The organism is Methylobacterium oryzisoli (assembly GCF_046557895.1).
Taxonomy (GTDB): Bacteria; Pseudomonadota; Alphaproteobacteria; order Rhizobiales; family Beijerinckiaceae; genus Methylobacterium; species Methylobacterium oryzisoli.
The window spans coordinates 1-55,444 of sequence record NZ_JBKIBX010000033.1 but is presented as its reverse complement, the minus strand read 5'-3'; the positions used below and the strand labels follow the sequence as shown (position 1 = coordinate 55,444).

Here is a 55,444-nt window from a genome sequence, read left to right as displayed (position 1 = left end):
CGACGGCACCGGCATCTCGCCCGTGCGCGGGCATTCGAACGTGCAGGGCCAGCGCACGGTCGGCATCGCCGAGAAACCCGAACTCGTGCCCCTGGACCGCTTGGCGGCGCAGTTCGCCTTCGACCCGCCGCGTGACAAGGGGCTCAACACGGTCGAGACCTGCGAGGGTGTTTTGGCCGGCCGCGTGAAGGCCTTCATCGGGCTCGGCGGCAACTTCCTGCGGGCCATCCCCGAGACCGAGCGCATGGAGGCGGCCTGGACGCGGCTGCGCCTCACGGTTCAGGTGGCCACCAAGCTCAACCGCAGCCAACTCGTGACCGGCGAGAGCGCCTACCTGCTCCCCTGCCTGGGCCGCACGGAGGAGGACCGGCAGGCGAGCGGGCCGCAGGCGGTGACCATCGAGGACACGTTCAGCTGCATCCAGGGCTCGCTCGCCCGCCGCACGCCCGCGAGCGAGCATCTCCGCTCCGAGATCGCCATCGTGGCGGGCCTCGCCCGGGCGACGCTCGCGCCCAACCCGAAGGTGACCTGGGACGCCTGGGTCGGCGACTACGCCCGCATCCGCGACCAGATCGCCGAGACCTACCCGGAGGAATTCCACGACTTCAACGCGCGGATGTGGACGCCGGGCGGTTTTTACCGGGGCAATTCGGCCCGCGAGCGCATCTGGAAGACGAAGAGCGGCAAAGCCGCGTTCACCACCACCGCGCGCCTGTCCTCCACCGGCTTCCCGGACGCGCCCGGCCGCTACCGCCTCATCACGCTGCGCTCCAACGACCAGTTCAACACCACGATCTACGGCTACAGCGACCGCTTGCGCGGGATCGAGGGCACCCGAACCGTCCTGCTGATCAATCCCGACGAGATGCGGCGGGCGAAGCTGCGCGAGGGGCAGGTGGTGTCCCTGGTCGGCGACGCGGAGGACGGCGTGGAGCGCATTGTGTCCGGCCTCACGGTCACGCCCTTCTCGCTCCCCGACGGCTGCCTCGGCGCCTATTATCCCGAGATGAACCCCCTGATCCCGCTCTCGCACCACGACGAGCAGTCGAAGACGCCGGCGGCGAAGTCGGTGCCGGTGCGGATCAGGGTCTAGCGGTCCGGGTCTGCGGCGGGGGATCCGCGAGTGGGGCCGCTTGCGGCCCCAGTCGGATTGTCACCACGTCCGCGCGACGGCACTCCACGATGCCGGTTCTGAATGGACGGTTCGGTCCGGACGGCCCTCATCGGGATCCGGACCATCGCGGATGCGGCTCTCCCCGCTTCCGGCCTCGCTTCGCGCCTTGCGGCAAAGTCGATACTGCCAAAACCGAAGTTCTCCTGAGTGTTGTGCTGCTGCAACCCCAGGAGAACGATCGTAGGATGGGACAAATCCCCTTCCTCAGGCGGCCCGGACGGTGTCGAGGAAGCGGCTCACCTCGGCGGTCAGCTGCTCCGACTGGCGCGCCAGCTCGGAGCTCGACGCGAGCACCTGGGCCGCGGCGGATCCGGTATCCTCGGCGGCACGAGCCACCCCGACGATGTTGGCGGTCACCTCGCCCGTCCCCGACGAAGCTTGCGCCACGTTGCGGACGATCTCCTGGGTGGCCGCCCCCTGCTGGTCCACCGCCGCCGTGATCGCCGCGGTCACCGTGTTGATCTCGCGGATCTGGCTCGTGATGCCGCCGATCGCCGCGACCGCGTCGTTCGTCGCCGTCTGCACCTTGCTGATCTGATCGGCGATCTCGCCCGTGGCCCGCGCGGTCTGCCCGGCCAGCTCCTTGACCTCGGCCGCCACGACGGCGAAGCCGCGGCCCGCCTCGCCCGCGCGGGCCGCCTCGATCGTCGCGTTGAGCGCCAGCAGGTTCGTCTGGCTGGCAATGTTCGAGATCAGCCCGACGACGTCGCCGATGCGGGCGACCGCGCCGTTGAGTGCCTGGACGAGGTGCGCCGTCTGGTCCGCTTCGCCCATCGCGCGCTGGGCCAAAGCGGCCGAGCCCTGCACCTGGCGACCGATCTCCTGCACGGAGCTGCCGAGTTCCTCGGCCGCGCTCGCCACCGTTCCGACGTTCGAGGCCGCCTCCTCGGCCGCCGCCGCCACCGTGGTGGACTGGGCCGCGGTCTCGTTCGCCGTCGCGGTCAGCTGCTGGGCGGTGGCCTGCAACTCGGTGGCGGACGACGAAACCTGGCCGACGATACCGCCCACCGCGGCCTCGAAGGCATCGGCCATCTGCCGCATGCCCGCCTTGCGCTGCTCCTCCGCCGAGGCACGGGCCAGCACCGTCTCCTGTTCCAGCTGGCGCGTCCGGATCAGGTTGTCCTTGAACACCTGCACCGCCGCCGCCATCGTGCCCAGCTCGTCGCTGCGCTTGGTCGCCGGCACCTCGGCGGTTGCGTCGCCGGCCGCGAGCGCGCTCACACAGGTGGCGAGTTGCCGGACCGGCCTGCCGATCGCGAGCGCCGAGAACACCGCCGAGCCGATCAGCACGAGGATGACGGCACCACCGACGGTGCGACCGATCACGGCCGCGGATGCGATCGTTGCGACCATGTTTTCCCGGGCCGCGTCGGTGAAGCGCTGGGCGTTCTTGACCGAGGCCGCGGCCGCCTCCTCGAACTGCTTGGTCATCCGCTGCTGCTCGCCCGCAACGTGAGACAGAATGGTCCTGTCGATGGAGCGCGTCCCGCCTTCGAAGTGCGTCGCCCCGGCCAGCGCCGTCGCCAAGTCCGCATAGGCCGCAAGGCCGTTCTGAAGATCGCGGAGGACATCCGGGATCATGGCGATGCGGATCGGCTCGACGAGCCCCGAAACACCTGCTGCCTTGGCTGCGCGGACGCGATCGGCGGTGCGGGTGACCTGTTCGGCAGTTTCCGCGGCGAGGATGTTGCCGACCGCCGTTTGAATCTGGGCTTGCGAGAGACGCGCTTGCTGAATGCCGTCGAGGATGATCTGCTCGCGACTGGCTGCAGCGTTGGCTTCAGCGATTTGGCTGCCACTGATCCACTGGTTCACGACAAGGCCCGCAACGAGCAAAACTCCCAGGGCTGCAGCCGTGGCGAGTTTCTTACCGATAGTCCAACGCATGATCGTCTCCATTTCACTTCGGTGGGAGTTCGAAAACTAACGGGCCGGGTCGAATTTAAGACGGATAGCCTATATGACCCAGTACGATCATTGAACCAGATCGTGAAACCGATTGTGACGCGCTCCGGTCGCGAGCGCGTGGGATCGCCTCACGCCGCCCGGATGGTGTCGAGGAAGCGGCTCACCTCGGCGGTGAGGCGCTCCGACGGGCGCGCCAGCTCGGAGCTCGACGCGAGCACCTGCGCTGCGGCGGATCCGGTATCCTCGGAGGCACGAGCCACCCCGACGATGTTGGCGGTCACCTCGCCCATCCCCGACGAGGCTTGCGCCACGTTGCGGACGATCTCCTGGGTGGCCGCCCCCTGCTGGTCCACCGCCGCCGTGATCGCCGCGGTCACCGTGTTGATCTCGCGGATCTGGCCGGTGGTGCCGCCGATCGCCGCGACCGCGTCGTTCGTCGCCGTCGGGACCTTGTTGATCTGATCCGCGTTGTCGCCCGTGGCTCGCGCGGTCTGCCCAGCCAGCTCCTTGACCTCGGCCGCCACGACGGCGAAGCCGCGGCCCGCCTCGCCGGCCCGGGCCGCCGCCTCCTTGTCGACAAGCTTGGAATAGTCGGAATCGATCGACGACATGCGCGACTGAACGAAGAAAATGCACCCGCCGACCACCACGACGATGATGCCGACGACCGCCAATAGCTTGTGCAGAATTGTCAGCCGAGACAGCACCGGCATCCCCCTCTTCCGATCGGCGATTTGGTTCGTAGCCAGACTTCGTTAAAATTCAGCTACTTCGAGATCCGGAACCTAGAGGAAATAAAATCTATCTGAGCTAAAATTAGGAAATTATGCAACATCAGATATGTATTGGCATCTATAAATCTACGTAACGTGGCGAAACATGCTTCGAGATCCACATGTCTCGTCTAGCAGTTGTATTGCGAGATGAACATGTTCATTATCAGCTCAGATTTGGCTTAAGCGCGAAGGCTCGCCCGGCGCCGCGAATAGCCACCCGAATCAAGAGGCTGCTTGATTATAGTCATCCGGATCGGCACCTCTCTCCGAGGTTGTGATCGAGACATGAGACCGGTCCGCGCGATGACATTCTCACTTGGACCGCGTCGCCGGCCGCGAGCCGGCGAGGAATTGCACTCGGATGTGCTGTCGTCGCCGTCGGTGTTTACCTAACGAAATCGGGGAGAGCGCCGCTCCGTCGGGAGTGCACGCAGAACGAACCGAGCGATCCCCGCTTCGAAGTTCGGCCTTGGCGTGCTGACCCGTATCTCACCCGCGGTGGTCCTCGCGAGCGGACCCCGCCGGTCCGACTCCACCACGGCTGGAAGCAGGTTTATTTGCCGCCGCGCCACCGACCCGTTCGGCGCGTGCGCTTCAGCGCAGGAACCCGGCCGCGCGCAGGTCCTGCTCGACCGCCTCGCAGAGCGGCCGGTGCGGGTCGTCGTTCTGGGCGGGGGGCGGCTGCAGGGGCCGCATCGGCGGGAAGCGCAGGGCCTCGTCCAGCACTGCCGCATCATCGAAGGTCTCGTCGGCGTCCGGGCGCTCCTTCCGGCGCAGAGCGGACGAGATGAGCTTGCCGATCATGATCAGGTCCCGCGAGTTCACAGGTGACGAACGCGAACAAACCCTCATCGTTCGCAGGCAGAGGCAGAGAAATGGCTGATTCGCACCGATAAGGCACCTCGGGCGACGGATCGGTGCATCGCGTCGCCCGTCCGGATGCTGGACCGGCCCGCGGCGTGACGGTCGATCCCGACGCTCCGGCCCCGGGCTCGACGGGGCCTGTGGGGATCGCCGGCCACGGCCAGGAACCGGCTATCCTACGCCGAGTTGCCCCGTTCCCCGCCGCGGACGAACACTGCGGCGGGCGTGGCAGGCCGGACCGGGCCGGTGCGGCGCCCCATGGGCCGGCTGTCGGCCGCAGCAGCAGGAGTCGCACCCGCGTGAACATCGCCATCCGTCGCGTCCGGCGCAGTACCCTTCCGGTGACGCCATGACGCTCGACCAGATCCTCGCGGTCTCGGTGATCGGCGGCATGATGGTGCTCTTCGTCTGGGGACGGTTGCGCTACGACGTCGTGGCCGGCGGTGCGCTCCTCGTCGCGGTGGCCATGGGGCTCGTGCCGGTGAAGCAGGCGTTCAGCGGCTTCTCCGACGACATCGTGATCATCGTGGCGAGCGCGCTCGTGGTCAGCGCCGCGGTGGCCCGGTCGGGCGCGATCGAGGCCGTGCTGCGGCACGTCTCGCCGCATCTGCGCTCCACGCGCGCGCAGCTCGTCGGCCTCGTCGTCGCCGTCACGGTGCTGTCGGCCTTCATCAAGAACATCGGCGCGCTCGCCATGATGCTGCCGATCGCCTTCCAGATGGCCCGGCGCGGCAACGTCTCGCCCTCGCTCTTCCTGATGCCGATGGCCTTCGGCGCGCTGCTGGGGGGCATCGTCACGCAGGTGGGCACCTCGCCCAACATCATCGTGGCCCGGCTGCGCGGCGAGATCACCGGCACCCCGTTCACGATGTTCGACTTCACGCCCGTGGGCGTCGGGCTGGCGCTCCTGGGCGTCGCCTTCCTGAGCGTGGGCTACCGGCTGATCCCGCGGGAGCGCCGCGGCACGGTTTCTCTGGACGAGGCGGTGGCGGTGGCGGATTACGCCACGGAGGCGCAGGTGCCGGAAAACTCGCCCCTCGCCGGCGGCACGGTGGCCGACCTCACCGCCCGGGCGGCCGGCGACGTCGCCGTCACGGCGATCGTGCGCGACCGGACGCGCCAGGCCTCGCCCCTGCCCGACGCGGTGCTGCGGGCGCACGACAGCGTGATCCTGCGGGGCGAACCGGCGGCCCTCCAGCGCTTCGTCGGCGAAGCGGGCCTCACGCTCGAAGGCGAGAACCGCCCGACCGCGCGCGAGGACAACCCGGACGGGGCCCACGCGGTGGAGGCGGTGGTCGGGCCGACCTCGCTGCTGATCGGCCGCTCGGCCGGCCAGCTCGTCCTGCACCAGCGCTTCGGGGTCAACCTGCTGGCGGTGAGCCGGGCCGGCAAACGCTTCACGGAGCGGCTGCGCGACATCACCCTGCGGGCGGGCGACGTGGTCGTGCTCCAGGGCGACGCGGCGGCCATGCCCCAGCACCTGCGCGACCTCGGCGCCCTCCCCCTCGCCCAGCGCTCGCTGCCGCTCGGCAGCGCGCGCCGCGGCTGGATCACCCTGACGATCCTCGCGCTGACGGTCGCGGCGGTGGCGTTCGGGACCGTGGAGGTGGCTGTGGCCTTCTTCGCCGCCGCGCTCCTGATGGTGATGACCGGCACGCTGCCGGCGCGCGAGGCCTACGAGGCGGTGGAATGGCCGATCCTCGTCATGCTCGCGGCCCTGATCCCGGTGAGCGACGCGCTGCGCACCACCGGCACGACCGACCTGTTCGCGGGCTGGCTGTCGCAGGTCGGCGCGCTCCTGCCCGCCTGGGGCGCTGTCGGGCTGATCATGCTGGCCGCGATGGCGGTGACGCCCTTCCTCAACAACGCCGCGACGGTGCTGGTGATGGCGCCCATCGCGGCGAGCTTCGCCCGCTCCCTCGGCTACGGGCCCGACGCCTTCCTGATGGCGGTGGCGATCGGGGCGGCCTGCGATTTCCTCACCCCCATCGGCCACCAGTGCAACACCCTGGTGATGGGGCCGGGCGGCTACCGCTTCGGGGATTACGCGCGCCTCGGGGCGCCCCTCTCGCTCCTCGTGCTGGCGGCCGGCGTGCCGCTGATCCTGCTCGTCTGGCCGCTGCGCTGAAGCCGCGTCAGGGCGCGCGGCAGGCCATCAGCTCGGCGGCCTGGGCCACGCTCAGGGCGCGGCGGCGGATCTCAAGGGCGAGGCCGGGCCGCTCCGACACGAACGTGGCCTCTCTTTGCAACGAAAGGTTGCAAGCGCAGGAGCGATGCCCCGCGGCCTCGAAACAGGCATCGTGGCGCTGGCAGGCGGCGTCGAGGGCGTCGGTGGGCGCGAGGCCCTCGCCGCGCTGGCCGGCACCGCAGTAATGGCCGTGAAAGAGGTCCTGACCCGTCAGCACGGCCGCGAGATCGCCCCGGGGCGCGGTCGGTTCCTCCGGCAGGCCGCCGGGATTGAGGTCGTTGGCCGGGCCGCCCGCGCGTGAGCCCGAACTGCGCAGCGCCCGCGGGATGGCGGAACGGGGGCCGGGCTCGTTCAGCGACTCGGCCGACCGGGCATTCGGCTCGGTGAGGTTCGGCAGCGGCGGCGGCGGGCCGGGCTCGGCCTCCTCGGTCTCGGCCGGCGCGGTCGGGACGGGCTGGGCCGGCGCCGCGGTGGTGACGGCCAGCACGGCGGCGAGGACGGCGAGACGGACGAGGTTCTTCACGCAAGGGCTCTCCTGTGGCGGCTCCGGAGAGCCGGGCTCGAAGAACCACGACCTTGGCCAGATCGTTCCGGTGCGTTTCGAGCGGTCGCCGTGCCGACCGATCCGCCTATGTTAATTCCAAGACGTCAATCTTGTGCTTCAAAGCCTGTAACAGGTGAGGCGGTATCATGGCTCGACAGCGCCGGATGATCGTGGGCACTTACAACGTCTTTCGCCATCGGGATAAGCCCGCGCTCTATTGCGCGGTGCGGCAGGACCGGCCGGTGCCGGGCTTCCTCGAGGGTGAGCGGTGGGATTACAGCCACACGCTGCAGGACATGGCGGCCGTGCCGGTCGAGTTCAGGCCGGAGGCGGCGGAGGAAGCGACGCGGCATCTCGGCTTCTACGTCTTCCACGCGTTCAGCCAGCCCGAGGCCCGGCTCAACGCCGCGTGAGCGGCTCCCGCCTCAGCGCGACATGTTGCGGTAGACGCATCGGTCGCCCTGGTCCTCGTATCCGCCCGGGCAGCTGCGCACGCAGGCGCCGGCCACCCATTTGAGACCGGGCGGGCAGGAATCCCGGACCTGGGACCAGGACGGGACGGGTGTGGCGCCGGCGAGCAGGATCGCCGCCGCGAGGGTTCGGTGCAGCCGAGACATGATCGAGGTTCTCCGACCGGCTGCCGCGAGGCGGCCGAGCACGGCCGTATCTGAACCGGTGTGTCGAGAACGCGGACCATGCGGTCCGCGTGCCACGGGCGGCTGCATGCCTGACTTGCGTTCCGGTCGAGGCACAACCCGCACTCGTGCCCATCGAAATCCGGGATGCTGCGCCGCACAGGGGCGTGCGCCCCGGGGCTATCGCATTACAATTATTGGTTGTATTTAGCCCCTTCGAGAGGTCCTCCGGCCCAAGGAACGGCGTTGAAAAATCAGATCAAATCTGGCACCGAGCTTGCCTAGTCCAACATCGACGCCTTCATTTGAAACATTCTTCCAATCCGCGAAGGGTTGCCGAACTAGGAAATCCCGCTACGTTCATGTAAGTGTATCGCTTGTCGCTCCGATGACGCGGCGGGTGGGGGAGCGTCTTACTCAAGGGAATGAGAAGTCTCTGTTGAGAGTTGCTGCCGAATCGAGAAGGGATGCCAGGCATGTCGCACCATCAGAACCGTGATGATATCGTTCGTGCCCTGGCTGGTGCGCTGGATGTTGCAGCGCATCGTCTGACGCAGGGCGGCGCCTCGGACCTCGAAGTCGGACGTGCGATGGTGGCCGCCGGCTTGTCGCGCTGGGCGCGGGCGATCCCGGCCGAACAACTTGTCGACGAACTCGCGACCATCACCGGCGGCATCGCGGTGGCGGCCGGAATCGATGTCCTGCCCGACGCCGTGCAGTGATGAACAATCGACAATACGCTGGCACCGCCGGCGTGCATTGGCGCATGACCCTGGCAGATTGCGCCGGCGCGGCCGTTGAACCGCACCTGGACGGCTGGCCGAAGCGGTTGATCGAAGAACCACAGCTCTGAGAGTCCAGGTGGCCTTGAGGCACCCCGTCGGCGAATTCCCCCTGCCCGGCCCCCTCAGCGTCCGGCCGAGGACGGCCGCTCCCCCGCCACCCGGGCCGTGAGGCTGCGATAGGCGCCGAGCGCCGCCGCGAGATCGGCCCGTAATCGCGCCTCGTCCGCGAGGTCGGCGAGCCCGTAGGTGAGCCCGCGGATATGGGCCGCCTCGTAGCCCCGCGGCAGCCCGCCCTCGCTGCCGAGCGTGATCTCGGTCACCGGCAGGTCCGATCCCGCGACCAGCGCCCGCAGCCGGGCGCCGCCGCTGCGCAAGGCTGCCTCGGCGCGCGGCCCGTGCGCCCGGATGGCCGCGACGGTGCCCTGCGCGAGCGAGAGATGCACCGCCTCCCGGTGCGCGGGAAACAGGTAGACCAGGTAGATGCCGCGCGTGGCGCTGGTGGTGACGGCCGGGTCGAACACCGCGATCCACGGCACTGCCGCCCAGTGCCGCCCCCGACCGGGGCTGCCCTTGACGAGGAAGCCGCGCGCCGCCTCCGGCAGGGCGGCCCGCACCTCGTCGGCCGCGCCGCGCCGGATCACGTCGGCGAGCGGGTGACCGGGCAGCGGGTCGAGGCGCGCGAGCGGATACTCGCGCACGATCCGCCCCAGGGCGTGGCCGAGGCTCATGCGCTCACGGAAGGAACGTCTCGCCCCCGGTGAGCGGCGCGGGCACGCCCGTCGTGCCCGGGAAGGTGATCGGCAGCCCGCGCCGGGCGCGCGCCGCCAGATACGCGAAGGCCTGCGCTTCGAGGTGCGAGGAGGACCAGCCGATCGCGTCCGCGACCGTGATCTCGGCGGACAGGCGCCGGGCGAGCCCGGCCACCATGGCGGCGTTCTTCGCGCCGCCGCCCGCCACGATCCAGCGCCGCGGCGGCTCGGGCGCGAAGGCGAGCGCGCGCGCCACCGCCTCGACCGTGAAGGCCGTGAGGGTCGCCGCCCCGTCCTCGGTGGAGAGGAAGCCCGCCAGCTTGTGCGAGAACCAGTCCCGGTCGAGGGATTTCGGCGGCCGGCGCGCGAAGTACGGGTGGTCGAGGAGCCAGCCCAGGAAGGCCGCGTCCGGCCGCCCCCGGGCCGCGGTGGCGCCGTCCGCGTCGTACTCGGCGCCGGTCCGCTCCTTCATCCAGTCGTTGAGGAGAGCGTTGCCGGGGCCGGTGTCGAAGGCGAGCAGGTCTCCGCCCGCGGAGATCAGGGTCACGTTGGCGACGCCCCCGATGTTGAGGATGCCGAGCCCGTCCGTGAGGCCCGCGGCCGCGGCGAGCGCCCGGTGGAAGACCGGCACCAGCGGCGCCCCCTCTCCGCCCGCCCGCACGTCGGCGAGGCGCAACTGGCCCACCACCGGGATACCGAGGCGGCGCGCCAGCGCCTGCCCGTCGCCGATCTGCAGGGTGAGGCCCTGGCCGGGCTTGTGCACGGCGGTCTGCCCGTGGAAGCCCACCGCGTCGATGTCCGAGGGGGCGAGGCCGTTCGCGGCCAGGAAGGCCTCCACGGCCTCCGCGTGGCGGCGGGTGATCAGGTCCTCGGCCTCGGCGAGGCAGCCCGGCCGGTCGGTGTGGCGGGTGGCCGCCCGGGCATCGGCGAGCGCCCGGCGCAGCAGCGCCCGCTCCTCCTCCGCGTAGGCGCGGTAGCCGGTGGGGCCCAGGGGGGCGAGATGGCCGTTATGGCCGCGCGTCGCCGTCACGGCCTCGCCGTCCGTCTCGATCAGCGCGACGTCGATCCCGTCCAGGGAGGTGCCGCTCATCAGGCCGATCACCCGCCCCATCTGCCTCGCCCCCGTGCGTTCGCGGCCGCGCGCTGCTATGAGCCGGCGCGTATCCCCCGGACCTAGCATGGCAGGACGGCTTCGTCCCGCCGCCTCAGCCCGCCCGCCACGAGACCCGCAACCATGGCCGCGCCCGACAGCTTCGTGCCCCGCTCCGACTTCCTCGCCGTGCTGTTCGAGCGCGGCTACGTCCACCAGTGCTCCGATTTCGCGGGGGTGGACGCGGCGGCCCGCGAGGGCCGGCTCACGGCCTATGTCGGCTACGACTGCACGGCGCCCTCGCTCCATATCGGGCACCTGCTCTCGATCATGATGCTGCACTGGCTGCAGGCGACGGGCGGGCGGCCGGTCGCCCTGATGGGCGGGGGCACCACGCGGGTGGGCGACCCGTCGGGGCGCGACGAGAGCCGCAAGATCCTCACCCTGGAGCAGATCGACGAGAACAAGGCCGAGATCGGCAAGACCTTCGCGCGCTTCCTGCGCTTCGGCGACGCCGCGACCGACGCCCTGATGGCCGACAACGCCGAGTGGCTGACCCGGCTCAACTACATCGAGATGCTGCGCGACATCGGCCGTCATTTTTCGGTCAACCGCATGCTGGCGATGGACAGCGTGCGGCTGCGGCTGGAGCGCGACCAGGAACTCTCCTTTCTCGAATTCAACTACATGATCCTGCAGGCCTACGACTTCGTGGAGCTGAACCGGCGCTACGGGGTGACGCTGCAGATGGGCGGCTCGGACCAGTGGGGCAACATCGTCAACGGCATCGATCTCGGGCGGCGCCTCGGCACCCCGCAGCTCCACGCCCTGACCTGCCCGCTGATGACCACCGCCTCGGGCGCCAAGATGGGCAAGACGGCCTCGGGCGCCGTGTGGCTCAACCCGGACCTGCTGTCGCCCTGGGAGTACTGGCAGTTCTGGCGCAACACCGAGGATGCGGATGTCGGCCGCTTCCTGCGGCTGTTCACCCTCCTGCCGCTGCCCGAGATCGCCCGCCTGGAAGCACTCGGCGGCGCCGAGATCAACGAGGCCAAGAAAGTGCTCGCCACCGAAGCCGCCGCGCTGCTGCACGGCCGCGAGGCCGCTGAGGCCGCCGCCGAGACGGCGCGGCGCACCTTCGAGGAGGGCGCGGCACCCGAGACCCTGCCGACCGTCGAGGTGCCGGCCGCGCTCCTGGCCTCCGGCCTCGGCGTGCTGGCCGCCTTCGGCCCCGAGCACGCCCGGCTCCTGCCCTCGACCAGCGAGGCGCGCCGCCAGGTGCGCAGCGGCGGCCTCAAGGTCAACGACGTCGCCGTGACGGACGAGCGCGCTATGCTCACCCCCGGCGACGTGACGGGCGAGGGCGCGATCAAGCTCTCGTTCGGGCGCAAGAAGCACGTGCTGCTGCGGCCGGTCTGAAGCCCGCCGTGCCGACGTGGGTGCCGGTTCGGGAGGCTCCCTGAAATCTCCGCACCCGCCCTCCCCGCTCTCACGCTGTCGTGGCCCGTGTCGTGCCATGGTCGGATGCAGTCCAGTCCCACCGTGCGGCATTGCGTCAGGTCGGTGGTGGAGCGAAGGGACTGCTTGAGGACTAAGCCGCACGAGCACTTGACCGGCGGCGCGCTCCGGGCGCATCGACACATCCGCGTCGCAAAACCCGCGTATCCGCCCGGCGCCCCACCTCGGTCCGTACGACCCGCCTCTACGGAACGACCGGTGGCTCGACGGCGTCTCTCAGGTCACGCTTCATGGACGTAGCCGACAAGGATCTCAGGCCGCTGTCGATGAGGCCCTGGGTGCAGCTTCTGATCGTCGCCGGCCTCGCGACCGGCGGGGCCGGGGCGTTCTGGTATTTCGGCCGCGCCCCGCAGGCCGCGCCGGCGGCGGCCGTCGGCACGGCCTTCGTCCAGCCGCGGAGCACCGGATTCACCCTCACCGAGGCGCAGCTCGCGACGCTCGGGACGGAGGCGGTCGTCCAGCGCCAGTTCTACGAAGAACTCGCGACCGAGGGTAAGATCAGCGTCGATGAATATCGGGCGACGCCGGTCTTCTCGCCCTATCCGGGCCGGGTCATCCAGATCTTCGCCCGCACCGGCGAGCGCGTCGAACAGGGACAGCGCCTGTTCTCGCTGCAGGCCAACGAGATGGTGCAGGCCCAGAACGACTATCTGGCCGCCATCAACGTCCTCAACAAGAGCCGGGCACAGCTCAACTACGCGACGGCGGCCGAGAAGCGCCAGCGCGACCTGTTCGAGACGCGCGCCACGACGCTGCGTGATCTTCAGACCGCGCAGAACGACCTCTCGAACGCGACGAACGACATGAAGACCGCGGAGGTCGGCGTCGAGGCGGTGCGCAACCGGCTGCGCATCCTGGGCTTGCGGGACACGGACATGAACGCCCTGCTGCAGAAGGGCGTCATCAATCCCGAGACGACCATCAACGCGCCGCTGAGCGGGACGATCATCCAGCGCAAGATCGGACCCGGGCAGTACGTGACCACGGGCGGCTCCGATCCGTCCTACGTCATCGGCGATCTCTCGAAGGTGTGGCTGGTGGCCCAATTGCGCGAGCCGGATGCGGCCAAGGTCGATCTCGGCGAACTCGTGCGCTTCCGGGTGCTCGCCCACCCGGACAGGACCTTCGAGGCGCGGGTGAACTTCATCGGCTCGTCGGTCGATCCGGCGACCCGGCGTATCACCGTGCGGGCGGAGGTCGACAACCCGCAGCGCCTCCTGAAGCCCGAGATGTATGCCAGCGTGCGCATCATCAACGAGCACGAGACCCTGTCGCTCTCGGTGCCCCGCCCGGCGGTCATTTACGAGGGCGACCGGGCGAGCGTGTGGGTCCTGCGCGGCGACAACACGGTCGAGAACCGGTCGATCCGGCCGGGGATCGTGAGCGGCGGGAACGTCGAGGTGCTCGACGGGCTCAGCGAAGGCGAGCGGGTCATCACCAGAGGCTCCCTCTTCGTCGACCGCATCGCCGCACAGGAGTGACGGCGGTGGTGCGGGACGGCGCCCCCGGACCGGCCGTTTCCGGCGCGGCTCCGGATGCCCGCCCGGAGACGAAGAGCAGGACCCCAGCTAGCAGGATCCCATGAGAGGACTCGTCGGTCTCGCCCTGCGCCAGCGCGTGCTCGTCATGCTGGGCTTCGTCGTGCTGATCGTGGCGGGGGCCATCGCCTTCCGCTCGCTCAACATCGAGGCCTATCCCGACCCGACGCCGCCGATGGTCGACGTGATCACCCAGGTGCCCGGCCTCTCGGCGGAGGAGGTGGAGCGCTACATCACCATCCCGATCGAGATCATCACCTCGGGGCTGCCCAACCTCAAGCAGGTGCGCTCCAGCTCGCTCTACGGCCTCTCGGACGTGAAGCTGCAGTTCGGCTTCGAGTTCACCTATCAGGAGGCGGAGCAGCAGGTGCTCAACCGGCTGGCCCAGCTCGACGGCCTGCCCAACAGCGCCAAGCCGACGATCTCCCCGGTGAGCCCGATCGGCGAGATCTTCCGCTATCGGCTCCGGGCGCCGCCCGGCTACAGCGTGCTCGATCTCAAGACGCTGCAGGACTGGGTGCTGCGGCGGCGCTTCCGGGCGGTGCCGGGCGTCATCGACGTGATCGGCTGGGGCGGCAAGACCAAGACCTACGACGTCGCGGTCGATCTCGACCGGCTGAACGCCTCGGGGGTCACCCTGCCGCAGATCGTCCAGACCCTGAACGACAGCAACCTGAACGTCGGCGGCAACCGCATCAGCATCGGCAGCCAATCGGCGGTGGTGCGCGGCGTCGGGCTGATCCGCTCGATGGACGACATCCGCGCCACGGTGATCAGCCAGGTGGGCGGGGCGCCGGTGCTGATCGGGGACGTCGCCACCGTCTCGGTCGGCCACCAGCCGCGGCTCGGCATCGCCGGCATGAACGACGACGACGACATCGTGCAGGGCATCGTGCTGATGCGCCGCGGCGAGAAGAGCACGCCCTCGATCGACGCGGTGAAGGCCGAGGTCGCGCGCATCGAGGCCTCCGGCCTCCTGCCGCCGGGCGTGCGCATCGAGCGCATCTACGACCGCTCGGACCTGATCGAGGTCACGACCCACACCGTGCTGCACAACATGGGGGTCGGCATCATCCTGATCCTGATCGTGCAGTGGCTCTTCCTCGGCAACCTGCGCAGCGCCCTCATCGTCGTGGCGACGATCCCGTTCGCGCTGTTCTTCGCCGTGGTGATCCTCGTCGCGCGCGGGGAATCGGCCAACCTGCTCTCGGTCGGCGCCCTCGATTTCGGGCTGATCGTGGACGGCACGGTCATCATGGTGGAGAGCATCTTCCGCTACCTGTCGGGTCACGGCGCGGTGCCGGGCGGCTCGCCGGCCCGGGCCTCCGCCGCCGAGGCCAAGCTGCGCAAGATCTCGTTCGCCGCCTCCGATGTCGGGCGATCGATCCTGTTCGCCGCCGCGATCATCGTCACGGGCTTCCTGCCGCTCTTCACGCTCACGGGCGTCGAGGCCTACATCTTCGGGCCGATGGCGCAGACCTACGCCTACGCGCTGCTGGGCGGCCTGATCGCCACCTTCACGGTGACGCCGGTGCTCTCGGCGATCCTGCTGCCGAGCCACGTGAAGGAGGTCGAGACCGTTCTGGTGCGGGTGCTCGACCGGCTCTACCGGCCGGCCGTCCGCGCGGCGGTGGGCAACCGCGTCCTGACACTCGCCTGCACGGCCGTGCTGCTCGTCGGCATCGGCCTCACGGTGCGCAGCCTCGGCCTCGAATTCCTGCCCAAGCTCGAAGAAGGCAACCTCTGGATCCGCGGCACGATGCCGGCGACCATCTCGCTCGAAGAGGGCAACGACTACGTCAACCGGATGCGCCGGATCATCGCCGCCGTGCCGGAGGTGGAGCGCGTCGTCTCCCAGCACGGCCGGCCCGACGACGGCACCGACGTGGCCGGTTTCTTCAACGGCGAGTTCTTCGCGCCCCTCAAGCCCACCGACCAATGGCGCAAGGGGGTGACCAAGGAGATGCTGGTCGCCCAGCTCTTCGAAAAACTTCAGGCCGAGTTCCCGGGCGTCGAGTTCAACCTCTCGCAATACCTTCAGGACAACGTCGCGGAGGCTGTGTCGGGAATCAAGGGCGAGAATTCGTTCAAGATCTTCGGCCCCGACCTGCAGACGCTCACCGATCTGGCCGCGAAGGTGAAATCGGTACTCGCCACCGTGCCCGGCGTCACGGACCTCGGAGTGTTCACCTCGCTGGGCCAGCCGACGATCCAGATCGACGTCGACCGCACGCGTGCCGCCCGGTACGGGCTCACCCCCGGCGACATCAACACCACCCTGCGCACCGCGATCGGCGGCGACGCCTCGGGCGACCTCTACGAGCCCAGCAGCGACCGCCACTACCCGATGATCGTGCGCCTCGCCGCCCCGTTCCGGCAGAGCATGGAGGCGATCAGCACCTTGCGCATCGTCGGCCGCAGCGCCGGCGGCTCCTCCGTGCAGCTGCCGCTCCAGGAGGTGGCCAAGGTGCGGCTGATCTCGGGGCCGGCCTACATCTACCGCGAGGCGCAGGAGCGCTACCTGCCGGTGAAGTTCAGCGTGCGGGAGCGCGATCTCGGCAGCACCATCATCGAGGCGCGCGAGCGGGTCGAGCAGGAGGTCAAGCTGCCGCCCGGCTACCGGCTGGAGCTGGTCGGCGAGTTCAACAACCTGCAGAGCGCGCTCGCCCGCCTCTCGGTGACGGTGCCGCTCGCGGTGGCGCTGATCGCGCTGCTCCTCTACGTGAACTTCGCCTCGGTGACGGACACGCTGCTCGCGCTCAGCGTGATCCCGCTCGCGCTGGCCGGCGGCGTCTTCGCGCTGGCCCTCACGGACACGCCCTTCAGCGTCTCGGCGGCGATCGGGTTCATCGCGCTCCTCGGCATCGCGGTGATGGACGGGATCATCGTCATCACGCACTACAACGGCCTCATCGCCGCCGGCTACGAGCGCACCACCGCGATGCTGCGCACCTGCTACACGCAGATGCGCCCCGTGGTGATGACCTGCGTGGTGGCCGGCGTCGGCCTCCTGCCGGCGGCCTTCTCCACCGGGGTCGGCTCGCAGGTGCAGAAGCCCCTCGCCCTCGTGGTAGTGGGCGGGATGGCACTCGCCCCCGTGCTGATCCTCGTGATCCTGCCGGTGCTGATCCTGACCTTCTCGCGCCGCAAGCCGGCACCCGGCACGGTCGCAGAGGCGGAGAGGCCGGTTCCGGCCGCGGTCTGAGCTGTCGGGCGATCGAACCGATCGTCCGGCCGCCGCCTCACTCCGCCGGTCGGCGGGCCGCAGCCCGCAGGTGGCGCGAGATCCGGCCGCGCAGCCCGGCCGCGAAGCTCCTCGCCCGGCCGAGCGCGGAGCGTTCCGCCGCCGCTGCCGCCGCCTCCTCGGCGGCGTCGCGGGCGTCCAGGGTGTCGAACGCCTGGGCGCGCTCCACCAGCTCGGCGGCGACGCCGCGCGGGTCGCGCACGGTCCAGCCGAAGTGAAAGGCCTCCGCCTGCGCGTAGCGGGTGCCGAGCGGGAAGTAGTAGCGCGCGCTGTGCCCGCCGATCCCGTCGAGGAGCGCGAAATTCGCGTGCACCCGGCGCATCCAGTTGAGGCCGAGGATGCGCCGCCCCGGCGCCGCGAAGGCCGCGGTGTGGAAGGCGGAGCCGGTCGAGCCCATCACCACGCGGCGCGTGGAGAAGAGCCGCACCTGCTCGCCGAAGGGCAGCGTCTCGGGAAACACGATCTCCACCCCGAGCCGGTCGAGTTCCGCGACGATCGCCTCCTCGTTGGCGATGCGGGAGATGCCGGCCGCGAGCCGGGACTTCGACAGGTAGACCGGCCGCGCGACCGCATCGACCTCGTCCTCCCGCCACAGGCCCTGCCCGATCGCGCGGCAGAGCTCGCCGAAGGCCCGGTGCACGAGGCTGCGCTCGCGGAAGGCCGGGTCGGGCACGACGAGGTGCGGGATTCGCAGGGGGCGGTCCGCCACCACGAGGTCGGCGGGCGTGAGGCCGAGCCGGCCGAGGATCGCGGCGGCCGCCTCCCCGCCGGCCGCCGGCCAGGGCGCCAAGGAGAGGAGTTTTGGCCGCGGGCCTTCCCAGGTTGCGAGCGGCCACAGGCGGGCGAGGGTGTCGGTGACGAAGTGGCCGTAATGGGGGGCGATCGGATCCACGAACAGGTGGGTGGCGTCCGACGCCGCCTCGTGCGGCAGGCCGTCGGGGGCGGTCTCCTCCGGCCCGTCGATCCGCTTACTACCCGCGTAGAGCCCGAACCCGCCGTCGGGACGCGCCAGCACCGCGGCGTCCGCGACGCTCAGCAGGCGCGGTGGGGCCTCGCTGAGGACGCAATCCCCCCATAGCTCCCGGCAGCGTCGAAGCCGGCTCGCCATCATCCCTCCCGCCCCGCGGCCGCCGAGACCAGTCCCACCCGCACCCTTGCCACAGTTTCGGCGCGGCCGTGAACCGTCGCGAATCGGCATCCCTGCCGCCCTTTCCGCTTGCTCCCCGCGCGGGCGCCTCCCCATGATGGCGCCACCGCGTCCCCGCCCGAGAGATCCGCCGCACCGCCGATGACCGATCCCGTCGCCTCCGGAGCTTCCTACAAGGAGGCCATCCTGTTCCTGGCCACGGCCGGTGTCGTGGTGCCGCTGTTCCTTCGCCTCAGGATCAGCCCGGTGCTCGGCTTCATCGGGGCGGGTGCACTGCTCGGCCCCTCCGGGCTCGGGCGGCTCACCGACAGCTTCCCCTGGCTCGCCAACGTCACCATCGGCAGCCGCACCGAGATCGCGCATCTGGCGGAACTCGGGGTGATCTTCCTGATGTTCATGATCGGGGTGGAGCTGTCGTGGGAACGGCTGCGCATCCTGCGCCGGCTGGTCTTCGGTCTCGGCTCGCTGCAGGTGCTGGTCTCGGGGGCGGTGCTGGGCGGCGTCCTGCTCCTCCTCGGGGTGGCGCCGCTCGCCGCTGCGCTGGTCGGCCTCGCGCTGGCGCTCTCCTCGACGGCGATCGTGATCCCGGTACTCGCCGAGCAAAAACGCCTCAACACGCCGGCCGGCCGCGCGAGCTTCGCGGTCCTGCTGTTCCAAGACCTCGCGGTGGCACCGGTCCTGTTCGCCATCGCGGTGCTCGGGCGCAAGGACGGCGACGCGGTGGGCGGGCTCGCGCTCGCGCTGGGCCAGGCGGCGGTCGCCGTCGCGATCATCGTGGTGGCGGGGCGGCTCGGCCTGCGCCCGCTGTTTCAGCTCGTCGCGCGCACGCGCAGCCCCGAGCTGTTCATGGCCGCCTGCCTCCTCGTCATCGTGGCGACCGCGCTCGTGGCGGCGGCGAGCGGCCTGTCGATGACGCTCGGCGCCTTCGTGGCCGGGCTGCTGCTCGCCGAGACCGAGTACCGCCGGGCGATCGAGGCGACCATCGATCCGTTCAAGGGCCTGCTGCTCGGCGTGTTCTTCGTCTCGGTGGGCATGAACCTCGACCCGGCGCAGCTCCTCAGCACGCCCGCGACGATCCTCGGCCTCGCGCTCGCGGTGATCGCCCTCAAGGGCGGGGTGATCCTGGCGGTCGCGGCGGCCCTGCGCCTGCCGCGCGCCGTCGCCGTGGAGGCGGCCCTCCTCCTCGGGGCGGGGGGCGAGTTCGCCTTCGTGCTGATCGGCAGCGCGCTCGCCGCCTCCCTGGTGCCGGAGGATCTCGGGCAGGCCGCCCTCATCGTCACCACCGTGACGATGGTGATGATCCCGGGCCTCGCGGGCCTGGCCCGCCGCCTGGGGCGCCGGTTCGACCGCACGGCGGGCGCGCAGCAGAGCGCCGCCGAGCCGCTGCCCGAGACGGCGCGGGGCCGGGTGATCATCGCGGGCTACGGCCGCGTCGGCCGCCTCGTCGGCGAGATGCTCGACCGGCACAAGGTTCCGTACATCGCTCTCGACATGGATGCGGCCCGCGTCGCCGACCAGCGGCGGCAGGGCCGGCCGGTCTATTTCGGCGATTCGGCCAACACCGAGCTGCTGCGCCGCTGCGGCATCGCCACCGCGCGCGCGCTCGTCGTCACCCTCGACACGCCGCGCCTCGTGGAGGCGGTGGTGGCGGCCGGCCGGGCCGAGCGGCCCGACCTCACCATCGTGGCCCGCGCCCGCGATGCCCGCCACGCCACGGCGCTCTACGACATGGGCGTGGACGACGCCGTGCCGGAGACGATCGAGGCCTCGCTCCAGCTCTCCGAGGCGGTGCTGGTCGATGTCGGCGTGCCGATGGGCCTCGTCATCGCCTCGATCCACGAGCGCCGCGACGAGTTCCGCGCCCTCCTCAAGCGCAAGGAGGAGCCGCCCGCCGCCGAGTTCCAGGCCCGGCGCACCGTCGGCAAGGCCGGCTGAGGCGTGGCGCCCCGCTTCGGTCCCCAGCAGGAGGCGGCCCTGCGCGCGGTCTCGGCCTGGCTGCGGGCCGGCGAGCCGCAGGTCTTCCGGCTGTTCGGCTTCGCGGGCACCGGCAAGACCACGCTCGCCCGGCACATCGCCGAGGACGTGGAGGGCGGCGTGCTGTTCGCGGCCTACACGGGCAAGGCCGCCGCGGTGATGCGCCAGCGCGGCTGCCCCGACGCCGCGACGATCCACAGCCTGATCTACCGCACCCGCGAGGACAAGGAGGGCGGGCCCGCCTTCACCCTCAACCGCTCGGGCGCGGTCTCGAAGGCGGCCCTCGTCGTCATCGACGAGTGCTCGATGGTGGATGCGGATCTCGGCAACGACCTCCTGTCCTTCGGCAAGCCGGTGCTGGTGCTGGGCGACCCCGCGCAGCTGCCGCCCGTGCGGGGCGGCGGCTTCTTCACCGAGGCCGAGCCCGACGTGATGCTCACCGAGATCCACCGGCAGGCCGCCGACGATCCGATCGTGCGCCTCGCCTTTCAGGTGCGCGAGGGCGGGCGGCTGGAGCCGGGCCGCTACGGCGCGAGCGAGGTGCTGACGCGCCGCGCCATCTCGCCCGAGACCGTGCTGGCCGCCGATCAGGTGCTGGTCGGGCTCAACCGCACGCGGCGGCTCTACAACGGCCGCATCCGGGACCTCACGGGCTACGACGACCCAATGCCGGCGGTGGGCGAAAAACTGGTCTGCCTGCGCAACGACCGCACCAAGGGCCTGCTCAACGGCTCGACCTGGACCGTCCAGGCCCTGCGAGCGGCGCCCCGGCCCGACCTCGTGCGCCTCGACGTGGTGCCGGAGGACGACCCCTCGCTGCGCCGCCGGCCGCAGGAGATCCGGGTGCTCCGTGCGGTGATCGAGGGCAGCGACGAGGTGATCCCCGCCATCCTCAAGCGCGAGACCGACGAGTTCACCTACGGCTACGCGCTGACCGTGCACAAGGCGCAAGGGTCGCAATGGGACCGCGTCGTGCTCTTCGACGAGGCCTACGCCTTCCGCGAGCACGCCCGGCGCTGGCTCTACACCGGCCTGACCCGGGCCGCGCAGGCGATCACCGTGGTGGTGTAGCCCGCAGATCCTGCGGCGATTGCGGGCGCCAATCTCCGCATGTTATGCGGTCTTTATGGCGTACATCTACGACCGGCCCGACTGGCCGGCCTTTCGCTGGGACGAGGGCGCGCTGGCCGTCCAGCTCGCGGCGGTGCGCCATCACCAGGGTCGCCTCCTCGGCCGGATGGAGGCGCTCGGCTTCCCGCTGCGCGATGAGGCGATGCTGCAGACCCTGACGCAGGACGCCCTCAAGACCAGCGAGATCGAGGGCGAAGTGCTCGACGGGGCGCAGGTGCGCTCGTCCCTCGCTCGCCGGCTCGGCATCGACGCCGCCGGTCTCGTCCCGGCCGACCGTCACGTGGAGGGCGTCGTCTCCATGCTGCTCGACGCGACCGGCGCCAACGACCGGCCGCTGACGGCCGAGCGGCTGTTCGGCTGGCACGCGAGCCTGTTTCCAGATGGCGCCGACCGCCGACCGCCGATCGTTGTCGGTGGCTGGCGCACGGACGCGCACGGCCCGATGCAGGTCGTGTCGGGCGCGCTCGGCCGCGAGCGGATCCACTTTCAGGCACCGCCCGCCTCCCGCGTCCCCTCCGAGATGGACCGGTTCCTGCGCTGGTTCGAGGATCCGACCCTCCGCATCGACCCGGTGCTGAAGGCGGTGGTCGCCCACATCTGGTTCGTGACCATCCATCCCTTCGACGACGGCAACGGACGGATCGGGCGCGCCGTCGCCGATATGGCGTTCGCGCGCTCGGAGGAGACGAGCCGGCGCTTCTACTCGTTCTCCGCGCGTCTGCGCGTGGAGCGGAACGCCTATTACGCGACGCTCGAAGCGGCGCAGAAGGGCGATCTCGACATCACGCCGCGGCTCGCCTGGTTCCTGAGCGCCCTCGACGGCGCGCTCTCCGATGCCGAGGCGGCCCTGGAGCATGTGTTGCGCAAGGCCGGGTTCTGGCTCGACATCGCGGGGCAGCCGATCAATGCGCGCCAGCGGATGATGCTGAACCGCCTCCTCGACGGCTTCGTCGGCCATCTCACCACGTCGAAATGGGCGCAGATCGCCAAGTGTTCGCAGGATACCGCGCTGCGCGATGTCGACGATCTCGTCGGCCGGGGCGTCCTGGTCCGGGTGTCCGGCGGCCGCAGCACGCATTACCGGCTGGCGCCGTGACGCCCTGCGATTCGTCTTCGAATCACTCGCCGCGCTGACGCTTCTTGATCTCCCGGGTATTCCGGTCGTAGACCTCGGCGGCGACCTTGAGCGCCAGCAGGCCTCCCACCGCCAGGACCAGTGCGACACCGACGATCTGCAGGGCGATCGACACGGCTCACTCCTCGGCGCGGAAGAATCTCAGGACGATCTGCCCTATGCCATGTAGGCATACTCCGCCAAGGAGAAGAAGCCAGCCGCCCTCGGCGAAGACGTCGTAGCGTCGCCGGGCGACCGGGACGACGAAGGCCGCCCCGAACACGCCGATGGACAGCGCATTGAGCAATGCGGCGAACAGCTTCACCCCTTCGTTGAAGCGTTTGGCGCGATGCTTCAGATCACCGGTCGGCACGGCAGGGTGGAGGGTGGGCAGAGCGGACCGGACCATGGGCCAGCAATGATGACATTAGGTCAAGTCGATCGGGAGTGCGCCTCCTTCCGCTCGCGCGACGCGGATCCCTGCTCCGAGGTGGACGAACGCCACCGCAGCCCCCACCTACGCCGTGAGGCAGCCGCACGGGAGACATCCTTGGCGAACGACGAGGCGGGGGCCGCCCCCCGCATGCACGCGACCACGATCCTGATGGTGCGCAAGGGCGGGCGCGTGGTCATCGGCGGCGACGGTCAGGTCAGCCTTGGGCAGACTATCGTCAAGGGCAACGCCCGCAAGGTCCGGCGCCTGTCCAAGGGGACGGTTCTGGGCGGCTTCGCGGGCGCGACCGCCGATGCCTTCACGCTGTTCGAGCGCCTGGAGGCCAAGCTCGAGCAATATCCCGGGCAGCTCACCCGCGCCTGCGTCGAACTCACCAAGGATTGGCGCACCGATCGCTACCTGCGCCGGCTGGAGGCCATGATGCTGGTGGCCGACCGGGAGGTGAGCCTGCTCCTGTCGGGCGCCGGCGACGTGCTGGAGCCGGAGGGCGGCGTCATGGCGATCGGCTCGGGGGGGAACTACGCTCTCGCGGCGGCGCGCGCCCTGGAGGACCAGGACCTCGACGCCGAGACGATCGTGCGCCGCGCGCTCGGCATCGCGGCGGAGATCTGCGTCTACACCAACGGCAACCTCGTGATCGAGAGCCTGGAGGCGGCCTGAGCGGAGCCGCCGCCGGCGATCCCGCCAGGCCCTCGTTCCTGCATCATCGCCGCCGAGCCGGCGATCGCCGCGGCGGATGATGCCGGGAGCCGCCCCATCCTTCCATCCCCTCCGAGCGCGGCTCGGACGGCCTTTTCGGACCCCAGATGACGACCTTCTCTCCCCGCGAAATCGTTTCCGAACTCGACCGCTACATCGTCGGTCAGGCGGACGCCAAGCGCGCGGTCGCGATCGCGCTGCGCAACCGCTGGCGGCGCCAGCAGCTCACCGGCCCCCTGCGCGAGGAGGTGGCGCCGAAGAACATCCTGATGATCGGGCCGACCGGCTGCGGCAAGACCGAGATCTCGCGCCGCCTCGCGCGGCTGGCCAACGCGCCCTTCCTGAAGGTCGAGGCGACGAAGTTCACCGAGGTGGGCTATGTCGGGCGCGACGTCGAGCAGATCGTGCGCGACCTCGTGGAAGTCGGCATCGGCCTCAAGCGCGAGGAGAAGCGCCGCGGCATCGCGGCCAAGGCCGAGGCGGCCGCCGAGGGGCGCATCCTCGACGCCCTGGTCGGCCCCACGGCGAGCCCGGCCACCCGCGACAGCTTCCGGCGGCGCCTGCGCGCGGGCGAACTCGACGACAAGGAGGTCGAACTCGAACTCACCGGCGGCGCGCCCGCGGGCCTGCCGATGTTCGAGATCCCGGGCATGCCGGGCGCCGCCATGGGGGCGATCAACCTCGGCGACATGCTCGGCAAGGCGCTCGGCGGCCAGCGCGGCAAGCCGCGCCGCATCACCGTGCGGGATGCCCACGCGCCGCTGCTCGCCGAGGAATCCGACAAGCTCCTCGACCAAGACAGCATCGTCCAGGAGGCGATCCGCGAGGTGCAGGACAACGGCATCGTCTTCCTCGACGAGATCGACAAGATCTGCGCCCGCGAGGGGCGCGGCGGCGCCGACGTCTCGCGCGAGGGCGTGCAGCGCGACCTCCTGCCGCTGATCGAGGGCACCACCGTCGCGACGAAGCACGGGCCGGTGAAGACCGACCACATCCTGTTCATCGCCAGCGGCGCCTTCCACGTCTCGAAGCCCTCCGACCTCCTGCCCGAGCTGCAGGGCCGCCTGCCGATCCGCGTCGAGCTGAGCCCCCTCACGGTGGACGATTTCCGCCGCATCCTCACCGAGACCGAGGCGAGCCTGCTCAAGCAGGCGGTGGCCCTGATGGACACCGAGGGCGTGAGCGTGTCGTTCACGGACGACGCCGTGGACGCGCTGGCGCGCGTCGCCGTCGAGGTGAACGGCTCGGTGGAAAACATCGGCGCGCGGCGCCTGCAGACGGTGCTGGAGCGGGTGCTCGACGAGATCTCGTTCACGGCGCCCGACCGCTCGGGCGAGAGCGTGACGATCGACGCCGCCTACGTGAAGGCGCGCGTCGAGAGCCTCGCGCAGAACGCGGATCTCAGCCGCTTCATCCTCTGACGGGCATCCGGCAGCCCTGCCGGCCTGAGGCATGAAGAGGCCCGCCGCGGCCGGGAGGCCGGGCGGGCCAGGAAGGGTCTCGGTGAAGATCCCACCCGAATGCAGCACGGGACGGGGCCGGCGTCATCATCCGTTCGGGGGATGACGCGGCTCCCAGACCTGTCCAGGGCGCAGGGCCAGGAAGCGCTCGGGCGGCAGGTCGGCGGCGTCGAGGGCCGCAGCCAGCGCCTCGATCGGCCGCTCGATCCCCTCGTTGGTGAGCCGGAAGGTGCCCCAGTGATGGCCGAGCACCTGCTCGGCCGCGACCTCGCCCGCGGCGCGCACGGCCTCCTCCGGGTTCATGTGCTGCGCCTGCATGAACCAGCGCGGCTCGTAGGCGCCGATCGGCAGCGTGGCGAGGCGGACCTTGCCGAACTGCTCGCGCACCTGCGTGAAGATCGCCCCGTCGCCGTAGCCGGTATCGCCGACATGGTAGAGGGTGCCGTGCGGCGTGGTGAGCACGAAGGCCGACCACAGCGCCATGCGCCGGTCGTTCACGCCCCGGGCCGACCAGTGGTAGGCGGGCGTGAGGTGCACGGTCAGCCCGTCGCCGAGATCCACCGACCCGCCCCAGTCCCGCGTCTCGACCGTGACGGTGTCGTCGTAAGAGCGGATGATCGCGTCGTTGCCCAGGGGCGCCACGAAGCGCGGCTGGTGCTCGGCCCAGAGCCGCGCCAGCGTCGGCCCGTCGAGATGGTCGTAGTGGTTGTGGGTGACGAGCACCGCGTCGATGGGCGGCAGGGCCTCGAAGGCGATGCCGGGCGGCTGCGCGCGCTTCGGCCCGGCGAAGCCCACGGGGCTCGCCCGCTTGGCGTAGACCGGATCGATCAGGATGTTGCGCCCCGCCACCTGGATCAGCAGGCTCGCGTGGCCGATATGGACCACCCGCAGGCCCGCGACGCGCTCGGGCGGCGTATCGGGCGGGTGCGGACTCGGCCAGCGGGCCGGCCAGTCCTCGCGCCCGCCGCCGAGCTGCCAGCGCGCCAGTTCGGCGAGGTCCTTGTCCTGGGGCTGGTTGGGCGAGAAGAAGCGGGTGCCGTCGAAGTGGTCGCTGACCGGCCCGCGGTAGTACGGGTTGCTGCTGCGCCGGTGGGCCGCGTAGCCGACCCCGCCCAGCGTCATCACCGTGACGGCGCTCGCGAGCTTGATGAGACGCCTGCGCTTCATCCCCCGTGCATCCGCCGCCGCATGGCTCCGGTCAAGGCGGCCGGGCCAGGGCCGAACGCCGCGGCGCGCCCGGCTTGCGCGGCCACCGGCCCCTCGCCACATTTAGCGTGTCGTCAACAACCGAAAGGAGGTGGTCCAGTGTCTCATTGTCATCAGCCGCACACGGCGGGTCAGACCTGGATCGTCGCCTCCGGCTTCACCGCCTGAGCGCACGATAGGGTTTCCGCCGGACCGCGGTTCGGCAATGGAAGGGCCGCTCCCGGCAAAGGAGCGGCCCTTCGGCTGTCTGGGGGTCGGCTACGTCCGGCTCGTGTCCCGGGTCAGGCCTCAGGCGGTCCGCTCCAGCATCGCCGCCTCGGCTTCGGCCACGAGGCGACGCAGGGTGGCGTTCTCGGCCTCGAGGTCATGGATGCGCTGCAGCAGCAGCATCACGGAGCTTTCCGCAGAGGGTGCGGGCTGCACCGCTTGGCGGTCATCCAGGAAGGCCACGCCGACGCCGTCGCTGCGCCGCCAGCGCAGGGCCGCCTTGTAGACCTTGTCCTTGGCCGGAATCAGGAGGTCGAACGCGTCCGGCAGCGCCGCCGTCTCGGAGAGCGCCAGGCGCGCACCGATCCCGGACAGGTCCCGGACGAGGCAGTCCATCGTGGCGTTGCCGTTGTTGAAGACGATGCGTCCCTTCAGGAACGTCCTCAGACGCACTTCCTTGCGCAGATCAGACATCCCGGCCACCACCCTCAGGACCCCTTGCGGTTCAGTCCGGGGATGCTCGCACGGGCGCCTTAAGGAATGCTCGCCGGAATGCCGGAGGAGAGGGCATGGCGACGGCCGGGTGCGTCGGCACCCTCGGCCGTCGCTGTCACGCCCGCAGCGCGTCCGCGCTCTGGAACAGGTAGAAGCCGTTGAATCGCACCGCCGTCGCGGCGGCGGCCCCGTCGAAGCCGAGCGGACGACGCGCGCCGCCGTCGACCTTGCCGCCGAAAACCCAGCGGGCGCCCGTCACGAAGGCCGGCACGGCATAATCCTCCGGCACGGCGCAGACGAGCCCGTCGAGATCCTTGCGACAGAACAGGTTGTAGCTTCGCATCGGCTCGCCTCCGCCCTGGTGGGATGTCATGGCTGTCTGCTACCCGACGAATCGGACGGGATGATGTCAGGCCTTGCCCGAAAAAGCTACGGCATGGCGCGGGCGAAATGCGGATTTTGTTTCTGTTCCAAATCAATCCTTCACGTCCGCGTGTGGTCTTGTCCGCAATGTGCTCTGGCGCACAGCGCGGACGTCCTCACGGACAAGCGGAAGGATTGCTGCGGCGCGGGATTCACGGCCGTCAGATCCAGTTGTGCAGGATCTGATCGATCCGCGCCGTCTCGATCTGCTGGCCGAAGCGTTGCTGGTAGAGGGTCAGCAGAGCATCGTGGGTCTCGTCGCAGGACGAGCACAGACCATCGGTCGCCAGCACCACGCGGTAGCCCCGGTCGACGGCGCCGAGCACGGTGGCGAGCACGCAGACGTCGGTCTCGCCGCCCGTGATCACCAGCGCCCCTGTCTCGCGCCGGCGCAAAGCGGTCTCCAGGGCGGGATCGAGCCAGGGGGAGTAGACCGTCTTGTCGACCACCTCGGCCGGGGGCGTCAGGGCCGCGAGGTCGGGTACGAGCTCGATCATCTCCGGCCCGAGCGCCTCGACGGTCATCGAGGACCAGCGCTCGTAGTAGCGCTTCCAGCAGCCCCTGCCCTCTCCGGGGCGCCGGGCCGGGACGAAGCGGGTGAAGATGGTGCGCTCGGGATAATGCGCGGCGAGCCGCCGGACCTCCGGCAGCACCCGGGCGAGCCAGGGCGTGTGCCAGTCGGTGTCGCGCGCGAAAAGGTTCTGCATGTCCACGCAGAGATGGACCGCGCTGGCATCGAGCGGCCCGTTGGGGAGGGCGTGGGTGTCGGCAGGCGTCGGTATGCCCATCGGGCCGGGGCTCCTTCTGGCGGGGCGCGGCGGCCCCGGGGGGCGGACAACACGCGGGCCAGGGGTTGTGTTGCGACCGGCACGCGATGGTTGCGGATCCGTCACCGCGCCGCACGGGATTCGAGCGAGATCCCTGACCGGGTCTTGGTCCTGTCCGCAGCGACCCGGCCGGCGGCGGCCGATCGATAAAATTGCGCGCATCGGCTTCAGCGCGGCCGAGCGGGCGGTCGGCCATCCTCCTCTCAACACAAGGGGATGGCACCGATGTCGGGCGTGGCGAAGGGAATGCGGGCGTGGATCGAGCGGGGCACGGCGGCCGTGCTGGCAGGCCTCTGCCTCGGGTCGTCGGGCGAGGCGCAAACGCTCGCGGCGCTTCCCGCCACCACCCTCGCGGCGCCCTCCACCGGGCCGGCGCGGCCGATCGTGGGCTGGGTCGAGTTCTGCGCCCGCTACGCCAGCGAATGCGCGGTGGATGCCTCCGAGCCGGAGGTGGTCACGCTGACGCCCCGCCTCTGGCAGACGGTCGTCTCGGTCAACCGCGCGGTGAATGCCGGCACGCACGCGGTCACCGACCAGGAGCACTGGGGCGTGCCGGACCGCTGGGACCTCGCGGAGGACGGCTCGGGCGATTGCGAGGATTTCCAGCTGCTCAAGCGCAAGCTGCTGGCCCAGAGCGGGCTGCCGCGACGGGCGATGCGCATGACGGTGGTGATCGACGAGAAGGGCGAGGGCCACGCCGTGCTGATGCTGCGCACCGACCGCGGCGACCTGATCCTCGACAACAAGACCTCGGCTGTTTTGCCCTGGCAGCGCACCGGCTACGTCTTCATCAAGCGCGAGGCGCAGGGCTCGGGCGGCTGGGTCTCGCTCGGCGGCGCCTCCGGCCCCACCACGACCGCAAATCGGTGATAGGCCGAATCGGGCCGGGAATCAGGTCGGAAATCGCGTCTCGAATTGGAACCAAAGTGCGGCAGGCGCGTTCACCCTGGTTTAAATTTTTCTGTTGAGTGGGCGAATGCCCCGTGGCAGCCTGCGTGCAAGAACGATGCACACAGGTCGATGGGGCGATGCGGGCAGTATTGGACGGCCTTGGCCGGGCGGGTCACGTCGATCGCCAGGGCCTTCTCTCGCGGTGTGCCCGCGGCGCGCAGCTCAGCCTGCTGGGCGCGACATTGCTGATCGGCGGGGCCACCTCGCAGGCCCAGACCCAGACCCTCGCCGCCCTCCCCGATGCCAGCGCCGCGATCGAGCGCGGCGGCACCGCCAAGCCGGTGAGCGCCTGGGTGGAGTTCTGCAACCGCTACGCCGCCGAATGCGCCGTCGACACCGCCGAGCCCACCACGGTGCCGATGACGCCGGCCCTGCTGCGCACGCTCCAGGCCGTGAACCGCCGGGTCAACGGCCGGATCAAGCCGATCGTCGATCAGGCCCATTGGGGCGTGGTCGACCGCTGGGACTTCCCGGATGACGGCTTCGGCGATTGCGAGGATTACCAGCTCCTCAAGCGCCGCATGCTGGTGGAGCGCGGCCTGCCCCGCCGGGCCCTGCGCATGACCGTGGTGATCGACGAGATCGGCGAGGGCCACGCGGTGCTGATGGTGCGCACCGACCGGGGCGACTACATCCTCGATAACAAGACCACGGCGATCCTGCCCTGGCAGCGCACCGGCTACACCTACGTGAAGCGCGAGGGGCAGGACGGTTCGGCTTGGGTCTCGCTCAACGGCGTCGCCTCACCGGTCACCACCGCCAACCGCTGATCAGGCGCCCGCGACCAAGTGGGCGAGATCGAGGACGACACGGCCCGAGACGAGGCTCCAGCCGCAGGCGATCATCGTCGCCAGCATCACGAACGGCACCGGCCGTCCCTCGATGCGCCGGCCCCGCACCGTGTTGCGCAGGATGATGAAGGGCGCGCCGAAGGCCAGGATGGGCAGCGCCGCGAGGGCCGGCAGGACACCGCCCTGCAGGAGCTTGAAGCTGGCGCGCCGCGCCGTCAGGACCTCGAAACCGGTCGCGAGCAGCCCCGCGAAGGCGAGCCCCAGCACGAGGGTCTGCAGGTTCTCCACGGCCATGGGCGAGAGGGCCATCGTCAACTCCGTCGCGTCTGCCTCGACGGAGCCCACTCTGCCGGACACGTAACATCCTGTTATGGTTAACCTTTCGTTATCCACAGGGATGTCATTCGGGTCCCCCGCCGGGACGCGCTCTGCGCGCATCGGCCTTCATCTGTGGCAAGCCGCGTGCCGTCCGTACTGATTCGCGTCGGCGACGCGTTCCGGTAAGCGGGCATTAAGCCTCCAGGCCGATCGTTCTCGTCGCGCGCCATCGCGGCGCGGGGTCGGAGGGCAGAGCCATGGGGCCTGCAGCGGGCATCCCGGCGGCCAGGGCGAGGCGGCTCCCTGCGCCGCGCCGCGTGCCGCTCGATCGCAGCATCGCGCTCGCCGGCCTCATCGGCCTCGCCGGCGCGCTGGCCAGCACCGGCCTTCTCGCCGCGTGGCTGATCCGCGCGCCAGCGGCGGACGGGACGCTCACGCGGCAGGGCCCGGCGGGGCGCCCCGTGGCGCTGCCGGCCGCGTGGTTCGTCCGGCCGTCCGTGTCCGCCTCGCCCGACCGTCTCGACCTGATGATTCCCTGGGGAGCCCTGACCGGCGGCGAGGGCGGGGACAAGCTGCACGTCACCGTGACGCGCTCGCCCGAGACCGAGGCGCCGCTGAGCCCGGCCCGGCGCTACGCCCGGTTCCTCACCGTGGAGGTTCAGCCGCTGCCGGACGAGGGCTTGGTGCGGCGGCGCTTCAAGGCCGGTTCGCCGTTCGAGGGCGAGGATCTCTACCTCGCCCAGACGGATGGCAGCCGCTTCGCGGCGCGCTGCACCGCGGCCGGACAGGCCGACCACGAGACCGCCTGCCTCAGCGAGGTGCGGATCGGCGACCTGTCGCTGCGCCTGCGGTTCGCGGCCGAGCGCCTGCCGGCGTGGCGCGGCCTCCTGCGCGGCCTGGAGCAGCTCTTCGCCCCCGCGCCGCCCGAGGGCTGATCGCCACGGCGGTCACGCCGGCGCGTCCCGCTTCGGCGAGGATTACTCCTCCAAATTACTCATCCAAGTCGGTGTCGAGGATCGCCATCGAGAAGTTGTAGGAGCGGTCGCCGTCCTCGTCGTCGACGGACAGCACGCCGATGAATTCCTCGCCGAGATAGACCTCGGCCGAATCCGTCTTCTTGGGACGGCCGACGAGCCGGAGGGAGTGGTTCGCGAACTTGCGGCGAAGATAGCCTTCCACCTTCGTCATTTCGGACTTGTTCACGCGGACCTCTTCGCGGTTGGAGCCGAGGGATGCGGCTCGAGCGGGATGGCCAGGGCCATACCGCCGGGCTGGTGCGCTGGCCGCATCGGCGCCGCCGGACCGGTGACCCTGTCGGCGCCCGATGCGGAGCCGCCCGGCCCCGCGGGAGCGCGGGGCGTCGCAAGGGCGGCCGGGGTGGGGAGCCCCGCCTTGCCACGCCGCGCCGGCCGGAGCAAGCGCGCCGTCCTCTCGCCGCTCAGATCCCGTCCATCATGTGCACGAACTGGTCCATGGTCATGTGCACGGACTGATCCATGGTGCGGGCCGGGTCGGCGCAGCCGGCCGAGCCCACCACCCGGGCCGGCACGCCGACCACCGTGGTGGAGGGCGGCACCGCCTGCAGCACCACCGAGCCGGCCGCCACCCGGGCGCAGGCGCCGACCTCGATGTTGCCGAGGATCTTGGCGCCCGCGCCGATCATCACGCCGTGCCGGATCTTGGGATGGCGGTCGCCTCCGTGCTTGCCGGTGCCCCCGAGGGTGACGTCGTGGAGCATCGACACCTCGTCCTCGATCACCGCCGTGGAGCCCACCACGAGGCCGGTGGCGTGGTCGAGGAAGATGCCGCGCCCGATCTGGGCGGCGGGGTGGATGTCGGTCTGAAACACCTCGGAGGCGCGGCTCTGGAGGTAGAGCGCGAGGTCGCGCCGGCCGCGGCTCCACAGCCAGTGGCTCAGGCGGTGCGCCTGGATGGCGTGGAACCCCTTGAAGTAGAGCATCGGCTCCAGCGCCCGGGTGGTGGCCGGGTCGCGGTCGACCACCGCGCCGATGTCGGCCCGGAAGGCCTGCCCGATGCGGGGGTCCTCCGCCACCGCCTCGGCGAAGCTCTGGGCGATCAGGTCGGCCGAGAGCGAGGCGTGCCCGAGGCGCGCCGCGACGCGGTGCGAGACGGCGGATTCGAGCGAATTGTGGTTGAGCACCGTCGCGACGATGAACGAGGCGAGGCGCGGCTCGTCGCGCACCACGACCTCGGCCTCCTGGCGCAGGCGCCGCCAGACCGGATCGACGACGCCGGCGACCGCATCCGGCCGGCTGATGGAAGTGGCGGAGGGTGACGACACGGGTCTTCTCCTCGGCGGGGCGGATACGGGAGTACTCTTCTCGCGCCCGGGGCATACCCGAACGGGAATCCTCCCGATACCCTGGGGAGAATGGACCGATCCATCAAGGTCCCGAACATCTCACTGGCGGGGACGTGCCATGCGTCGGCGTCAGGCTCCTCCCGCTCCCCTCGCCATGCCGGATTCCTACGCCCCCCGCCTCGTCTCCACCGGCCGCACCCTCGCGGTGCGGGGTCTCTCCCTCCACGTGCGGGCTTGGGGACCACCGGAGGACCCTCCCCTCGTGCTCCTGCACGGGAGCCGCGACGCCTCCGCGACCTTCCAGTTCGTGGTCGACGCGCTGGCCGGTCCCTGGCGGGTGCTCGCGCCCGACTGGCGCGGCCACGGCCTGAGCGCCTGGGCGCCCGGCGGCTACTGGTGGCAGGATTACCTCGCCGACCTCGACGCGCTCCTCGACGCGCTGGTGCCCGGCGCCCCGGTGCGCCTCGTCGGCCACTGCCTCGGCGGCAACATGGCGCTCCTCTACGCCGGATTGCGGCTGGAGCGCGTGGCGCGCCTCGTCTCCCTCGATGGGTTCGGGCTGCCCGAGCGCCGGACCGAGGAGGCGCCTGCCCACCTCGCGCGCTGGCTCGACGCCGCCCGCCGCCCGGCCGATCCCGTGGTCTATCCGAGCCTGCCCGCCCTGGCGGCCCGCCTCGCGGCGGCCAATCCGCGGCTCGGCACCCCGCGCGCCCTCTTCCTCGCCGGGCATCTCGGGCGCCGGCTGCCGGAGGGCGGCTGGACCTGGGCCTTCGACCCGGCCCACCGCCGCCCCTTCGCGACGCTCTACCGCTTCGCGGAGGCCGCCGCCTGCTGGGCGCGCGTGCGCGCGCCGACGCTCTTCCTCGCCTCGGGCGCGCCCTTCCCGCCCGCGCTCGCCGACGAGCCTGGCGGCGTGGAGGCGCGCATCGCCCTGGTGCCCGGCGCGGCATGCGAGCGGCTCGCCGGCACCGGCCACAACCTGCACCACGACGCCCCCGAGGCGGTCGCCCGCCACCTCGACGGCTTCCTGGCCTGAGCGCACGTCAGCGCGCATCCCTGGTTCTTGCGCGCCTCGGCGCGCCTGCTTGGTTCCCGCGTGCCTCAGCGGGCTTGCCGCAGGCGCAGGGTTTCTTCCACCAGTGCGGTGAGTTGGGCGGCCGTCTCGGCCACCGAGACGCCGGCGGTGTCGATCACCGCGCGGGACCGGGCGTAGAGCGGCTCGCGGCTCAGCAGGACCGCCCGCAACTCGCGCAACGCGTTGTCGTTGTCCGGCAGGCGCGCCGGGGCGGCGCCCTGGGCGGTCTGCTCGCGCACGCGGCGCATGTGCTCCTCGGGGCGGGCCTTCAGCCAGACCGTGAAGAAGCTGGAGAGCAGGAGGTCGAAGGTCAGGGGTTCGGCGACGATGCCGCCGCTGGTGGCCAGCACCATCGGCCCCGCCTCATCGGCCAGACGGCGCAGAGCCGCCTGTTCGAGCCGGCGATAGCCGTCCTGCCCGTAGATGGCGAAGATCTCGGAGACGAGGAGACCGTTCTCGCGCTCGATCTCGCGGTTCAGCTCCACGAAGCGCCAGCCGAGCCGCTCGGCCAGGATGCGCCCGAGGGTCGACTTGCCCGCGCCCCGCAGGCCAATCAGGGCGACCCGCCTCGGGATCTCGGCGTCGCTCCCGCGTCCGGTGCCCGCCAGGATGCGCTTGGCCTCGGCCACCTGCTCGGGGGTGGCGGTGGCGAGGAGGTCGCGCATCACCGGCCAGTCGGGCGGGCTCTCGACCGCGGCGATCAGGTCTTCCAGACGCACGCCCATCGCGTTCGCGACGCGGCGCAGCAGGATGATCGAAACATTGCCCTGGCCGCTCTCCAGCTGCGCGATGTAGCGCTCGGACAGGCCCGAGGTCTGCGACAGCACCTTGCGGGACATCGCCCGCACGGCCCGCATGGTGCGCACCCGCTGCCCGAGATCCGACAGGAAGCGGCCCTCCGCCTCCACCGGGTCGACCGAGGGGACGCTCATCGGTCCCCCGGCCGGCTCGGTCGCGGCGGCCTCGCGCTCTCCAGCGGGAGAGCGCGTGCGGGCGGCGTGGAGGGAAGAGCCGAGGGGCATCGCATCGCAACGTCGTCGAGTTGGGGCCGGGCCGATGCCCAACGCCAGGGGTCAACCCCCGATGGGCAACCCCCGATCCGGCCGGAGGGTCTGATTACCCCATATGATCGCAGCTGACGATGCGTCGTGTTGCACTGCACACCGCAAAAAAGATCGGCGTTCGCGCCGCGCAGCCGTCACCGCGCAGCGGAACCGGTGCTGTTCGCGCCGGTTTTCGCGTCGGTTTGGAATGGGCTCCGTGCGCCGCAGGCGGCGCTCAGGCGACCCGCTCCACCGCCATTGCGACGCCTTGCCCGACGCCGACGCACATCGTGGCGAGGCCGAGACGCCCACCCCGGCGCGCGAGTTCGAGGCTCACCGCCCCGGCGATGCGCGCCCCCGACATGCCGAGCGGGTGGCCGAGCGCGATCGCGCCCCCGTGCGGGTTCACGTGCTCGGCATCGTCCGGCAGGCCCAGTCCGCGCAGGCAGGCGAGCGATTGCGACGCGAAGGCCTCGTTGAGTTCGATCGCGTCGAAGTCGGACGGCTTGAGCCCGAGCCGCGCGCAGAGCTTTTCCACCGCCGGCACCGGCCCGATCCCCATCACGCGCGGCGCCACGCCCGCCGAGGCGAGGCCGAGCACGCGCGCGAGCGGCCGAAGGCCGTGGCGCGCGGCCGCGGCCTCGCTCGCCAGCACCAGCGCGGCGGCACCGTCGTTGACGCCCGAGGCGTTGCCCGCCGTCACGGTGCCGTCCCGGCGCACGAAGGGCTTCAGCTTGGCCAGGGCCTCGGCCGTGGTTTCGGGCCGGGGATGCTCGTCGCGATCCACCCGGACGTGGCCGCCCTTGCGGTTCGGGATCTCCACGGGCGCGATCTCGCCCGCAAAGGTGCCGTCCTGCTGGGCGCGGCCGGCCCGCTGCTGCGAGCGCAGCGCGAAGGCGTCCTGGTCGACCCGGCCGATCTGGTAATCCTCGGCCACGTTCTCGGCGGTCTCGGGCATCGAATCGACGCCGTACTGGTGCTTGAGCACCGGGTTGATGAAGCGCCAGCCGATCGTGGTGTCGTGGATCTCGGCCGAGCGCTGCCACGCCCCCTCGCTCTTGCCCATCACGAAGGGCGCGCGGGTCATCGATTCCACCCCGCCCGCGAGCGCGAGGTCGATGTCGCCGGACCGGATCGCCCGGGCGGCGGCGCCCACCGCGTCGAGGCCGGAGGCGCAGAGCCGGTTCAGCGTCACGCCCGGCACGCGCTCGGGCAGCCCGGCGAGCAGCAGGCTCATGCGGGCGACGTTGCGGTTGTCCTCGCCCGCCTGGTTGGCGCAGCCGAGAAAGACTTCTTCGACGCCCTCCTTGAGGGAGGGATGGCGGTGCAGGAGCGTGCCGAGGGGGATCGCCGCGAGGTCATCGGCCCGCACTGCGGCGAGCGCACCGCCGTAGCGGCCGATCGGCGTCCGCACGAAATCACAGATGAAGACGTCCCGCGTCTCGCCCATCACCGCCTCCCGGATCCCTGCCGCGCTTTCGAAAACGCGGTACGCCGGCCCGTATAGCGGGGATCGGGCAGGAGCGGAACGGGGCCGGACGCGCGGCTCGCGGGCCGGGTACGGATCGGCCTACGGGTTGGCGGAGGGCTGGACCGGGGCGGCCGCGGCGGTCATCGGCAGCGCGGACGCCGGCTTCTTCACGGCGAGGCGCCGGAATTCGGCCGGGCGGCGCGGGGGCAGCGGCACGGAGACGGAGGCGTCCTCGGCGGCCGCCGCCACCGGTGCGGCCGAGGCGACGATCGTGGCGGCCGCGGGCGCGGCTGCCGCAGGGATCGCGATCGGGGCGACCGCAGGAGCTGCGGACGCCGCGGTGGGCACGGCCCGTGCCGGGACTGCCCCGCCCTGGAGCCCGTAGGTCGGGAACGGCAGACCGGCCACGGCGGAGCCGCCCGCATAGGCCAGGGCGGTGGAGGGCGGCGCCGGACGCTGCGGCGGCAGCGGCGCCGCGGCGGCAGCGGCCGGCGCGGTCTGAGGTGCGGGAGAAGCGGCCTGGGCCGCCGGCTGCGGGGACGACGGCGCTTGCGAGGCAGGCGCTTGCGAGGCAGGTGCTTGCGAGGCGGGCATCTGGGTCTGCACGGCGTTCGACAGCGCGGCGACGGAGGGGTCGGCCGAAGCGGTGACGACGGTCGCGGGCGCCCGGCCGCCGCCGAAGACCTTGCCGAAGAACTGGCCGATCGGGTTGACGGGCGTGGGCGGCAGCGGCGCCGGCGGCTCCAGCTCGGCCACGTCGGTGCGGATGCCGGCCCGCTTGGCGGCGTAGTAGTAGCCGCGGGCGTAGTAGCTGTAGGCCTGCGCCTCGTTGCCCCGGGCGGTCTTGTAGGCCCCCGCCAGGTAGGCGACCCCGTAGGTGAGGTTCACCTTGGCGTCGAGCAGTCCGGCGGCCGAGCCGCCGTAGCCGAGCCCGCGCGCCGTGGCGTGCTTGATCTGCATCAGCCCCATGGCGCCGCCGCGCCCGACCGCGCGCGGGTTGTAGCCGCTTTCGCGCTTCACCACCCGGTGCACGAAGCTCGCCGGCACGCCGCTCGCCCGGGCCTGCTCCTCGATTAGGGCGTCGATGCTGTCGCGGGCCGGGCTCTGGGACAGGGCCGGGAGCGGCGCCGCGATCGCGAGGACGGCGAGGAGGAGGCGCTGGCGCATGCAACGATCCGGGTCTGGGAGGCAGGTGCGGAATCGCACACCGCGGCGGTCTCTCCTGCTCCGGTTGAAATGCGGCAGGAAAGAGACTTGGCCGTTCTCTCCCGGTTGAGACCGGACTCGACTTGACCGTTTCGGATCGGCCTGTGGCGGGACGGGCACAGGTCCCGTCATCCACAGGCCGAGACGGCTTTCGCGCCTGCGAAAAGCGCCGGAGACTTGTGTTCTGTTAAAGGTTTACTAGCCGCGGGCCTGCCCCAGCCACGCACCCGCGAAGCTGAACACGGCCTCGCCGTGCTGGTTCACCCCGGTGGCCGCGTGGCTGACCACGCCCCAGCCCGGGCGCGACCGTGAGGGACGCGCCTCGGTCAGGGTCAGGGCGAAGCGGATCGTGTCACCGATATAGACGGGCTTGAGCCATTTGAGGTCCCGGAAGCCCGGCGACGGCCCGCTCGCCGGGATCGTCGCGCCGCTCGCCAGCGCCTCGGCCCGGCCCCGGTCGCGGGCCGCCACCATGCGGCTCATCCAGGCCGCGGCGGTGTGCCAGCCCGAGGCGCACAGGCCGCCGAAATGGGAGGCGCGCGCCGCCGCCTCGTCGATGTGGAAGGGCTGCGGGTCGAAGGCGCGGGCGAAGGCCAGCACCTCCTCGCGCTCGAACCGGTAGGGGCCGAGGTCGTAGGTCGTCCCGACCGGCAGATCCTCGATGAAGCCCGCCGGGAAGGCGTCGCCAGGGTCGGACAGGTCCGGCTCCGGGGCCTGCCGTTCCGGCAGGACTCGCGGCGGCAGGGGGGCGGCCCCGCGCCGGCCAAAAATCACCCAGAAATCCTGGGTCATGACGCGCTCGCCGCCCCCTTCGAGGAGGTCGAGCTGGAAGCGCACGAAGCCGCGATCCGGCTTCGAGGCGGAGGGGCGGCTCTCGCGGACCACGAGGCGCATCGAGAGCGCGACGCCCGGGCGCACGGGCCGCAGCCAGCGCACCACGTCGATTCCCGGCGAGCCCATCGAACTCGCCCGCAGCATCAAGGTGTCGGCCATCAGCCGCATGCCGATCGCGCAGCTGTGCCAGCCCGAGGCGATCAGGCCGCCGACCGCGCTGCCCCGCCCCGCCTCCTCGTCGAGGTGGAACGGCTGCGGATCGTAGGCGCGGGCGAAGGCCACGATGTCCTCGCTCGTGACCGTGACCGGACCGCCAGTGAGGGTGACGCCGGGGGCGAGATCCTCGAAGTGATAATGCTGCATGAAGGCCGGCCCGCGGCAGGGGAAGGGACCGGCACGGCTAGCACCCGCGGCGGCGGGGAGCCAGGGGGCTCTGGCCGGAGGGGCTCAGGACAAGGCTCAGGTGAACACGCCCGCCGCCTTGTGGGCTTGGCGGATCGGCTCGGGCAGCCGGAATTTCGGAGCGCAGGCGAGCACCAGCGCCACCGCGCTCGGGATGTCGGCGAGGTGCCCGGGCGAGATGAAGAGCGGGTGCGTGCCCGTCCGCGTGCGCACCACCGCCCCGATCGTCTCGGCCCTGTCGACCAGGGGCACGTGGGCGCCCTTCTCCTCGGGCAGGGGCGCGTTGCGGCCCACCAGCCGGGTCTTGCCGCAGCCGATGGTCGGGCGCTCCAGCCACAGGCCCAGGTGGCAGGCGATGCCGATCCTCCGCGGATGCGCGGTGCCCATGCCGTCGAACAGGAAGACGTCGGGCTCGGTGTCCAGGCGCCTGAAGGCCTCTTCCAGCACCGGCCCCTCGCGGAAGCTCAGGAGGCCGGGGATGTAGGGAAACGGCGTCGGGCGCTCCGCCGTGACGGTCTCGACGACGCGGAACTCGGGGAAGGTCGAGACCACGATGGCGGCCTGCGAGCGCCCCTCCTTCACGCTCACGTCGACCCCCGCGACGAGCCGCACGGCCGACAGATCGATCGGCCGGTCGGTGACGAGGTCGGCGGCGAGCCGCTTCTGCAGCGCCACCGCCTCGCCCGGGGTCACGTCCCAGGCGTGACGCGGGTGAAGGCGCATCGGTCAGTTGGCGAAGCGGAAGTGCAGCACGTCGCCGTCCTGCACCACGTACTCCTTGCCCTCCAGCCGCAGCCGGCCCGCCTCGCGCGCCCCGGCCTCGCCCTTGAGGCTCGTATAGTCGGCGAACGCGATCGTCTCGGCCCGGATGAAGCCCTTCTCGAAGTCCGTGTGGATCACGCCCGCCGCTCCGGGCGCCCGCGTGCCCTTGGTGACGGTCCAGGCCCGGGCCTCCTTCGGCCCCGCGGTGAAATAGGTGATCAGGCCGAGCAGGTCGTAGCCCGCCCGGATCACCCGGTTGAGGCCGGGCTCGGTGAGGCCCACCGCCTCCAGGTACTCGGCCTGCTCGGCCGGCGGCAGCACCGCGATCTCGCTCTCGATCTTGGCCGAGACCACCACGGCCTTGGCGCCCTCCTCGGCCGCGCGGGCGAAGACCGCCTGCGACTGGGCGTTGCCGGACTCCGCCGAGCCTTCTTCCACGTTGCAGACGTAGAGGACGGGCTTGGCCGTCATCAGGCCGAGCTGGGAAAACAGCCGCTCCTCCTCGGGCTTGCGGACGACGAGGCGGGCGGGCTTGCCCTCGCGCAGGAGCGGCAGGGCGCGCTGCACGAGGTCGAGGGTCTCCTTCGCCTCCTTGTCGGCGCCCTTGGCCTTCTTCTCCAGCGCCGTGACGCGTTTCTCCAGGCTGTCGAGGTCGGCGAGCATCAGCTCGGTCTCGATCGTCTCGATGTCGGCGATCGGATCGACCTTGCCCTCGACGTGGGTGACGTCCCCGTCCTCGAAGCAGCGCACCACGTGCGCGATGGCGTCGACCTCGCGGATGTTGGCGAGGAACTGGTTGCCGAGTCCCTCCCCCTTCGAGGCGCCGCGCACGAGGCCGGCGATGTCCACGAAGGTCAGCCGCGTCGGCACGATCTCCTTCGAGCCCGCGATCGCCGCGAGGTCGTCGAGGCGCGGGTCGGGCACCGCCACCTCGCCGACATTCGGCTCGATGGTGCAGAACGGATAGTTCGCCGCCTGCGCGGCGGCGGTCTGCGTCAGCGCGTTGAAGAGCGTCGACTTGCCGACGTTCGGCAGGCCGACGATGCCGCATTTGAAGCCCATCGGTTCATTCCATTGCTCGGGAGCGGCCGGCCCCCGGCGTTGCGCCCCTGATTGCCGTGACGAAGGATCGGATCAAGCCTGTCGCTCGCCGACGCGCTTCACCTCGTCCCAGCCCCGCCCCTGCATGGCGAGGTGGACCTTGTTCTGAAAGCTCGCATCCTCGCCCGCGGCGAGCACGCCGGCATGGTCAGCCACCGCGTCGCAGAGGTCGTCCACCCAGGGCCGCTCCGCCTTGGCGAAGTCGTTGAGCACGTAGGCGTGCACCAGCGCCTTGTCGCCCGGATGGCCGATGCCGAGGCGCACGCGCCAGTACTCGTTGCCGCACAGCGCGGTGATCGAGCGAAGGCCGTTGTGGCCGGCATTGCCGCCGCCGCGCTTCACCCGCAGCTTGGCGGGTGCGAGGTCGAGTTCGTCGTGGAAGACCACCACGTCGTCGAGCGCCACCTTGTAGAAGCGCTGCGCCTCCGCCACCGACCGGCCGGATTCGTTCATGTAGGTCTCGGGCTTGAGCAGCAGCACGCGCTCGGTTCCGAGCACGGCCTCGCTCGCCTCGCCCTGGAACTTGCGGCGCCAGGGCGCGGCGCGGTGGCGCCGCGCGATCGCGTCGAGCGCCATGAAGCCGATGTTGTGCCGGTTGCCCGCGTAGCGGGAGCCGGGATTGCCGAGGCCGACGAACAGCCGCATGGCGCGAGGGCTCCGCGAACGGCGAAACGCCCCGGCGCGAGGCCGGGGCGTTCCGGATGAAGGTTGGGAGAGGGCCCTGAGAGCCTCAGCCCTCGTTGTCCTTGGCGGCCTCCTCGGCGGCCTCCGACGCGGATTCGGCCCGGGCGGCCTCGGCCACTGCGGCCTCCTCGGCCTCGACCTCGGCGCCGAGCACCGTCGGCGGCACGATCGTGGCGACCGTCTCGCCCGCGTCGATCGCCAGGGTGGCGCCGGCCGGCAGGGTCAGGTCGGAGACGTGCACGACGTCGCCAATATCTTTGCCGGTGAGGTCGACGTTGATCGCGTCGGGGATCGATTCCGGCGCGACCTCGAGCGGCAGGGTGTGGAGCACGATGTTGAGCGTGCCGTCCTTCTGCTTCAGGCCCGGCGCCGCGTCCTCGTTGATGAAGTGGACCGGCACCGCGACCTCGATCGTCTGGCCGGCGGTCACGCGCAGGAAGTCGACGTGCAGCGGGAAGTCCTTGACCGGGTCGAGCTGGTAGTCGCGCGGGATCGCCCGGACCTTGCGGCCCTCGACCTGGATCTCGAACACGGTCGACAGGAAGCCGCCGCCGTAGATGAGCTGGTTGGTCTGGTTGGCGTCGAGCGAGATCGACTGCGGCGACTGGCCGCCGCCGTAGATGACGGCGGGCACCCGGCCCTGGCGACGAACGGCCCGGGCGGCCCCCTTGCCGACCCGGTCGCGTGCCACGGCCTCAAGCGGCTTCACGGCGCTCATGGCGTGATCCTTCAGGAATGTGGTGGTGTGGCTCAAACGCCGAAGGCCGCCCCGATCGAGAGCGGCCTTGTGAACCGACGTCGCCGCGCCCCGGCCTCCAAGGGTGTCCGGTGGGCGCGGCCGGGCTTATAGCGGCGCCCTCCGTCCCTGGCAAGCCGGGCGCGGGCCGCGCGGCCCCCGGGATCTGTGGCATTCGCGGCGATCCGGCAAGGCACCCGCAACCACGCGCCGCGATGGCGTGACGCCGCACGGGGAATCCTTAAGCAGACCGGCCGGAGCATCCCCCCGTCGCGGACAAATGGAGTGTTGCGATGACCCGCCCGCTGCACTGGGCCTTCGGCGTACTGGCGGGAGCGGTCGCCCTCGGGGGCGGCACGGCCGAGCGCGTGGCGCACCTCTTCGGCCAGACCCCCGCCCCGGCCGCCGCGGCGGTCAATGGATCGGGTGCCGGAACCGCGCTCACCGTCACCCTGCACCAGGACCTCGCCGGCCACTACACGGTGCATCCCCTCGTGGAGGGACGCCGCGTGCGCATGATGGTCGACACGGGCGCCACGCTCTGCGCCTTCACGCAGGACGACGCCGAGCGCGCCGGCATCCGCCTCGACCCGCGGGCCTTCACCAAGCCGATGGGCACCGCGAACGGCGTCGTGCGCGGCGCGCCGGTGCGAATCGCCGAGATGCAGGTCGGCGGCATCACGGTGCGGGACGTCGAGGCCGTGGTGCTGCCGCGGGGCCGGCTCGGGACGAGCCTGCTCGGCATGTCCTTCCTGCGCCGCCTGCGCGGCTTCGAGGTCGAGGCGGGCCGCCTGACCCTGCGGGGCTGATCCGGGGCGCCGCGAGGCGCCCCGCCCGCGATGTGCACACCTGAGACAGGTCATCCGACCCGTCGCGGGTTGACACCGCGCCTGAGCGGAGCTGCTATAAGAACAAATAGGGAACATGAACCGTGCAGCCGCCCGTCGCCCTCTCCGCCTTGCGTCGCGCCGTCATGGCGCTGGAGCCGGGCGTGGCCAAAGCCGCGGCGAGGCCGTTCGCGACCGGGTTGGACGACCTCGACGCGTGGCTCGGGGGCGGCTTGGCCCGCGGCGTCCTGCACGAGGTCCATGCCGGTCACGCGCGCCATCCCGCTGCGGCGACCGGGTTCGGCCTCGGCCTGGCGCTGCGGGCCGCGGGCGGGCGCCCGCTCATCTGGGTCCGCCAGGATCCGGTCGAGGCGCGGGTGGGAGGGCTCTACGGCGACGGACTCGCCGCCTACGGGCTCGATCCGTCCCGCCTCGTCGTCGTGCGGGCGCGGGATCCGACCGGGGCCTTGCGGGCCGTGGACGAGGCCGCGCGCTGCACCGGCCTGGGCGCGGCCCTCGTGGAGATGGGCGGATCCCCGAAGAACCTCGATCTCAAGGCGAGCCGGCGGCTGACGCTCTCCGCGCGCGCCTCGGGGGTGACGCTGGTCATGATCCGGCTCGACGCCAGCGCCTGTCCGAGCGCGGCCACGACCCGCTGGAGCGTCGCGTCCGTGGCCTCGGCGCCCTTCGAGGCGCAGGCGCCCGGCCGTCCCGCCTTCGCGGCGACCCTGCTGCGGCACCGGGCGGGGCGCCATTCCCGCACCTGGCACCTGGAATGGGACCGTGACAGCCTGCGCTTCTCAAGCCCCGTCGCTGCTCCGGCCGCAACCGCGCCGCTACCTCGCACTGTGGTTTCCGTTCCTGCCGTCGGACCGGGTCCGGTCGAGGACGCTGCGGGACGGCGCCGCGCAGGATGAGCCCCTCGTCCTCGTGGCGCAGGATCGGGGCGCCCTGAGGCTCGCAGCCGTCAGCCGGCAGGCGACGACCCTCGGCCTCAGGCCGGGCCAGACCCTCGCCGACGCCCGCGCCCGCATCCCCGACCTCCTGGCCATCGACCAGGACCCGGCAGCGGATGCGGCGCTGCTCGGCCGCATGGCCGAGGCCTGCGACCGCTGGACCCCGCTCGTCGACCTCGATCCGCCGGACGGGCTCGTCCTCGACGTGACCGGCTGCGACCACCTCGTCGGCGGCGAGGCGGCGTTGCGCGTCCAGAGCCTGCGCCGCTTCCGCCAAGCCGGATACGCCGCCTGCGCCACCATCGCGGGCACGCCCGATGCCGCCCGCGCGCTGGCCCGGTTCGGCCGCGCCGGGTCGGTGCCGCCGGGGGGCGAGGCGGAGGCCGTCCGCTCCCTGCCGGTCGCGGCGCTCGGGCTGCCGAAGCGGACGCGCGCGGCCCTCGCGCTGGCCGGCCTGAAGCGCCTCGGCGACCTCGCCGGCCTGCCGAGCCAAGTCCTGGCGGCCCGGTTCGGCGAGGAATTGGGGACGCGGCTGCGGCGGGTGCAGGGCCTGGAGGATCGCCGCATCACGCCGCTGCGGCCGCGCCCCGCCTGCTGGGCGGACGAGGTCTTCGCCGACCCCCTCACCCACCGCCCCGCCCTCGCGGCGGCGCTGCAGCGGCTGGCGGGTCAGGTCGCACAGCAGCTTGAATCCACCGGCGAGGGCGGCCGTGCCTTCGAGGCCAGCTTCTTCCGCAGCGACGGTGCGGTGCGGCGCATCGGCATCCGGACCGGCCGACCCCAGCGCGACCCCGAGGCGATCCTGCGCCTCCTGCGCGAGCGGCTGGACGCCCTCGCCGACCCCCTCGATCCCGGCTTCGGCTTCGACCGCGTCCGGCTCGCCGTGACGCTCGCCGAGCCGCTGGCGCCGCTCCAGCCGCGCCTCGACGGGGAAGCGGACCACGAGGACGCCGTCTCCGACCTCGTCGACCGGCTGGTGGCGCGCTTGGGAGCAGCCCGCGTGCTGCGCTTCGTGGCGGCCGACACGCACGACCCCCTGCGCTCGTCGCGCCTCGTGCCGACGGGGGAGACCGCGCCATCCGCGCCCTGGCCCGTCCCCGAGCCGAGCGAACCCCCGGCGCGGCCGCTGCATCTGTTCGATCCGCCCCAGCCCGTCGAGGCGCTCGCCGAGGTGCCGGACGGGCCGCCCCTGCGCTTCCGCTGGCAGGGTGTCCTGCACACCGTCGTCCATGCCGAGGGGCCCGAGCGCATCGCCCCGGAATGGTGGCGCGAGCCGGCCGCCCCGACGCGGGACTATTACCGGGTCGAGGATGCGCAGGGGGGCCGCTTCTGGCTCTTCCGCGCCGGGCTCTACGAGCGCGAGAGCGGGCGCCCGCGCTGGTACCTGCACGGGCTGTTCGCGTGAGGGACGATGTCCCGCCCTACGCGGAACTCGTCGCCGCGACGAATTTCTCCTTCCTGCGCGGGGCCTCGCACCCGCAGGACATGGTGCTGACGGCCCTCCTGCTCGGCCAGACCGGCATCGGGATCGCCGACCGCAACTCGGTCGCGGGCGTCGTGCGCGCCTACGCGGCCCTCCGGGAGCTGCGGGCGCAGGGCGCGCCGCTCCCGGCGGCGATCCTGGAAGGTTCGGGACCCGGCGAGATCGCGTATCCCGCCGCGGTCCCCGACCCGGCGGCGCGCGAGGCGCTGAGGCGCCGCGCCGCCTCCTTCACGCTCGCCGTCGGCGCGCGACTGGTCTTCGCCGACGACACCCCGGACATCGTGGCCTATCCGGCGGACCGGGTCGGCTGGGGGCGCCTGTGCCGCCTCCTCACCCTCGGCAACCGCCGCGCCCGCAAGGGCGCCTGCATCCTCCACCGCGACGACCTGCTGGCGGATGCGGGCGGGCTGCTGCTCGTCGTCCTGCCGGGGAGGCGCCTCGACGGGCTCAGCCTCATCCTGGACCGGCTCGCGCGCGCCGCGCCCGGCGCCGTCTGGCTCGCCGCCGCCCTGCACCGGCGCGGCGACGACCGCCGGCGGCTGTCTCGCCTCAAGACCCTGGCGGGCGAGGCGGGCCTGCCCCTCATCGCCGTCAACGACGCGCTCTACCACGAGCCCGGCGCCCGCGACCTTCAGGACGTCATGACCTGCATCCGGGAGGGCGTGACCGTCGAGACGGCGGGCCGCCGGCTCGACGCCAATGCCGAGCGCCACCTCAAGGCCCCGCAGGAGATGGCGCGCCTGTTTCGCGAGGCGCCCGAGGCGGTCGCCGAGACCCAAAACCTCCTCGCCCGGGTCGGCTTCACCCTGGCCGAACTGCGCTACGACTATCCAGACGAGCCCGTCCCGCCGGGCTGGAGCGCGCAAGGGTGGCTGGAGGAGCAGACCCGGCGCTGCGCCGCCCTCCGCTACCCGGACGGTATCTCCGACAAGGTCGCGGCGCTCTTGCGGGCGGAACTCGCCCTCATCGCCAAGCTCGACTACGCCCGCTACTTCCTGACGATCCTCGACATCGTGCGGGTGGCCGAGGACCGAGGCATCCTCTGCCAGGGCCGTGGCTCGGCGGCCAATTCCGCCGTCTGCTACGTGCTCGGCATCACGGCGGTCGATCCGAGCGCGCACGATCTCCTGTTCGCGCGCTTCATCTCGGAGGAGCGGCGCGAGCCGCCCGACATCGACGTCGATTTCGAGCATGAGCGGCGCGAAGAAATCATCCAGCACATCTACGCCCGCTACGGCCGGCACCGGGCCGGAATCGCCGCGACTGTGATCCGCTACCGCCCGCGCAGCGCCATGCGCGAGGTCGGCAAGGCGCTCGGCCTCACCGAGGACGTCACCGCCCGCCTCGCCTCGACCCAGTGGGGGAGCTTCGGCGCGCGGATCCGCAACGCGCATATCCGGCAGGCGGGGCTCAATCCGGAGAATCCGTCCATCGCCCGCGCCCTCGGCCTCGCCCGGCGCCTGCTGGGCTTCCCCCGCCACCTCTCGCAGCATGTCGGCGGCTTCGTGCTGACGCGCGGGCGCCTCGACGACACGGTGCCCATCGGCAACGCCGCGATGCCCGAGCGCACCTTCATCGAATGGGACAAGGACGACATCGACGAACTCGGCCTGATGAAGATCGACGTGCTGGCGCTCGGGATGCTGACCTGCATCCGCAAGGCCTTCGACCTGATGCGCGCGCACGGGCTGGGTGAGCACGACCTCGCCGGCATCCCGCAGGAGGACCCGGCCGTCTATGCCATGCTGCAGAGGGGAGACTCGATCGGGGTGTTTCAGGTCGAGAGCCGGGCGCAGATCAACATGCTGCCGCGGCTGAAGCCGAACACGTTCTACGACCTCGTGATCCAGGTGGCGATCGTGCGGCCGGGCCCGATCCAGGGCGACATGGTGCACCCCTACCTGCGCCGCCGGGCTAAGCTGGATCCGGTGACCTTCCCCTCCCCGGCGCCCGGCAAGGGCGAGCCCGACGAACTGCAGGGGGTGCTGGAAAAAACCCTCGGCGTCCCCCTGTTCCAAGAGCAGGCGATGCGGCTCGCCATGGTGGCGGCCGAGTTCAGCGACGTGGAGGCCAACCAGCTCCGCCGGGCCATGGCAACCTTCCGCCATGTCGGCACCATCCAGACCTTCGAATCCCTGATGGTCGAGCGCATGGTGGCGCGCGGCTACGCGCGGGACTTCGCGCAGAGCTGCTTCGAGCAGATCAAGGGTTTCGGCTCCTACGGCTTCCCGGAGAGTCACGCGGCCTCCTTCGCCAAGCTCGTCTACGTGTCGGCCTGGATCAAATGCCATCACTCGGCGGTGTTCGCCTGCGCGCTCCTGAACGGGCAGCCGATGGGTTTTTACGCCCCCGCGCAGATCGTGCGGGATGCGGCCGAGCACGGGGTGGAGATCCGCCCGGTCGACATCAACCACAGCCGTCACGACACCATTCTGGAGCGCGACGGCGCCGGGCGGCTGGCCCTGCGCCTCGGCTTCCGGCAGGTCGACGGCCTCGGCGCGGCGGATGGCGAGCGGGTCGCCGCGGCGCGCGGCGCGCCGTTCGGCGACATCGAGGATTTCGCCGCCCGCACCCGCCTGTCCCGGCCCGCCCTGGAACGGCTCGCCGCGGCCGACGCATTCCGCTCGATCGGCCTCGACCGGCGCGCGGCGCTCTGGGCCGTGCGCCGCCTGCCCGACGACGCGCCCCTGCCGCTGTTCGCGGCGGCGCAGGCCCGCGAACTCGGACCCGAACCGGAGGTGAGCCTGCCCGAGATGTCCCTCGGCGCGCATGTGGCGGCCGACTACCAGTCGGTGCGGCTCTCGCTCAAGGCGCACCCGATGGCGATCCTGCGGCCGGTCTTCCGGGCCGAGCGGGTGGCGAGCTGCGCCGAGACGGCGTCCCGGCCGGACGGGGCTCTCTGCCGCAACGCGGGCATCGTGCTGGTGCGCCAGCGCCCCGGCGCGGGCAACGCCATCTTCATCACCCTGGAGGACGAGACCGGCATCACCAACGTGATCCTGTGGGCGCGCACCTTCGAGCGCTTCCGCCGCGAGGTGATGGGCGCGCGGCTCCTCCTTGTGGAGGGCCGGGTGCAGAAAAGCCCGGAGGGCGTGACGCATCTCCTGGGCGAGCGCATGGTCGACCGCAGCGCGGAACTCGCGCGCCTGTCGGAGGATCACGATCCTCCCGTCGAGCCCACGCGCGCCGACGAGGTCGCGCATTCCCCGCGGCCGCGCGGCCCGCAGGGCCATCCCCGCGGCGTGCGGATCCTGCCGAAATCAAGGGACTTCCACTGATCCCGCGCATTGATCCCGCGCCGCCACGGATCAACCGGATGTCCGGGGCGTTGCCGGTGACCGTGCCGCCGTCATGGGCCGCTCGCGATCGGGATCGCGGCTTTTCACGCACGTGAATGCGGCTCGTCGGACTGGTCTGCATCGTCGCGCGGCGGTCGAGCCGTCGCACCGGCGGCCGACGGCAGGCCCGTTGCCCGCTCCATCCAGGCGGACCCGTGCATGACCAGCGATCCGAGTCCTCCCCCGCCAGCGCCGTCGGCCGACGATGCCGAACTCTTCCGCATCGTCGTCGAGAGCACTCTCGACTTCGCGATCTTCACCCTCGACGAGGCCGGGATCGTCACGAGCTGGAACGTCGGCGCCGAGCGCGTCCTCGGTCTCAGCCGCTCCGAGATGATCGGCCGACCGGCCGACGTGATCTTCACGCCGGAGGACCGGGCGGCCGGCATCCCCGAATTCGAGCGGCGCACGGCGCTGGCCGAGGGGCGGGCCGAGGACGAGCGCTGGCACCTGCGCCGTGACGGCTCCCGGTTCTGGGCCCAGGGCCAGCTTCTCCCGCTGCGCGACAGCGTCCCGGGTTTCGCCAAGATCATCCGCGACCGCACCGAGGCGTTCGAGGCCGAGCACCAGCTGCGGGAGAACGAGGAGCGCTTCCGCCTCCTCGCCACCAGCATCCCGCAGCTCGTCTTCCGCAGCCGGGGCGACGGCAGCCGCACTTGGGGCAGCCCGCAATGGGAGGCCTTCACCGGCCTGTCGGACGACGAGAGCCGCGCCTTCGGCTGGCTCGGCGCGGTGCATCCCGACGACCGCGACGCCACGCTGGCGGCGTGGCGCACCGCCCAGGAGACCGGCGCCTACCATGTCGAGCACCGCATCCGCTGGGCCGCGAAGGACGAGGACCGCTGGCACCAGACCCGCGCCCGGCCGCTCGCCCCGCTCGGCGACCGCCCGGTGGAATGGGTGGGGACCTCCACCGACATCCACGACCTGCGCCTTCTGCAGGACCGCCAGCAGATCCTGCTCGCCGAGCTGCATCACCGCACGCGCAACCTGCTCGCCGTCGTCCAGTCGCTCGCCCGCAAGACGATGCGGTCGAGCGAGACCCTGGTCGACTTCTCGGCGGAGTTCGAGCGCCGCCTGCGGGCCCTCTCCCGGGTCCAGGGCCTGCTCGCGCGCATGGATTACGACGCCATCGACCTGCGGACCGTCATCGAGGCCGAGCTGACCGCCCACGGCAGCGGCGGGACCGGCAAGGTCCGGGTCGAGGGACCGCCCGTCTCCCTGCCGGCGCCCGCCGCGCAGGCCCTCGCCCTGGGGGTGCACGAACTGGCCACCAACGCGGTCAAGTACGGGGCGCTCCACCACGAGAAGGGGCGCCTCGCCGTGACCTGGGAGATCGAGGCGGCGGGAGAGGAGCCCTGCGTGACGATCACGTGGCGCGAGAGCGGCATCGTCATGCCGGACCCGCGCGTGCCGCGGCGCAAGGGCTACGGCAGCGAGCTGATCGAGCGCTCGCTGCCCTACCAGCTGAGAGCCAGGACGAGCCTGGCCTTCGGCGCCGACGGGGTGATCTGCACGATCACCCTGCCGGTCCCGGCAACCGCCAAGGAGAACGGACGTGGCTGACCCGGACGCGAGCGGGCTGCAGGGGCTGTGCCTGCTGATCGTGGAGGACGACTGGCACATCGCCAGCGACCTCGCCGAGACCCTGGAGGGCGCGGGAGCCCGGGTGATCGGGCCGGTCGGCTCGGTGAAGGGCGCGCTGGCCCTCATCGCGGCGCAGGCGAGACTCGACGGGGCGGTGCTGGACATCAATCTGGCCGACGAGCTGGTCTACCCCGTGGCCGACGCGCTCGCGGCGCGCCGGGTGCCGTTCGTGTTCGCGACCGGCTACGACGCGGGCGTCGTGCCGGCCGCCTACGCCACCGTGACCCGCCACGAGAAGCCGGTGGATCTCGCCGCGCTCGCCGCCGACCTCGCCCGCAAGGCCCGGATGGGCTGAGTGCGGCCCTCGGTCCGTCGACGACGTCTCGGATTCGTCGGCGGACGTGATTGGCGGCAGGGCGCGCGTCCCGCGCGGCGGCGCGGCCTCCCGCCGACCGCGACCGCTCAGGAACGAGGCGCCGCCGCGTAGGGAGACAGCGCCCGCTTGAGGAAGCGGCCACGGCCGGGCGCTCCCAGGATGCGGCCCTCCTCGGCCACGACCTCGCCGCGCAGGATCGTCATGACCGGCCAGCCGGTGACGGCGATGCCCTCGTAGGGCGTGTAGTCGGCGCCGTGATGCATCAGCTCCTGCCGGATCGTCTCCTTCCGGTTCGGATCCCAGATCACGATGTCGGCGTCGAAGCCCGGCGCGATCGAGCCCTTCCCCGGATAGAGGCCGTACATCTTGGCGTGGTTGGTCGAGGTCAGGGCCACGAACTCGTTGAGGGAGATCCGCCCCTCGACCACGCCCTTGGAAAACAGGATCTGGAGCCGCGTCTCGACGCCCGGGATCCCGTTCGGGACCCAGCGGAACCCGGTGCGCGCCTTGGGGTTCAGCTTGCCCTGATCGCCCTCGTAGAAGAAGGGGCAGTGGTCCGAGGAGAATGTCTGGAAGACGCCGGTCCGGAGGCCTTCCCAGATCGCCTCCCAGCTCGCGTGGTCGCGCGGCGGCGGCGAGCAGACGTACTTCCCGCCGCTCTCGTCCATGTTGAGGCCCTTCAGGTCGTCGGCGGTCAGCGCGATGTACTGAGGGCAGGTCTCCCCGTAGACTTTCAGCCCCCTTTGCTGCGCCCAGCGGATCTGCTCCATCGGCTCGCGGCCCGAGACGTGCACGATCATGATCGGCACCTCGACCAGCTCGGCGTGGCTGATCGCCCGGTGGGTCGCCTCGCGCTCCACCGAGGCCGGGCGTGAGACGGCGTGGTAGTAGGGCGCGGTCTTCCCGGCGCGTTCCAGTTTCTCCGTCATGAAGCGGATCGCGTCGTAGCCCTCGCAATGCACCATCACGAGGGCCCCGCAATCCCGCGCGCATTCGAACACGTCGAGCAGCTGCCGGTCGTTCAGCACCAGATCGTCATAGGTCATGAAGACCTTGAACGAGGTGTAGCCGTCCCCCACCAGGGCGGGCAGCTCCTGCCCGAGCACGCTGGGTGTGGGGTCCGAGATGATGAGGTGGAAGCCGTAATCGCAGTAGCTCTTGCCGTCCGCCTCCCGGTGGTAGTCGAGCACGCTCTGCCGCAGGGGGGCGCCGCGGGGCTGGAGCGCGAAGGGCAGGACCGTCGTGGTTCCGCCCGCGATGGCCGAGCGCGTGCCGGATTCGAAGCCGTCCGCCATCGCCGGTCCGCCGAAGGCCGGCTGGGCGAGGTGGACGTGGCTGTCGATGCCGCCGGGCATCACCAGCAGGCCGCCGGCGTCGATCTCGCGCGCGCCGCCCGACAGGCTCTCGGCGACGGCGACGATCCGGCCGTCCCGGATCGCCACGTCGGCCCGGACCGTATCGGCCGCCGTCACCACGGTGCCGCCGCGAATGATCAGATCGTACGTGCTCATCCACCCTCTCCCTCGGATCGTCGCGTCGCCGCCTCGCGCGGGCGGTGCCGCACCCGGGAGGCTTCCCCACCGTCCTGCCCGGTCTCATTGCCTGTCCGGGCGGCGAACAGGATGCAGGACTTGGACCTTATGCGGCCATCCAGCCGCCATCGATCATCAGGTTGTTGATGGCGGCGACGCCGCTCGCCAGGAACAGCGCCGCCGGCGCGACATCGTCGGGAGGGCCGAAGCGCGGCCCGGGCGTGCGGCGGGCGCGGTCGAGCACCGCCTTGTCCACGGGTACGAGGGGTGATGGTGCCTGACCGACGATGACGCGTCAGGTGAAGGATGCACCATCACACTCCGGGACTGAGCACTCGAATTCCCGCCAGATCGAAACAACCTCGCCGGCAGCATGGATCTCCTCGGCGATTCTGCGCCGATGACGCATCATCTTCGATTCAGATCTGAAGCTTATCGGGCATGACGGTAACGAGCATCGGCATTGCGTCGCCGCTACGCCTTATCCAGGCTGTGCGAACGACGGGCAGCCGCCCATCCGGACAAGGAAATCGGCCAAGCACTTCCCAACGCTCGCCCCACTCATCCTCGTAGTGATCAACGATCGGATGAGATCGTCCATGCGATTCCAGCGCGCGAACAAGATCCAGGGGCTTGTTGCGGGAGAAACCGAACGCCTCGAAGAACGCACGCTTGCCTTTGCCGTCGACGTTCGGCAGGTCGCTCATCAGGTAGTGGGTGACCTTTTCCATGGGGCATCTGACAGAGGTCAGATATTCCCCAAGGGTTGGCACGCGCCTATTCCGAGACGGAGCGGATGGTGGCTGGCCGTACCGTCAGCAGTGCCGCGAAGGGTTGCTGGAACTCGACCATGAAAGCTTCGTGGTCGCCCAGGATCTCCACCACGGTGCCCCGGCTGCCGGCCGGCACGGACCGGCCCTGGCGGGTGCGCTCGGGGCGCAGCAGTTCCACCCGCTCGTACTGCTCGGGCAGACGAGGCGGGGCGGTCGTGAGCATGCGCGGATCGGAGACCATGGCGGAAAGGTAGCGCGCGTTTGCATTCATGCCAACGACGCGCACAGGCATGCGGTGACTGCTTCCCATTGATCTCGCGATGATCTGCCACCGCGGTCGTGCCAACCGTGAGCACGTTCCGATCGATGAACGTGATCGCGATACTCGCGACGAGGTCGCTCGCCACGATGATCCGGACGGTGCTCACGGGCGGTGTTCTCGCCTGAGCCGTCAGACCATCAGCAGGGCAGCCGCTCCCGTCCGATCGATGAGCACAGCCAGGAGGGCCGTGAGCGGAGCGGGAGCGCCAAAAACAAAGCCGAGGCGCCGGTACATCCGCGGTCGCCTCGGCTTCTGTATGCGCCGAATCAGTTCAGCGCTACGAACACAGAATCTCAGATTTCATCGTCCGGATCAACAACCGCGCCATGGCTCCGATGGCTTACTCCTTATGAAGCGCGGTCCGATGGCCGAGATGAACACGGCGACGAGCGTGCAGAATGCTCCTCATCAAGCCTCGAATACCGAGCGTGGCGACGATCCGACCGTCGATAGCAGCAGGAACCAGCGTGCAAACGCGACTGTGCCCGCGAGCTTTGCCCTCGCGGGCGAACCGTCATCGAACCGATGTACCGACACTGACTGACGGCCGCTCTCAGGCCGGGAAGACGCATCCGACCTGCGGATTGGTCTCGTTGTTGGCGTCGGCCCCCTTCCTGAGGGGTGCCGATTCCGAACCAGATCCCCACTGATGACAGCCGGCTTCTGCTCCGTGCGCGGCGCGGTCCCGCTCACGCGGGATCGAGCTGAGCGGGCACGAGCGAGCCGAGGAACCGGAACATCCCGAGCGACAGGCGCTCGTCCGCCCCGTGGGCCGCAGCGTCGGCCAGCCCCCGGGCGCATTCCGTCAGGGCGCCGGCCGGGTCCGTCCAGGCGCCCTCGACCAGCCAGAGCCAGCGCCCGGTTCCGGTCCGCACCTCGCGATAGGAGGCGACGCCGACGCCCGCCTGCGTGGCCGCCGCATCGTTCTCGCACAGATGCGTCGCGAGCGCCCCGGACATCGCCATCATCCGCGGCGCCAGCGCGGTCGCGAGCCATGCGCGCAGGCGCTCCGCCTCGCCGTCCCGGGGGCCGAGTTCGGCCACGAACAGGTCGCCGCCCATCCCGCGGGCGGCCGTGTGCGTGACGGCGCAGCCCATCCGGCTCATGCCGCGAAACAGCGGCAGGGCGGCGAGCGTGCGCGGCGTCGGATTCTCCAGCGACCGCAGGTAGGCCGGCGAGTGCAGGACGGCGGCTCCCTTCACCTCGTAGAGGGTGAAGTAGCGCCAGCCGGCCAGCCGCGCGTCGGTCAGGCTCTCGACGTAGCGGCGCGCGCGCAGGAAGCCCGGGACGGCGATGCGCTCGGGCAGGTGCTCGTGCGTGTACCAGTCGTTGAACTCGGCCTCGCGCCCGGGCTCGATGCCGCCCCACAGCGCCAGGGCCGCCTCGCCGAGGAGCCCGCGCGGCCGAGCCGCCGCGGTGTCGCTGGTCGTCGGCATCGGGCCTCCTATTCGAGGATGATCTTGCGCGTGAAGGCGACCGCGTAATCCGTCATCGCGTCGCAGCAGGCCGAGGCGCCGGCCTCGTCGCCGCGGCCGATCGCTTCGGCGAGTTCCGCATGCACCCGCGCCACCTCCATCAGGTCGCCGAAGCGGTCGTGATGGACGTAGAAGAAGCGGCGCGAGAGGGCGTGCAGCGGCGACAGCGCGCGGGTCGCGTAGGGGTTGCGGGCACACGCGCAGGTGAAGCGCTTCAGGGCGAAATGGACCCGCAGGTAGAGCAGCGGGTCGCGCTTCTCCCCGGCCTCGTGCAGTTCGACCGCGCTGTGCAGATGCGCCTCCCGCTCGGCCTTCGAGGCGCGCCGCGCCGCACAGACCGAGACCAGCCGCTCCAGCTCGCGGCGCGCGTCGAGCACGAGGAGCTGCTCGGCGACCTGCACCTCGGTGATCTTGATGCCGTGCCGCCGCAGCAGGATCACGAGGTGGTCGGCGGCGAGGCGCTGCAGCGCCTCGCGCACGGGGGTGCGCCCGATGCCGGTGCGCTCGCTCAGCGCCGCCTCGGACCACAGGCTGCCGGGCGGCAGCGTCGCGGTGACGATCAGCTCCTCCAGGGCGGCATAGGCCTGGTCGCCGAGGCGCGGCCCGGCATTGGCGGTAGGGGTATCGGCGAACGCGTCGAGGGAGAATGGCAAGGGTGACGGCAAGGGGGCACGAGGCTTTCGAGGATCGGGACCCTCGTGGTAGGCCGAATCAGCCCGCGGCGCCAACGCTCGCTCCTCCTGCGGCAGCGACGCGCTCACCCGAGGCGCGCCCCGTCGCGGTTCAGCCGCGCCCGCAGGTCCGCCCCCGCGATCGCCCGCGGCGCCACCCGCTCCAGCGCCGCGATCGCCGCCGCATGACCGATCGCGTGACCGTAGCTGAAACACTGCGCCGTCACCCGCGCCGACGCCACCGCCTCGTGCTCCGC

53 protein-coding genes and 1 pseudogene (1 of these 54 cut by a window edge) are annotated in these 55,444 nt (G+C 71.3%); 22 read left to right on the top strand and 32 right to left on the bottom strand.

What is annotated here, in order from left to right:
- Positions 1 to 1,093 carry the 3' portion of an FdhF/YdeP family oxidoreductase gene (locus ACKUB9_RS24910; RefSeq protein WP_407528175.1) on the top strand. 1,202 nt of this gene lie to the left of the window's left edge, so the window shows 1,093 of its 2,295 coding nt (coding positions 1,203-2,295); its start codon lies off the left edge, out of view; its stop codon occupies positions 1,091 to 1,093.
- 285 nt (positions 1,094 to 1,378) lie between these two features.
- Here ACKUB9_RS24910 and ACKUB9_RS24905 read toward each other — a convergent pair whose 3' ends face one another.
- The 3 genes and pseudogenes from ACKUB9_RS24905 to ACKUB9_RS24895 form a co-directional block, all read right to left on the bottom strand.
- The gene (locus ACKUB9_RS24905) at positions 1,379 to 3,073 is read right to left on the bottom strand and encodes a methyl-accepting chemotaxis protein (protein WP_407528172.1); all 1,695 of its coding nucleotides are present in this window, start codon (positions 3,071 to 3,073) and stop codon (positions 1,379 to 1,381) included.
- Positions 3,074 to 3,210: 137 nt separating this feature from the next.
- Positions 3,211 to 3,645: pseudogene (locus ACKUB9_RS24900) on the bottom strand (methyl-accepting chemotaxis protein); the annotation flags it as partial.
- Positions 3,646 to 4,452: 807 nt separating this feature from the next.
- Positions 4,453 to 4,662, bottom strand: a complete 210-nt coding sequence (locus ACKUB9_RS24895) for a hypothetical protein (protein ID WP_407528169.1) — start codon at positions 4,660 to 4,662, stop codon at positions 4,453 to 4,455.
- Between the two features lie 409 nt (positions 4,663 to 5,071).
- On the opposite strand from ACKUB9_RS24895, the gene ACKUB9_RS24890 reads away from it, so the two are divergent.
- Complete coding sequence (locus tag ACKUB9_RS24890) at positions 5,072 to 6,850, top strand: SLC13 family permease (RefSeq protein WP_407528166.1); 1,779 nt, start codon at positions 5,072 to 5,074, stop codon at positions 6,848 to 6,850.
- Between the two features lie 7 nt (positions 6,851 to 6,857).
- Here ACKUB9_RS24890 and ACKUB9_RS24885 read toward each other — a convergent pair whose 3' ends face one another.
- The gene (locus ACKUB9_RS24885; protein WP_407528163.1) at positions 6,858 to 7,433 is read right to left on the bottom strand and encodes a phospholipase A2 family protein; all 576 of its coding nucleotides are present in this window, start codon (positions 7,431 to 7,433) and stop codon (positions 6,858 to 6,860) included.
- A 167-nt stretch (positions 7,434 to 7,600) separates the two neighbouring features.
- On the opposite strand from ACKUB9_RS24885, the gene ACKUB9_RS24880 reads away from it, so the two are divergent.
- Positions 7,601 to 7,867: a hypothetical protein gene (locus ACKUB9_RS24880; protein WP_407528161.1), complete on the top strand. Its 267-nt coding sequence runs from the start codon at positions 7,601 to 7,603 to the stop codon at positions 7,865 to 7,867.
- A 12-nt stretch (positions 7,868 to 7,879) separates the two neighbouring features.
- Here the strand turns inward: ACKUB9_RS24880 and ACKUB9_RS24875 are convergent, their stop codons facing one another.
- Positions 7,880 to 8,071, bottom strand: coding sequence for a hypothetical protein (locus tag ACKUB9_RS24875; protein WP_407528159.1), 192 nt, complete (start codon positions 8,069 to 8,071; stop codon positions 7,880 to 7,882).
- 494 nt (positions 8,072 to 8,565) lie between these two features.
- Here ACKUB9_RS24875 and ACKUB9_RS24870 point away from each other — a divergent pair, with 494 nt between their 5' ends.
- A complete protein-coding gene (locus tag ACKUB9_RS24870; protein WP_407528156.1) occupies positions 8,566 to 8,811 on the top strand; it encodes a hypothetical protein in 246 nt (81 codons plus the stop codon).
- A 185-nt stretch (positions 8,812 to 8,996) separates the two neighbouring features.
- Here ACKUB9_RS24870 and ACKUB9_RS24865 read toward each other — a convergent pair whose 3' ends face one another.
- Positions 8,997 to 9,602, bottom strand: a complete 606-nt coding sequence (locus tag ACKUB9_RS24865; protein WP_407528153.1) for a DUF3578 domain-containing protein — start codon at positions 9,600 to 9,602, stop codon at positions 8,997 to 8,999.
- Between the two features lie 4 nt (positions 9,603 to 9,606).
- Positions 9,607 to 10,734, bottom strand: coding sequence for an anhydro-N-acetylmuramic acid kinase (locus ACKUB9_RS24860; protein WP_407528150.1), 1,128 nt, complete (start codon positions 10,732 to 10,734; stop codon positions 9,607 to 9,609).
- Positions 10,735 to 10,857: 123 nt separating this feature from the next.
- Here ACKUB9_RS24860 and tyrS point away from each other — a divergent pair, with 123 nt between their 5' ends.
- The 3 genes from tyrS to ACKUB9_RS24845 all read left to right on the top strand — a co-directional run bounded on the left by tyrS (position 10,858) and on the right by ACKUB9_RS24845 (position 16,974).
- Positions 10,858 to 12,132, top strand: coding sequence for a tyrosine--tRNA ligase (gene tyrS / locus ACKUB9_RS24855; RefSeq protein ID WP_407528147.1), 1,275 nt, complete (start codon positions 10,858 to 10,860; stop codon positions 12,130 to 12,132).
- A 329-nt stretch (positions 12,133 to 12,461) separates the two neighbouring features.
- Positions 12,462 to 13,712: an efflux RND transporter periplasmic adaptor subunit gene (locus ACKUB9_RS24850; RefSeq protein ID WP_407528144.1), complete on the top strand. Its 1,251-nt coding sequence runs from the start codon at positions 12,462 to 12,464 to the stop codon at positions 13,710 to 13,712.
- Positions 13,713 to 13,812: 100 nt separating this feature from the next.
- A complete protein-coding gene (locus ACKUB9_RS24845; RefSeq protein WP_407528141.1) occupies positions 13,813 to 16,974 on the top strand; it encodes an efflux RND transporter permease subunit in 3,162 nt (1,053 codons plus the stop codon).
- A gap of 37 nt (positions 16,975 to 17,011) precedes the next feature.
- On the opposite strand, the gene ACKUB9_RS24840 is transcribed toward ACKUB9_RS24845, so the two are convergent.
- Positions 17,012 to 18,028: a glycosyltransferase family 61 protein gene (locus ACKUB9_RS24840; protein ID WP_407528138.1), complete on the bottom strand. Its 1,017-nt coding sequence runs from the start codon at positions 18,026 to 18,028 to the stop codon at positions 17,012 to 17,014.
- 273 nt (positions 18,029 to 18,301) lie between these two features.
- Between ACKUB9_RS24840 and ACKUB9_RS24835 the strand changes: the two genes are divergently transcribed.
- From ACKUB9_RS24835 to ACKUB9_RS24825, 3 genes are read left to right on the top strand one after another with little or no spacing between them, the layout of a single operon-like run.
- Positions 18,302 to 20,095, top strand: coding sequence for a cation:proton antiporter domain-containing protein (locus ACKUB9_RS24835; RefSeq protein WP_407528136.1), 1,794 nt, complete (start codon positions 18,302 to 18,304; stop codon positions 20,093 to 20,095).
- 3 nt (positions 20,096 to 20,098) lie between these two features.
- Positions 20,099 to 21,205 (top strand): ATP-dependent DNA helicase, encoded by a 1,107-nt coding sequence (locus tag ACKUB9_RS24830; RefSeq protein ID WP_407528133.1) that lies wholly within the window; start codon positions 20,099 to 20,101, stop codon positions 21,203 to 21,205.
- 55 nt (positions 21,206 to 21,260) lie between these two features.
- The gene (locus tag ACKUB9_RS24825) at positions 21,261 to 22,361 is read left to right on the top strand and encodes a Fic family protein (RefSeq protein ID WP_407528131.1); all 1,101 of its coding nucleotides are present in this window, start codon (positions 21,261 to 21,263) and stop codon (positions 22,359 to 22,361) included.
- A gap of 22 nt (positions 22,362 to 22,383) precedes the next feature.
- On the opposite strand, the gene ACKUB9_RS24820 is transcribed toward ACKUB9_RS24825, so the two are convergent.
- Both ACKUB9_RS24820 and ACKUB9_RS24815 read right to left on the bottom strand, forming a co-directional pair.
- Entirely contained in the window at positions 22,384 to 22,515 is a 132-nt protein-coding gene (locus ACKUB9_RS24820; protein ID WP_407528129.1) for a hypothetical protein, read from the bottom strand.
- A gap of 3 nt (positions 22,516 to 22,518) precedes the next feature.
- Positions 22,519 to 22,788: a hypothetical protein gene (locus ACKUB9_RS24815; RefSeq protein WP_407528126.1), complete on the bottom strand. Its 270-nt coding sequence runs from the start codon at positions 22,786 to 22,788 to the stop codon at positions 22,519 to 22,521.
- Positions 22,789 to 22,962: 174 nt separating this feature from the next.
- Here ACKUB9_RS24815 and hslV point away from each other — a divergent pair, with 174 nt between their 5' ends.
- Together hslV and hslU are read left to right on the top strand one after the other, a co-directional pair.
- Positions 22,963 to 23,493 carry an ATP-dependent protease subunit HslV gene (gene hslV, locus ACKUB9_RS24810; protein WP_407528228.1) on the top strand — a complete coding sequence of 177 codons (531 nt, stop codon included), beginning with the start codon at positions 22,963 to 22,965 and terminating at the stop codon, positions 23,491 to 23,493.
- A 146-nt stretch (positions 23,494 to 23,639) separates the two neighbouring features.
- Positions 23,640 to 24,953: an ATP-dependent protease ATPase subunit HslU gene (hslU, locus tag ACKUB9_RS24805; RefSeq protein ID WP_407528123.1), complete on the top strand. Its 1,314-nt coding sequence runs from the start codon at positions 23,640 to 23,642 to the stop codon at positions 24,951 to 24,953.
- A 126-nt stretch (positions 24,954 to 25,079) separates the two neighbouring features.
- On the opposite strand, the gene ACKUB9_RS24800 is transcribed toward hslU, so the two are convergent.
- The 4 genes from ACKUB9_RS24800 to ACKUB9_RS24785 form a co-directional block, all read right to left on the bottom strand.
- Positions 25,080 to 26,159 (bottom strand): MBL fold metallo-hydrolase, encoded by a 1,080-nt coding sequence (locus tag ACKUB9_RS24800; RefSeq protein WP_407528121.1) that lies wholly within the window; start codon positions 26,157 to 26,159, stop codon positions 25,080 to 25,082.
- Between the two features lie 327 nt (positions 26,160 to 26,486).
- Positions 26,487 to 26,891, bottom strand: a complete 405-nt coding sequence (locus ACKUB9_RS24795; protein WP_407528118.1) for a PilZ domain-containing protein — start codon at positions 26,889 to 26,891, stop codon at positions 26,487 to 26,489.
- Between the two features lie 124 nt (positions 26,892 to 27,015).
- The gene (locus tag ACKUB9_RS24790) at positions 27,016 to 27,243 is read right to left on the bottom strand and encodes a hypothetical protein (protein ID WP_407528115.1); all 228 of its coding nucleotides are present in this window, start codon (positions 27,241 to 27,243) and stop codon (positions 27,016 to 27,018) included.
- A gap of 241 nt (positions 27,244 to 27,484) precedes the next feature.
- Positions 27,485 to 28,111, bottom strand: a complete 627-nt coding sequence (locus tag ACKUB9_RS24785) for a cysteine hydrolase family protein (RefSeq protein ID WP_407528112.1) — start codon at positions 28,109 to 28,111, stop codon at positions 27,485 to 27,487.
- A gap of 264 nt (positions 28,112 to 28,375) precedes the next feature.
- Here ACKUB9_RS24785 and ACKUB9_RS24780 point away from each other — a divergent pair, with 264 nt between their 5' ends.
- Both ACKUB9_RS24780 and ACKUB9_RS24775 read left to right on the top strand, forming a co-directional pair.
- The gene (locus ACKUB9_RS24780; RefSeq protein ID WP_407528110.1) at positions 28,376 to 29,020 is read left to right on the top strand and encodes a transglutaminase-like cysteine peptidase; all 645 of its coding nucleotides are present in this window, start codon (positions 28,376 to 28,378) and stop codon (positions 29,018 to 29,020) included.
- Positions 29,021 to 29,178: 158 nt separating this feature from the next.
- Entirely contained in the window at positions 29,179 to 29,871 is a 693-nt protein-coding gene (locus ACKUB9_RS24775) for a transglutaminase-like cysteine peptidase (protein ID WP_407528107.1), read from the top strand.
- On the opposite strand, the gene ACKUB9_RS24770 is transcribed toward ACKUB9_RS24775, so the two are convergent.
- Positions 29,872 to 30,201, bottom strand: coding sequence for a DUF6949 family protein (locus ACKUB9_RS24770; RefSeq protein WP_407528104.1), 330 nt, complete (start codon positions 30,199 to 30,201; stop codon positions 29,872 to 29,874).
- Positions 30,202 to 30,467: 266 nt separating this feature from the next.
- Here ACKUB9_RS24770 and ACKUB9_RS24765 point away from each other — a divergent pair, with 266 nt between their 5' ends.
- Positions 30,468 to 31,145 carry a hypothetical protein gene (locus tag ACKUB9_RS24765; RefSeq protein ID WP_407528102.1) on the top strand — a complete coding sequence of 226 codons (678 nt, stop codon included), beginning with the start codon at positions 30,468 to 30,470 and terminating at the stop codon, positions 31,143 to 31,145.
- Positions 31,146 to 31,200: 55 nt separating this feature from the next.
- On the opposite strand, the gene ACKUB9_RS24760 is transcribed toward ACKUB9_RS24765, so the two are convergent.
- Both ACKUB9_RS24760 and cysE read right to left on the bottom strand, forming a co-directional pair.
- Complete coding sequence (locus tag ACKUB9_RS24760) at positions 31,201 to 31,398, bottom strand: DUF3126 family protein (RefSeq protein ID WP_373324821.1); 198 nt, start codon at positions 31,396 to 31,398, stop codon at positions 31,201 to 31,203.
- Positions 31,399 to 31,648: 250 nt separating this feature from the next.
- The gene (gene cysE, locus ACKUB9_RS24755) at positions 31,649 to 32,512 is read right to left on the bottom strand and encodes a serine O-acetyltransferase (RefSeq protein ID WP_407528099.1); all 864 of its coding nucleotides are present in this window, start codon (positions 32,510 to 32,512) and stop codon (positions 31,649 to 31,651) included.
- Between the two features lie 139 nt (positions 32,513 to 32,651).
- Between cysE and ACKUB9_RS24750 the strand changes: the two genes are divergently transcribed.
- Complete coding sequence (locus tag ACKUB9_RS24750; RefSeq protein ID WP_407528096.1) at positions 32,652 to 33,569, top strand: alpha/beta fold hydrolase; 918 nt, start codon at positions 32,652 to 32,654, stop codon at positions 33,567 to 33,569.
- A gap of 65 nt (positions 33,570 to 33,634) precedes the next feature.
- Here the strand turns inward: ACKUB9_RS24750 and ACKUB9_RS24745 are convergent, their stop codons facing one another.
- The 8 genes from ACKUB9_RS24745 to ACKUB9_RS24710 form a co-directional block, all read right to left on the bottom strand.
- Positions 33,635 to 34,540 carry a helix-turn-helix transcriptional regulator gene (locus ACKUB9_RS24745; protein ID WP_407528093.1) on the bottom strand — a complete coding sequence of 302 codons (906 nt, stop codon included), beginning with the start codon at positions 34,538 to 34,540 and terminating at the stop codon, positions 33,635 to 33,637.
- Positions 34,541 to 34,886: 346 nt separating this feature from the next.
- The gene (gene pcaF / locus ACKUB9_RS24740; protein WP_410823814.1) at positions 34,887 to 36,101 is read right to left on the bottom strand and encodes a 3-oxoadipyl-CoA thiolase; all 1,215 of its coding nucleotides are present in this window, start codon (positions 36,099 to 36,101) and stop codon (positions 34,887 to 34,889) included.
- 120 nt (positions 36,102 to 36,221) lie between these two features.
- Entirely contained in the window at positions 36,222 to 37,289 is a 1,068-nt protein-coding gene (locus ACKUB9_RS24735) for a transglycosylase SLT domain-containing protein (RefSeq protein ID WP_407528088.1), read from the bottom strand.
- Positions 37,290 to 37,526: 237 nt separating this feature from the next.
- Entirely contained in the window at positions 37,527 to 38,525 is a 999-nt protein-coding gene (locus ACKUB9_RS24730) for a MaoC family dehydratase (protein WP_407528084.1), read from the bottom strand.
- Positions 38,526 to 38,621: 96 nt separating this feature from the next.
- Positions 38,622 to 39,287 (bottom strand): deoxyribonuclease V, encoded by a 666-nt coding sequence (gene nfi, locus ACKUB9_RS24725; protein ID WP_407528081.1) that lies wholly within the window; start codon positions 39,285 to 39,287, stop codon positions 38,622 to 38,624.
- Between the two features lie 3 nt (positions 39,288 to 39,290).
- Positions 39,291 to 40,388, bottom strand: coding sequence for a redox-regulated ATPase YchF (gene ychF / locus ACKUB9_RS24720; protein WP_407528078.1), 1,098 nt, complete (start codon positions 40,386 to 40,388; stop codon positions 39,291 to 39,293).
- Positions 40,389 to 40,460: 72 nt separating this feature from the next.
- On the bottom strand, positions 40,461 to 41,072 hold the full coding sequence (gene pth / locus ACKUB9_RS24715) for an aminoacyl-tRNA hydrolase (protein WP_407528075.1): 612 nt from the start codon (positions 41,070 to 41,072) through the stop codon (positions 40,461 to 40,463).
- Between the two features lie 85 nt (positions 41,073 to 41,157).
- Positions 41,158 to 41,829, bottom strand: coding sequence for a 50S ribosomal protein L25/general stress protein Ctc (locus tag ACKUB9_RS24710; protein WP_407528071.1), 672 nt, complete (start codon positions 41,827 to 41,829; stop codon positions 41,158 to 41,160).
- 311 nt (positions 41,830 to 42,140) lie between these two features.
- Between ACKUB9_RS24710 and ACKUB9_RS24705 the strand changes: the two genes are divergently transcribed.
- From ACKUB9_RS24705 to ACKUB9_RS24680, 6 genes are all read left to right on the top strand, one after another.
- On the top strand, positions 42,141 to 42,656 hold the full coding sequence (locus ACKUB9_RS24705; RefSeq protein WP_407528068.1) for a retropepsin-like aspartic protease family protein: 516 nt from the start codon (positions 42,141 to 42,143) through the stop codon (positions 42,654 to 42,656).
- A 122-nt stretch (positions 42,657 to 42,778) separates the two neighbouring features.
- The gene (locus ACKUB9_RS24700) at positions 42,779 to 43,591 is read left to right on the top strand and encodes an ImuA family protein (RefSeq protein WP_407528065.1); all 813 of its coding nucleotides are present in this window, start codon (positions 42,779 to 42,781) and stop codon (positions 43,589 to 43,591) included.
- Between the two features lie 13 nt (positions 43,592 to 43,604).
- Entirely contained in the window at positions 43,605 to 45,035 is a 1,431-nt protein-coding gene (locus tag ACKUB9_RS24695) for a Y-family DNA polymerase (protein WP_407528062.1), read from the top strand.
- Entirely contained in the window at positions 45,032 to 48,391 is a 3,360-nt protein-coding gene (locus ACKUB9_RS24690; protein WP_407528059.1) for an error-prone DNA polymerase, read from the top strand. Before ACKUB9_RS24695 ends, ACKUB9_RS24690 begins: the two co-directional genes overlap by 4 nt.
- A 219-nt stretch (positions 48,392 to 48,610) precedes the next feature.
- On the top strand, positions 48,611 to 50,017 hold the full coding sequence (locus ACKUB9_RS24685; protein ID WP_407528056.1) for a sensor histidine kinase: 1,407 nt from the start codon (positions 48,611 to 48,613) through the stop codon (positions 50,015 to 50,017).
- Complete coding sequence (locus ACKUB9_RS24680) at positions 50,010 to 50,393, top strand: response regulator (RefSeq protein ID WP_407528053.1); 384 nt, start codon at positions 50,010 to 50,012, stop codon at positions 50,391 to 50,393. Before ACKUB9_RS24685 ends, ACKUB9_RS24680 begins: the two co-directional genes overlap by 8 nt.
- Before the next feature lie 107 nt (positions 50,394 to 50,500).
- On the opposite strand, the gene hydA is transcribed toward ACKUB9_RS24680, so the two are convergent.
- From hydA to ACKUB9_RS24645, 7 genes are all read right to left on the bottom strand, one after another.
- Positions 50,501 to 51,925 (bottom strand): dihydropyrimidinase, encoded by a 1,425-nt coding sequence (gene hydA, locus ACKUB9_RS24675; protein ID WP_407528050.1) that lies wholly within the window; start codon positions 51,923 to 51,925, stop codon positions 50,501 to 50,503.
- A 127-nt stretch (positions 51,926 to 52,052) separates the two neighbouring features.
- Positions 52,053 to 52,190, bottom strand: coding sequence for a hypothetical protein (locus ACKUB9_RS24670; protein WP_407528047.1), 138 nt, complete (start codon positions 52,188 to 52,190; stop codon positions 52,053 to 52,055).
- Between the two features lie 175 nt (positions 52,191 to 52,365).
- The gene (locus ACKUB9_RS24665) at positions 52,366 to 52,719 is read right to left on the bottom strand and encodes a DUF6883 domain-containing protein (RefSeq protein ID WP_407528045.1); all 354 of its coding nucleotides are present in this window, start codon (positions 52,717 to 52,719) and stop codon (positions 52,366 to 52,368) included.
- 4 nt (positions 52,720 to 52,723) lie between these two features.
- The gene (locus ACKUB9_RS24660; RefSeq protein WP_407528042.1) at positions 52,724 to 53,011 is read right to left on the bottom strand and encodes a hypothetical protein; all 288 of its coding nucleotides are present in this window, start codon (positions 53,009 to 53,011) and stop codon (positions 52,724 to 52,726) included.
- Between the two features lie 719 nt (positions 53,012 to 53,730).
- The gene (locus ACKUB9_RS24655) at positions 53,731 to 54,477 is read right to left on the bottom strand and encodes a hypothetical protein (RefSeq protein WP_407528040.1); all 747 of its coding nucleotides are present in this window, start codon (positions 54,475 to 54,477) and stop codon (positions 53,731 to 53,733) included.
- 8 nt (positions 54,478 to 54,485) lie between these two features.
- The gene (locus tag ACKUB9_RS24650) at positions 54,486 to 55,169 is read right to left on the bottom strand and encodes a GntR family transcriptional regulator (protein ID WP_407528037.1); all 684 of its coding nucleotides are present in this window, start codon (positions 55,167 to 55,169) and stop codon (positions 54,486 to 54,488) included.
- Between the two features lie 104 nt (positions 55,170 to 55,273).
- Positions 55,274 to 55,444: FAD-dependent oxidoreductase (locus ACKUB9_RS24645; protein WP_407528224.1), on the bottom strand; the 171-nt coding region annotated here is incomplete at its 5' end.

Excerpts from the sequence above, each read along its gene's own strand:
- hslU (WP_407528123.1), top strand. The coding sequence starts at position 23,640 with ATGACGACCTTCTCTCCCCGCGAAATCGTTTCCGAACTCGACCGCTAC.
- hslV (WP_407528228.1), top strand. The coding sequence starts at position 22,963 with ATGCACGCGACCACGATCCTGATGGTGCGCAAGGGCGGGCGCGTGGTC.
- ACKUB9_RS24800 (WP_407528121.1), bottom strand. The coding sequence starts at position 26,159 with ATGAAGCGCAGGCGTCTCATCAAGCTCGCGAGCGCCGTCACGGTGATG.
- ACKUB9_RS24875 (WP_407528159.1), bottom strand. The coding sequence starts at position 8,071 with ATGTCTCGGCTGCACCGAACCCTCGCGGCGGCGATCCTGCTCGCCGGC.
- ACKUB9_RS24750 (WP_407528096.1), top strand. The coding sequence starts at position 32,652 with ATGCGTCGGCGTCAGGCTCCTCCCGCTCCCCTCGCCATGCCGGATTCC.
- ACKUB9_RS24745 (WP_407528093.1), bottom strand. The coding sequence starts at position 34,540 with ATGAGCGTCCCCTCGGTCGACCCGGTGGAGGCGGAGGGCCGCTTCCTG.
- ACKUB9_RS24660 (WP_407528042.1), bottom strand. The coding sequence starts at position 53,011 with ATGCCTGTGCGCGTCGTTGGCATGAATGCAAACGCGCGCTACCTTTCC.
- ACKUB9_RS24730 (WP_407528084.1), bottom strand. The coding sequence starts at position 38,525 with ATGCAGCATTATCACTTCGAGGATCTCGCCCCCGGCGTCACCCTCACT.
- ACKUB9_RS24735 (WP_407528088.1), bottom strand. The coding sequence starts at position 37,289 with ATGCGCCAGCGCCTCCTCCTCGCCGTCCTCGCGATCGCGGCGCCGCTC.
- ACKUB9_RS24785 (WP_407528112.1), bottom strand. The coding sequence starts at position 28,111 with ATGGGCATACCGACGCCTGCCGACACCCACGCCCTCCCCAACGGGCCG.
- nfi (WP_407528081.1), bottom strand. The coding sequence starts at position 39,287 with ATGCGCCTTCACCCGCGTCACGCCTGGGACGTGACCCCGGGCGAGGCG.
- ACKUB9_RS24835 (WP_407528136.1), top strand. The coding sequence starts at position 18,302 with ATGACCGATCCCGTCGCCTCCGGAGCTTCCTACAAGGAGGCCATCCTG.
- ACKUB9_RS24760 (WP_373324821.1), bottom strand. The coding sequence starts at position 31,398 with ATGACGAAGGTGGAAGGCTATCTTCGCCGCAAGTTCGCGAACCACTCC.
- ACKUB9_RS24780 (WP_407528110.1), top strand. The coding sequence starts at position 28,376 with ATGTCGGGCGTGGCGAAGGGAATGCGGGCGTGGATCGAGCGGGGCACG.
- ACKUB9_RS24845 (WP_407528141.1), top strand. The coding sequence starts at position 13,813 with ATGAGAGGACTCGTCGGTCTCGCCCTGCGCCAGCGCGTGCTCGTCATG.
- pth (WP_407528075.1), bottom strand. The coding sequence starts at position 41,072 with ATGCGGCTGTTCGTCGGCCTCGGCAATCCCGGCTCCCGCTACGCGGGC.
- ACKUB9_RS24705 (WP_407528068.1), top strand. The coding sequence starts at position 42,141 with ATGACCCGCCCGCTGCACTGGGCCTTCGGCGTACTGGCGGGAGCGGTC.
- ACKUB9_RS24685 (WP_407528056.1), top strand. The coding sequence starts at position 48,611 with ATGACCAGCGATCCGAGTCCTCCCCCGCCAGCGCCGTCGGCCGACGAT.
- ACKUB9_RS24880 (WP_407528161.1), top strand. The coding sequence starts at position 7,601 with ATGGCTCGACAGCGCCGGATGATCGTGGGCACTTACAACGTCTTTCGC.
- ACKUB9_RS24765 (WP_407528102.1), top strand. The coding sequence starts at position 30,468 with ATGGGGCCTGCAGCGGGCATCCCGGCGGCCAGGGCGAGGCGGCTCCCT.
- ACKUB9_RS24770 (WP_407528104.1), bottom strand. The coding sequence starts at position 30,201 with ATGGCCCTCTCGCCCATGGCCGTGGAGAACCTGCAGACCCTCGTGCTG.
- ACKUB9_RS24790 (WP_407528115.1), bottom strand. The coding sequence starts at position 27,243 with ATGCGAAGCTACAACCTGTTCTGTCGCAAGGATCTCGACGGGCTCGTC.
- ACKUB9_RS24815 (WP_407528126.1), bottom strand. The coding sequence starts at position 22,788 with ATGGTCCGGTCCGCTCTGCCCACCCTCCACCCTGCCGTGCCGACCGGT.
- ACKUB9_RS24895 (WP_407528169.1), bottom strand. The coding sequence starts at position 4,662 with ATGATCGGCAAGCTCATCTCGTCCGCTCTGCGCCGGAAGGAGCGCCCG.
- ACKUB9_RS24865 (WP_407528153.1), bottom strand. The coding sequence starts at position 9,602 with ATGAGCCTCGGCCACGCCCTGGGGCGGATCGTGCGCGAGTATCCGCTC.
- tyrS (WP_407528147.1), top strand. The coding sequence starts at position 10,858 with ATGGCCGCGCCCGACAGCTTCGTGCCCCGCTCCGACTTCCTCGCCGTG.
- ACKUB9_RS24870 (WP_407528156.1), top strand. The coding sequence starts at position 8,566 with ATGTCGCACCATCAGAACCGTGATGATATCGTTCGTGCCCTGGCTGGT.
- ACKUB9_RS24890 (WP_407528166.1), top strand. The coding sequence starts at position 5,072 with ATGACGCTCGACCAGATCCTCGCGGTCTCGGTGATCGGCGGCATGATG.
- ACKUB9_RS24850 (WP_407528144.1), top strand. The coding sequence starts at position 12,462 with ATGGACGTAGCCGACAAGGATCTCAGGCCGCTGTCGATGAGGCCCTGG.
- ychF (WP_407528078.1), bottom strand. The coding sequence starts at position 40,388 with ATGGGCTTCAAATGCGGCATCGTCGGCCTGCCGAACGTCGGCAAGTCG.
- pcaF (WP_410823814.1), bottom strand. The coding sequence starts at position 36,101 with ATGGGCGAGACGCGGGACGTCTTCATCTGTGATTTCGTGCGGACGCCG.
- ACKUB9_RS24710 (WP_407528071.1), bottom strand. The coding sequence starts at position 41,829 with ATGAGCGCCGTGAAGCCGCTTGAGGCCGTGGCACGCGACCGGGTCGGC.
- ACKUB9_RS24775 (WP_407528107.1), top strand. The coding sequence starts at position 29,179 with ATGCGGGCAGTATTGGACGGCCTTGGCCGGGCGGGTCACGTCGATCGC.
- ACKUB9_RS24860 (WP_407528150.1), bottom strand. The coding sequence starts at position 10,734 with ATGGGGCGGGTGATCGGCCTGATGAGCGGCACCTCCCTGGACGGGATC.
- ACKUB9_RS24825 (WP_407528131.1), top strand. The coding sequence starts at position 21,261 with ATGGCGTACATCTACGACCGGCCCGACTGGCCGGCCTTTCGCTGGGAC.
- ACKUB9_RS24655 (WP_407528040.1), bottom strand. The coding sequence starts at position 54,477 with ATGCCGACGACCAGCGACACCGCGGCGGCTCGGCCGCGCGGGCTCCTC.
- hydA (WP_407528050.1), bottom strand. The coding sequence starts at position 51,925 with ATGAGCACGTACGATCTGATCATTCGCGGCGGCACCGTGGTGACGGCG.
- ACKUB9_RS24905 (WP_407528172.1), bottom strand. The coding sequence starts at position 3,073 with ATGGAGACGATCATGCGTTGGACTATCGGTAAGAAACTCGCCACGGCT.